Genomic DNA, 57,671 nt, shown 5'->3' on the forward strand with positions numbered 1-57,671 from the left:
CCACAGAAGATGTTTTATTCAGTGGCGATATGGTAGTAGGCTTAACAATGTGCGTAAACCTTTAAGATTTGGACACTATGGCTCAATCTACTATTCGCTTGTCACCAAGACGCCGTAGCCGCTTTATTCAGCTGCTATTGGCGATTGTCTTGCTGTTGGTGGTGTTTCAGATCATGCGGGTTTACCAGTTGGGGCGGCATGACATGTTAATGTCCCAATCACGCAGCCTGACCCGCGCCATTGTTGAGCAAAGCGCCGCAGCCGCCCTGCCCGCAATGCGCAATCAGGACGATAGCGCGCTGGCAGATATGGCCAATGTCTTGATCCAGAATCCGGCGATTTATGACGTTGCGGTTTATGACAACCAAGGTTTGCTGCTCGCCACCAATGATAATTATGTGTCACTCAGAGAGCGTTTGCCTGAGCTGACCACCACCGATCACGCCGAACAACTCAGTAGCCGAGTAACGTCTATCTACGATCAGGGTGAAGTCGTTGGCTTCATGCAATTGACGCTGTCATATGCAGCTTTACAGCACGATACTCGCGATCAAATGAGGCAATTGGACGATCAAATGCGATTGGCGTTGATCCTAGCTGCACTGGCCGGATTCCTATTTTCGGGCAGTATTCGCCGAGGCATCCGAGCGGCCACTCGGATCCGCAGTCAAGAGCGGGTCTATAAAGAACCAGTCAAACCAGCATCTTCCGCTGACCAAACAGGCTCTAGCGACTAATCAGGCTCAGTTCGATAAATCACCATGCCCCGAGCTTGGTAGTTTTTCAGTGCATGCGGATGATCTAGATCGCAAGTATGAACCCATACTCTGGTTGCCTGCCATTGCCAAGCTTGTTCAATCGCTTGGCTCAACAAGTAGCCACCAAGCTTTCGATCGAGAAAATCAGGTGCAACACCAAAGTAAGCAATTTGCACGCTACCATCGGCTTGCTTCTCTAGCTCAAAATAACCAGCCGGCGTTCCTTGCCAAAGCAACATAAAGAGTCGTAGCTGATCACGGTGCGCGTAATCGCGCCACTGCTGATCGCTCCAACTCGCTTTATCAAACCACTGCCAAGCAGCACCGACGTACTGATAGAAAAATCGGTTCAGCTCAAATTGCCGCTGCTGACACTCGATCACCTGAGCATCTATGGAAGGCGCAGGTTTAGCCTGCAACGACGCCGGTTGAGTCATCTCTAAATAGTAAATCGTCATTGTTTAACTGCGATAAAGCTGCATCGCGATATTAAAATACTGGGCGATCAGTAATAGCCGAAGCATCCACAACACCAAAGCGAAATAGCGCAACAAAAAAGAAAGCCCCGACACATTCGTGCCGGGGCTATTTACATCGATTGCAAGTTCCTGTTTGCGAGTCGTTCCCTCTTACATTCCGTTGCGATGTCCGTCCCTGAATCGTTCCTGATCAATCCCAGATCGTCCAGCATCCATTCAAAGCTCTATCCAGAGCCATCTCGTTCCGTGCTTCCTGCTGGCTATCCTCAGCCTGCGTCCTAGTTAGCGTCCTGCCAACGAGGAATAAAGATACAGCATTATTGATTTAGAACAATTGTTTCATTCCGCTTAATTTCTCAGACACCAAATTGAAACAAATCATAAAAACAAGTAACACCCTGTAATAAATAGACATTTATTAAAACAAGAACAAATAACAAGCAAGTCATTGGTGATATCACTCACACGCTTTGTAAGAGATATCTCACAAAGAGATGGCAAATATCTGCTTGCGTTGTTGCCGACAATGGAGTGGCGCCCATTGCGAGCGCCCAAAAGAAAGGCCCCAAACCTTTTACAGGTTCGGGGCCGAGTAGCATTGTGCAAGTTTCCGTTTGCTAGAGAAATCCCTTACACATTCCTTTGCTTCGCTCTTCCTTGAACGTTCCTCGTACTCCTTGTACGTGTCCAGAGTCCTTTCAAAGCATCTTCCTGATGCCATCTACTTCCTAGTGCTTCCTGCAGACCATCCTAGTCTTGAATCCCTGTGTCAGCGTCCTGCCAACACTTGCTAATTTACGCCGATGCCCCAAAAGGACAATGTCAGCAAAATAAAAAATATTCACGATGGCTGAATTTATAAACAGCAACAAACATATAACAATTTAAATTCAATAAGTTAATAAAAGTTGTTGAGAAAATTTATGCGTAATAACCCTGATAAATCGCACATTGTTGTGAGATATTTCGCACAAAGGCATGGTGCGTTTTGGTAATTCTGAGAGAGGCTGAAAACAACCGAATTGACTTATTCATAGCAAGCCATAAAAAGAAAGGCCCCAAACCTTTTACAGGTTCGGGGCCGAGTAGCATTGTGCAAGTTTCCGTTTGCTAGAGAAATCCCTTACACATTCCTTTGCTTCGCTCTTCCTTGAACGTTCCTCGTACTCCTTGTACGTGTCCAGAGTCCTTTCAAAGCATCTTCCTGATGCCATCTACTTCCTAGTGCTTCCTGCAGACCATCCTAGTCTTGATTCCCTGTGTCAGCGTCCTGCCAACAGTTGCTAATTTACGCCGATGCCCCAAAAGGACAATGTCAGCAAAATAAAAAAAATTAACTAAGGCTGAATTGGTAAGCAGTAACAACGATATAACAACATAAATTCAACAAGTTAATAAACGTTAACGAGAAATTTAATGCACAGCAACACTGATAAGTCGCACAGTGTTGTGAGATATTTCGCACAACACAAGGGCTGCTTTGCCATGGCTGCTACGGTCCGCGGCGCTCGGCATCGTCGGCCTGACCATTGGCACATGCCGTCGCAATACCTCGGGAATCAAGGACGAGTAATACCGCGCGAGGCATCACAATGCACTAATAGCCAGATGGAATACTATGAATGTTGGAGTCGCCGCAATGGCGCAAGACATCATCTAACAAGCCAGAAGCGCCAAACCGGAAGTGACTACTGACCACCCAACTGCGACCACAAATTTGCTCGGCCAACTCTAAATAAGCATCGGCTTGCTCGAGGGTACGAATACCGCCTGCAGCTTTAAAACCGCAACTGCCACCGCTACGGCGGATCGCTTCGAGCATAATACGGGCCGCTTCGAGGGTTGCATTCACGGGCACTTTGCCGGTGCTGGTTTTAATAAAATCAGCGCCTTCGGCAATCACTTGTTGGCTGAGTTGAGCAATCAGGTCAGTCGGTAATTCACCGGTTTCGAGGATCACTTTTAGTCGCACTTTCGTGCCGCATTCAGCTTTGACGGCTCCCACCATGTCACGGCCAATATCCAAATTGCCCTGTATGGCTTGTCGGTAGGGATAGACCAAGTCCACTTCGGCAGCCCCCGCCGCGATTGCCGCTTGCGTTTCTGCCACCGCTTGCGCAATGTCGCTGTTGCCATGTGGAAAGTTGACCACAGTTGCCACCTTAATGGCGGCCGCATCCGCTTGCGCCAAGGCGTATTTGGCAATGTGGACAAACTGCGGCCAGACACACACCGCGGCAGTTTGGCCCACCGGCGAACTGGCTCGTTGGCACAATTCCACCACGCTGGTATCGGTGTCGGTGTCATTTAACGCGGTCAGATCCATCAGACTCACAACTTTGCGTGCTAACGCGTCAAACTCCGACATGGCAATTCTCCTCAACAATGATGTGTAATCATCATAATACAACTAGCCGAAATTAAAGATAAAAACTGATTGTTTGGGTCACTGCGCACGACTCCGTATAATAGCCAGCGATTTTTGGCGAGGCGAGACAACATGATAACCCCAGACAATGCCCAGCGATTTGGCGGAATTGGCCGCTTATATGGTCAACAGCAACTCGAATGGCTGACTCAAGCCCATGCCTGCGTGATCGGCATTGGCGGTGTTGGCAGTTGGGCCGCTGAAGCACTCGCTCGCTCTGGCGTTGGTCAAATCACCCTGATTGATATGGATGATATTTGTATCAGCAACACCAACCGCCAAATTCACGCACTTGACCACACCCAAGGCATGGTCAAAGTCGATGCCATGGCCGAGCGCATTCTGGCCATCAACCCAAGTTGTTTGGTCAATCCAATTGCTGAATTTATCAGTACCGACAATCAACGCGATTTACTCCACGACGGCCTCGATGTGGTGATTGATGCGATTGATTCGATTGCCGCGAAAACTGCACTCATTGCCTACTGCAAACGCAACAAACTGCCGCTGATTGTTTCCGGTGGTGCGGGCGGGCAAACCGATCCTCGACAAATCACTAGTGGCGATCTGGCCAAAACCACCCACGATCCGCTCCTTGCTAAGATCCGCAACCAATTGCGTCGCGAGCACAACTTCAGTAAGAATCCGAAACGGAAATTTGGCGTCGAGTGCATTTATTCAACCGAGCAGTTGGTCTACCCACAGGCTGATGGCAGTGTCTGCGCCAGCAAAACCAGCAGCGCTGAAGATGGCAGTATTCGGCTTGATTGTAGCTCTGGTTTCGGCGCAGCAACGATGGTCACCGCTACCTTTGGCCTGATGGCAGCAGCGCGCGGTATTGACAAACTGCTGGCGAAACGACAGCGCCAACACAGTGCGCAAAAGTCAACAGATTAGGTTTTAAGTTGTTGCTGGAGCTGCTCGATAGCAGCACTAATGCCACTTTGACGAGTCATCGACAGTTGTTGGAAAAAGGCCTGCTGAGCGAGCCAATCACGGCCATCAAATTGCCGCTGTTCGGCAACAGCTAGCCGATTGAAGTCGAGCGCCAGCAAATGCAGCATACCGCGAACCACATTGGCCTCGCTGTCGACCAAGCACTGCCAACCTGATTCTCCGTGCTCAAGCTGCAACCATGTCGCGCTCTCACAATCATGGATCAAATACTGCGGCGCTCGCTCGGCCTTCAATGCACTTGGCAGTGCCTTGCCAACGATTATTAAACGGCTTAGCGTTTGCTGCCAGCTTTGCCCGACTTTCAACGCCGCAACAGCCTCATCCAGATCCAAATGATTATTCTCTGCCGACACCGCGGTTTCTGTGTCGCCTTGATGAGCCGCATCAATCGCGGCGATCAGTTGATCAATATCCTGTTGATTGGAGTAACAGCCCAATGACAACCTCAGTGTCACCGGCTCCCCGAGGGCTGCCAACAGCGGATGAGCGCAGTGCTTGCCTAAACGCACGGCCACGCCGAACTGATCGAGATACTGAGCCAGATCTTGCGGGTGAATCCGGTCGCTGACGAACGATTGCACCGCCACTTGCTCGGCAGGAGCTGCGATCAGGCGGATGCCATCAATGGCAGCCAAACGCTGTTGAGCATAGGCCAATAACGCCGCTTCTTGTTGCTGCCAGTCCTCAGGCAATTGCTCGAGAAATGCGACCGCACTGGCCAAGCCAATGGCGCCTGCGATATTCGGCGTGCCGGCTTCAAAACAATGGGGAGGCTGTGCCCAACTGGCCGTGTCATAGCTGACCGCTTCAACCATCTCGCCGCCAGTTTGCCAAGGCTGACACTGGTTGAGCATGTCATTGCTCAGTAAAACCCCACCAATGCCGGTTGGACCATACATCTTATGACCCGAAAAGGTATAAAAATCAGCGCCTAATTCAGCGACATCAACAGTGAGATGAGCCGCTGCCTGAGCACCATCGATCAGTACTTTGGCATCGTATTGATGGGCCAAGGCGATCATGTTCGCGACCGGATTGACAGTCCCCAACACATTCGACACATGAGTCAGTGCCACCAGTTTCGGCCGTCGCTGCAGTAATTGTTGGAACGCTTGCTGATCTAATTCACCAGTGGCTAGCACCGGAATAATGGCTAATTCAGCATTGCGAGCACGACAAACCTGCTGCCACGGAATTAAATTGGCATGGTGCTCTAGGCCGCTGACCACCAGCAAATCGCCAGCATTTAGTTGCTGAAGCGCCCAGCTATAAGCGACAAAATTAATCGCTTCGGTACACCCTCTGGTCCACACCAAATTGCGGGCCGACATGCCAAAATAGCCCGCCACCTTGGCCCGCGCTTGTTCAAATTGCTCGGTTGCTCGAGCTGCAATGGTATAGCCAGCCCGATGGACGTTAGCGTTGTCGCGGCGGTAAAAATGTTGAATCGCCGCCAGCACAGGCGCTGGCTTTTGACTGGTCGCCGCACTATCGAGATAGGCCAACGGCTGGCCATTAATACGTTGTTGAAGCGCGGGAAACTGGTGGCGAATGTTTTTGTTCAAGTTGACGTCCGACGATGACAGGGGCAACAAGGGCTGGGCCGCTATTTTCCACCATCAATCAATCGATAGCAATTAGGCCACGGGATGGATTTAGTTGCCGCCCACTCTTGCCGCCCATTAATGGAGCTGCGTTAGCTGTTCAAGCCGATCAATGGACAACACATCAGCTGGCGCCTGCTCCATTTGATTGCGGCGAAACCAGACCGCCTTCATGCCAATAATCTTCGCTGGCTGAACATCTCGCCGCAGACTATCACCGATCACCGTGATCTGGTGCGGCGGGCATTTCAGACGCATCATGATCCGCAGTAAAAAAGCCGGCGAACCTTTTTGCAAGCCGACATCATTCGGGCAAAAGTAACCAGCAATGTAGTGCGCCAAATTAGCTTTGGTAAACACCTGCTCGATATCTGCTGGCGTCGATTCTTTAGCGCCACTGGCAATGTAGATATCACCGCGCTGGGATAGAAAACGCAAAGCCTGCTCCGCGCCTTCGATCACTTCAATCCGCGGCCAATCACACATTTTGCCGGTCATACCGGGCAAATCAGTCATTAGGGTATTGCCCCAGTCAAACAAATAAATGGGTTTCATCCGCACAAGTTCCAACTCAATGGCGATTAGGTTCTGTTCTGAGCAAGCCAGCGATCCAAATGGTTAGCAAAATCTCGCCGTTCCGTTTGTGAGATGGGTGGCGGTCCGCCGGTGGCAACCCCAGAGGCGCGCATGGTATCCATAAAATCGCGGATATTAAGGCGCGCTCTGACATTGGCTTCACTGTACCATTCACCTCGAGGGTTGAGCACCTTAACGCCCTTATCAATCAACTCTGCCGCAAGCGGAATATCAGCGGTGATCACCAAATCACCGGCTTCCGAGCGCCTGACGATCTCATGATCGGCAACATCATGGCCGCTAGCAACCTGCACCATCTTGACCCACTTAGTGGCCGGCACTCGCATGGCATGATTGGCAACTAAGGTGGTCTCAGTTGCCGTCCGCTCCGCGGCCCGAAACAGCACTTCTTTAATCACGCCGGGGCAAGCGTCGGCATCTACCCATATTTTCACTATTTGTCCTCATGACCTTAGCAAGTTTCGGTTTCTGCGCTTGTCTTCAACGCCAAAATCGATAGTCTAAGGTTTGTTGAATTTTCAACTGCTAGGAAGTTATACCATGCATTTAGTCATGTTTGATGTTGATGGAACCCTGACGCGCTCATGTCAGTATGATCAGGCATGCTACGCCGCAACCATGAAGCACATTACCGGCTTAGAGGTTGATACCAACTGGCACAACTACAGTCATGTTACCGATTCAGCGGTCACCGAAGAAATACTCGTCAACAACAAGCTGTCACTGGCATTGGCCGCCGAAGCAGAATGCCACTTCGCCATTCGCCTGCGGACCATGCAAGCCAACGATCCTGAAATGTTTGCGCCGCTTGCAGGCGCGCCAGTCATGCTCCAACAACTGAAACAAGCGGGTGTGGCACTGGCTATTGCAACTGGCTGCTGGCGCGATAGCGCGTTGATCAAACTGGAGCATAGCGGCGTTGCCGTCGATGGCATCCCCATGGCGACCGCATCCGATGCCCATACGCGCCAGCAAATCATGCAACTAGCGGAAAAGCGAGCGGCGCAATGTTATGGCATTAACCGCTTCGATAGCGTGATTTACATTGGCGACGGCAGCTGGGATGTGCGCTGTTCTCGTGAGTTAGGCTACCACTTTATTGGCGTCGGCGCTGAAACAGACAACTTACGCTCGCTCGGCGTCTGCCACATTCTCGAAGACTATTCAGATCCTGAACGACTGTGGGACTTACTCGCAGAGTTCGGTGTTCATCGCCACAGCATGTTGGCTTAAAACGATTGGCTGACAACCTTGGTTTAAGTCGAACTGGTGCGGCTAAACAGCTCATTACTGTTGCGCCACAGACACTCAGCAATATCGCTCTTTGACTCAGTTCTCAGCGCCGCCAATTGGTCTAACACTTGAGGCAAATACAAGGGCGAATTACGCTGCCCTTGTCGCCCATTTATCGGCATATCCGGCGCATCGGTTTCCAGCAGTAGTGACGCCAATGGCAACTGTGCAACAGCTTGCCGAGTTTTATTGGCCCGCGGATAAGTAATGGTGCCACCAATCCCCAGTTTCATCCCCAGCCGGATATAACTTGCACCGAGTTCAACACTGCCCGAAAAGGCATGAACAACTCCCTTAATACCTTGGAATTGCTTGAGTAGTTGCTGCAACTCGGCGTGGGCTTTACGTACGTGCAACACCACGGGTAAATCGAACTGTTGCGCCAATGCCAACTGCTCGCTGAGCAGATCGATCTGTTTGCTCATTTGCGCAGGCGCAGCAACCGCATCCAAGCCACATTCGCCGATTGCGACGAGTGGACTATTGGATTCGGCCAGTAGCTGCGCCACTCGACTTGCCAGCAGCGCAATATCAGCCTGCCGGTGTCGCTCAGTCCAATAAGGGTGCAACCCCAGCGCACACACCACACCATAATTTTGGGCCAGCTCAATCACGGCCTGCCAGTTGCCAGTATGGACCGCTGGGACCAATAAATTACTCACGCCAACTTGCCGACATTGCTGCCATATTTGCTGCCGATCCGAGTCAAACGACTGAAAATCGAAATGACAGTGACTGTCGAATAAGGCCAGCGGTGCATTCTGTTTAAAGACTTGATTCATGGCAGCAATACGCGCAAAATGTGCGCGATGTCACAGGAGTTTGTTGTATGAAAATAGTCAGAGCCGATCTCAGTCATATTGATGATCTTGGCGAACTATTTGACAAATATAGACAATTTTATGGCCAACACGGCGATCTCTCAACCGCTAAGCGGTTTATTCGCGATCGTCTGTGGAATGAAGAATCTGTCATTTTCTTGGTCATGAGCAGCGCCAATCAACCGGCGGGCTTTGCTCAGTTGTATCCAACTTACTCTTCTGTATCGATGCGCCGCGTGTGGATCCTCAACGATGTGTTTATCGATCCGGCCTACCGCGCCAGTGGTTACGCCAAAGCACTACTCGATAAAGTCATTGAATTTGGCGGTCAAAGTAACGCTCTTGCCCTAAAGCTTGCCATTGCCGCCGACAATGATGCAGGCAAAAGCCTGTATGAAAGCTGCGGCTTCAGCCGTATCAGCCAGTTCGATCACTACACCTTGCGACTCGATGAAGGCCGTATTAGCAAGTAACTACAAATTGCTGTCTGTGACCCCCTCAATAGATAACCTCCTTAAATTAAGTAATCATAACCACGGCTAGAAACAACAGCACAACGACTGTTGATCGTATAAACAAAAATAACGTGGTAACAAAATGCTAGGTAACAACAACACATGGCAACTGCCCGCAGTTGCTCTGGCGGTTTCGGCTGCCTTAATTTCCGCATGCGGCGGCGGGGGCTCCAGCTCAAGTCCTTCGCCCAGCAATCCAACAACCCCCAACAGTGCCAGCCTCGATATGAGCGCCGTGGCAGTGGAAGACAATGACACTGGCTTACCTGCCGATTGGTATCGAAAAGGCGTGTTCTTAGAGATCTTCGTTCGCTCCTACTTCGACAGCAATGGCGATGGCTACGGCGACTTTGACGGTTTAACGGCAAAGCTCGATTACATTGAATCACTCGGCGTCAAAGGTATTTGGCTAATGCCGACGATGAGTAGCCAGGATCGAGACCACGGTTATGCCGTGACCGATTACCGTGGCTATGAACAGGATTATGGCGATGCCGAGAGCTTCAAACGCTTTTTAGATGAGGCTCATGCGCGCGGTATTGGCGTCATCATCGACTATGTGATCAATCATAGCGCCGCTGAAAATCCATTATTTTTAGATTCAGTCGATAGCATTGAAGACAAGCGAGATTGGTACATGTGGCGCAGTGACTATGTTTACTGGCCGCAACCTTGGGGCTCGGGAGATACTTGGCACAGCCGCAATGGAGCTTACTATTTCGGCATATTCTGGGATCAGATGCCGGACTTTAACCTGCAAAATCCAGATGTGCTCGATTACCACTACCACTCGCAGCGATATTGGCTCAACCTTGGCGTTGATGGCTTTCGCTTTGACGCCGTCTCGCACCTCGTCGAGGGCGAAGATGGCCAACTAGAAGGTCATCCAGAAACCTTCACCATCCTCAAGCAAATTCAGGATAACGTCAGCCAGTATCAGAACCGCTACATGGTTTGTGAGTCTCCCAGCCATTCGTTTGAGATGGCGAGTGATGAGGTGTGTGGTTCGGCTTTTGGTTTTGGCCTCAACTATGCGCTGGTAAACACAGCAAGAACTGGCACCCTAGACCCTGCCCTTAACGGCTATCTCACTCATCCGAATATCCACAACACAGCCTTGGTGCTGGCTAATCATGATCGCTTTGCCGGCGCGCGTTTAATGGAGCAATTCAACGGTAATGAAGCGCGCTACAAAATGGCTGTTGCCAGCCTGCTGACCTTGCCGGGGATCCCTTTTATCTACTACGGCGAGGAAATTGGCATGAGCCACAATGGCCAAGGTAATGATTGGGATCTGCGGGCGCCGATGAGTTGGACAGGCGATAGCCGGACCGGCGGATTCACCGAAAGTTCGCCGTACCGGGATTTAGCCAATAACGTGACAAGCTATAACGTGGCAGCGCAACAAGCGGATCCGGACTCGCTGCTTAATTTTTACAAGCAGATGATTGCATTACGTAATGCTGAAGCAACGTTGCAAACCGGCGATCTCACCTTGCTTGAAGCTGGCTCTAACTCGGTGCTGAGCTTTATTCGAACCGAGGGCGATGAAGAGCTGCTGGTGATCTTGAACTATAGCGCCAGCTCCCGAACTATTTCGCTGAATTTGGAAACTAACAGCGAATGGCAGGAGATTTATCCGGCGCTCAGTGGTTCGATTACTGCAGCGAGCAATGGCGCAACGAGCTTGCTCCAGCCAGCGCTATCGATAGAAGTGTACCGTCGACATTAGCGGCTGCGTTGGTGAAACAAGTCGCAGGAGCTTCGAAGTGAATAGTCACTTCTTCGATGAGGCTCTCGGAGCGGCAGTCAATAAGTAGCGATATGAGGTGCTTCAGCCAGCATGGAAGCTGGCTGCAGAGCGCTCCAAGGATGGACTTGAGCGTCACCGAATGGCGCTACTTGTTGGCTGCTGCGCTGGCAGAAACAAGTCGCGGGAGCTTCGAACTGAACAGTCATTGTGCGTGACGCCGTGAAATCATCCATGATGGCTCGGCTGCCGCTTCCCTGCGGCAGACGCACTTCAATGAATATTCACTTCTTCGACAAGACTTTCGGAGCGGTAGTCAATAAGCAGCGATGTGAGGTGCTTCAGCCAGCAGGGAAGCTGGCTGCAGAGCGCTCCAAGGATGGACTTGAGCGTCACCGAATGGCGCTGCTTGTTGGCTGCTGCGTTGGAAGAAAAAAGCGCAGGAGCTTCGAACTGAATAGTCATTGTGTGTGACGCCGTGAAATCATCCATGATGGCTTAGCTTTTAAAGTAGGCTACCAACTTCTACCTCAGACACGCTGTAAATACTTCCCTGTAAGCTCTACCGCCGCATCCCTGCTGCGGAAGGTCTTCGACAGAAATTGGCAGCCCACTTTTGAGCCGATTGAAATCCTAAGACTCAATTGGAGCGGTAAACAAGTAGCGATGTGAGGTGCTTCAGCCAGCATGGAAGCTGGCTGTAGAGCGCTCCAAGGATGGACTTGAGCGTCACCGAATGGCGCTGCTTGTTGGCTGCTGCGCAGGCAGAAACAAGTCGCAGGAGCTTAATGCTCTCGGGTTTTGTGGAATTGAATGTCTGGATAACGTTCCATGGCAAGGTTCAAGTTCACCATGGTTGGCGCAATGTAAGTCAGGTTGTCACCACCGTCCAGCGCCAAGTTTGACGACACTTTACGTTGGAATTCATCCAGCTTCTTGGCGTCATCACAAGTCACCCAACGAGCCGTTGCCACGCTGACCGACTCATAAATCGCATCCACTTTGTATTCCGTTTTCAAGCGAGCAACAACCACATCAAACTGCAGCACACCAACAGCGCCCACAATCAGATCATTACTATCAATCGGGCGGAATACTTGCACTGCACCCTCTTCTGAAAGCTGCACCAAGCCCTTGAGCAATTGCTTTTGCTTCAGAGGATCTTTCAAACGAATGCGACGGAACATTTCCGGCGCAAAGTTTGGAATGCCAGTGAACTTAAAGGTTTCACCTTGCGAGAAGGTATCGCCAATTTGAATCGTACCGTGATTGTGCAAACCGATGATATCGCCAGGATAGGCTTCATCGGCATGGCTTCGATCGCCGGCTAAGAAGGTCACCGCATCAGAAATGCTCACATCCTTGCCAATTCGAACATGGCGCATCTTCATGCCTTTGGTGTACTTGCCTGAGCAAATCCGCATAAAAGCAATTCGGTCACGGTGCTTTGGATCCATGTTGGCCTGAATCTTAAACACGAAGCCAGAAAACTTCTCTTCGCTCGCCTCAACCGCACGCTCATCAGTTTGACGAGGCTGAGGTGTTGGCGCCCATTCGGTCAAACCATCGAGCATGTGATCAACGCCAAAGTTACCCAAGGCGGTACCAAAAAATACCGGTGTAAGTTCGCCTGAATCAAACAGCTCTTGATCAAATTCATTGGACGCACCAACCACCAGCTCCAACTCTTCACGCAAGAGTTCGGCTAAACCATCGCCAATTTTTTCATCCAACTCAGGGTTATCAAGACCTTTGACGATTTCCAACTCCTGTATGGTGTGTCCCTGACCGCTGGAATACAAAATCACTTCATCACGCAGCAAGTGGTAAACGCCTTTAAATTCCTTACCACAACCAATCGGCCAAGTGATCGGCGCGCACATGATGTTGAGCTCATTTTCAACTTCGTCGAGCAATTCCATTGGATCGCGAATATCGCGGTCAAGCTTGTTCATGAAGGTGACAATCGGCGTATCGCGCAAACGCGTCACTTCCATCAACTTGCGAGTTCGATCCTCCACACCTTTGGCCGCGTCAATTACCATCAGGCAAGAGTCCACTGCAGTTAGGGTGCGGTAGGTATCTTCCGAGAAATCTTCGTGGCCCGGGGTATCGAGCAGGTTGACCAAGGCATCGCCATACGGGAACTGCATGACAGAGGTGGTCACCGAGATGCCCCGCTCTTTTTCCATCTCCATCCAGTCGGACTTAGCATGTTGCCCGGAGCCACGACCTTTGACCGTACCGGCTTTTTGGATCAGGTTTCCGTACAACAACACTTTTTCGGTAATGGTGGTCTTACCGGCGTCGGGGTGCGAGATAATGGCAAACGTGCGTCGTTTTGCCACTTCCTCAAGAAATGCTAAATCAGACATAAAATGAATACGTTACGATTAAAGTGCTCGGTCGAGGATCAGACTCGACACAGGGCTTGAAAAAATTGCCGGGCATTGTAGCAGAAAAGGCCACCAAAAGGAGACGATAAAACAATGAAACCAGCAGTGCCCGAACACCACTGGTTGTTTGGTTGATTGTGTCGGAAACAGCGGACTGCCACAGGCTAAATCGACGTTACCCAGTCCGGCAAGATTTCGAGCGCTAACATTTCGAGTTGGCGATCGAGGCCAAATAAAATCGCCAGAGCTAAACCAATCAGCGTGACGCCCAGTAAGTTTTTACCCCAGTTGGACGCACCTTTTAGTCGGCTCACCTTCAAGCCAGAAAAATAGCCAATCAACACCAGCGGAACCGCCGTACCAATACCAAAGGTCAACATCACCATAAATGCCATTAACAGGCTTTCACCGGTTGATGCCAGTGCAATGGCCGTTCCCAGCGTCGGACCGACACAAGGCAACCACACCAGCCCCAACGACGCGCCAATCAAAAACTGAGCGCCGTTGCCCGAGCCATTGATTTGAGTTTGACCAAAGCGCCCCACAAATAGCGATAGCGCGTAAGATAATCGCTGATTGAGTACTGGGATCAGCAGTACCGCGCCCATCACTAACATCAAGCCAATGGAAAAATAGCGCAACAGCTCGGTCGACAAGCCAAAGCTAAGCAAAGCGAACGTGAGCACCGTACCGGCAAAAGCGAACGCCAAACTAATTCCCAATGCCAACGCAATCACCCCCGTTTTAGAGGCTTGCATCGAGGATGCCGTAACAGCGGGGATCATCGGCAGCACGCATGGCGATAATAAGCTCAACAGGCCGGCCACGAATGCAAGTGGTATCGCAGTCAATTCCATTATTTGCTCTCAGCAGCTTTTAGCGCCGCGAAAATTTTATCTTCTCGGGTTTCAGCCACACTAAACCAAAGACGCTGCTCACCTTTCATCAACACCAAGGTGGATTGGCGAGGGGCTTTGAAATGACTCACCCATTGCTTTTGATCGTCAAAATCGACTTCTAACAAAGTGATGCTTGAATCGGGGTGTTGCTCAAAATAGCGCTTGAGAATTTTTGCTTGTTTGGCACAAGTAGGGCACCACTTGGCTTTAACATCAATCAGCACTACTTGCTGATCGGCTTGTAATTGCTGATAAGTTTGTTCGTTAAACGGTTGTGCAGTTGCAATGGTTGACACCAACCCCAACAGCAACACCAATCCAGTGAATAATTTACTCATGACTAGCTCCTCTCAAATATCCATAAATGGCTCTGCTTGATTGCAGATAATTGAGAAGACAGAACGCTCGGCAGATTTCTTTCAGAAAAGAGCCCTCTCGAGTTGCAACAAATTGTTTCAAGGCTGCGAACAGCTATTGCTACACATCAGCCCCAGCAGCACGCCAACACCAATAAAAACATTAAAGATCTAATTTAGTTGCATTCGATACATTTTGATCACCAAAACAACAAAAACACCACAAAAGATAAGTGTGAAAACGTTTTTTAATTGATTAAAATGTGCGCACATTAGTTTTATTGTAAACACGTGCTAGACCGCATTTCTGGCGAGCGCCGTTTGCTACACTTCATTTACCACAACCACCGCTGATATTTATAGCTGATAGTTACTATATGAAATCGCTTCACTGGGCCATTGCCGCGCTACTGATCGTCACCATCGCTTTATTACTTAGTTACGACAGTCTGATGAATAAGCAACTGGTGCTCAGTGCTGATAGCGGTCATGAACTTTACGCCGGCTCTGATCGCGACACCTACAATGGCAAATCAAGACATCACTTGAGTCGCGATGGCCGTCATTTAGAACTCAATTGCAGTTTGGATAACAGTGTTTATCAATATCCGTACTGCCAAATGAGTTTTCAGTTTGGCACTTCGATTTCTGGTGTCGATTTAACCAGCTACGATGATATTGTGATTAAGGCTGCCGTGGCCGGGCCTAACTCCAAGTTGCGGGTCTACCTAATTGCTGCTGTAGAAAGTGATGCGGTCGAATCAGGCGAAGCGAACCGAAAATATCATGAAGTAGAATTCACTCCGGCGGAATTTGGCAATGAAGCTCGGATCCCGCTCAACCTGTTTAAAACGTCGGCCTGGTGGCTCGACACCTACGGCAAAGACCTGTTCGACTCTAAGATTGAACTGAACAATGTCGTGACGATTCAAGTGAGTACGGGCTCAGATGCACCTGCTGGCGATTATCAGATATTGGTCGATGAATTGGTGTTTGAAGGCAAATTGCTACAACGCTCTAACTTATACTTGCTCATTATTTTGATGTGGGGATTGGCCTCAGTGCTGTTGATCATCGCCTACAGCCACATCACCAAGAAAAAGCTCTCGGCATCGCTGGAGAAAACCACCCAGTTACAACAAATTAATGAAGCCCTGCAGTTGCAATCAAAAACCTATCAACAGGCGTCCCAGCGTGACCCATTAACCGGCCTGTATAACCGCTCCGCACTGCGCGACCGAGCGCAAAACTGGGTGAATCGAGTGGTTGATCATGGCGATCGCTTATCGCTGGTGTTATTCGACATTGACCACTTTAAGGCGATCAATGACAAACATGGCCACGACGTCGGTGATCAGGTGCTCATCCAATTGGCGCGTTACTGCGACGAACATATTCGGCATCAGGATCTGCTGGTTCGCTGGGGCGGGGAAGAGTTTGCGATTTTCTGCCCACAAACCGAGCTGCAATATGCCGAAATGATGGCCAACAAAATTCGCAACAGCATGCGTAGCGTTGACTGGCCGGAAGATCTGAAAGTCACCGCTAGCTTTGGTGTCAGTGAATATTATGCCGGTGAACCCTTTACCGAGTTCGTCAATCGAGCCGACCAAGCACTGTACTTTTCCAAACAGCATGGCCGCGATATGGTCTCAGTCACTGGCTTAGATTAGCTTGGCGCTTGTGGCGCTAGAAATTGTGCTCTGCCCCGATAATTAGCAGTTAAATTTCAGCTGTTTGACCAGATAAGTCTACTATAAGCTTATGGACCTTTAATGAGGCACTAGGCTGATAGTAACGTGTTGTTGAGGACGTACAAATTCCACCCGCTGTACTTCGCGCTATTGACGGTGGCGTACCTGTTTTTTTCTCACTCGGTAATTAACTTTATTAGCGACAGATTCGTTGATAAACAGGTACAACAAGTCAGAGAGGCGGTACAGCAGGAATTGGCGCTGGTTCGCTACAGCATTGAGGCGAATGTCTATCGCGATACCTATCTTGCCGATAGTTTTGCTTCGGTGGTGGCACTCAACCCGCAGTTTGCCATGGACAACTGGGGCCTTGTTGCCGAGCAGTTTTTATCCAAAGCCAGCTTAGTCAGAAATATCGGTCTGGCACCAAACGACATCATCTCTCACGTTTATCCCTTAGCTGGCAATGAAAAAGCCATTGGCTTAGATTTTCGTACGGTGCCCGAACAATACAAAACCGTGCAGCTAGCAAGGCAAAACAAGAAAGTCCATATCGCGGGACCAATTCAGCTGGTCCAAGGCGGCGTGGGGCTGATCGCAAGATACCCCATATTTACTGATATTCCTCACAACACCGATTATTGGGGTGGCCTGAGTGTGGTGATGAATTACGACCAACTTATCAAAGAATCCAACCTGCTTGGCCTGAAAGGGGCGAAAATTGCCTTAACCACCGATCACAACAATCAATTAATCGAAGGCACTCAAGGCGTCTTGACTGACTATGATGTCAGCTACCCGATCTACTTGCCCAATGGCAACTGGACACTGTTTGCCCGCTATACCGATGTTAACCAAATTGACAGCGTCAACCGCTTTAAAATGCTGTTCAGCGGCCTTGGCTGGGTAACATTCGGCCTGTTTTATATCCTTATTTTATTTCTCATCAACAATTACTTAAGGGTTCACAAACAGTCGTTGCATGATGAATTAACGCAGTTGCCCAATCGACGATATTTATTCAATGAGTTAAACCGAATGATGTCAGGTAAGCGCGACATGATTCAATTTACGGTGCTAAACATCGATTTAAATAAGTTTAAGGTGATTAACGATTCACTGGGCCACCAAGCCGGCGACAAAGTCCTGAAGCATGTCGCGACTTTACTAACCGGTTGTTTACGCTCGTCTGATTTTGTTTCTAGAGTGGGCGGGGATGAGTTCGTGGTGGTATTACAGCGTTCAACAACGCCTGATGATGTGGCCCAGATCGTCGACAATATTCACGCCAAAGCGAAACAACATGTGCTCGATTGGAAGGGTCATAAAATATCGATTTCACTGAGCATTGGCTATTGCAGTTATGTTGGCAAAACCGACCCGTCAGCAATTAATGAAATTTTGTCGCAGGCCGATCGGCTGATGTACCAAGATAAACGCGCCGACGGCGAACAATGACGCTTACCCTCTACGCTTATCTTCAAAGAACAACCACACCAGCAACCGAGTTAAACCATGGCGCGAAACAGAACTGCCCGCGCCAAGCCGCTTCATCCTAGCATTTAGGCTTTGGCGTTAAAGGTCACTTGATATTCACCTAAGCCATCATATGTAATGGTGGTTGGCTGATCGAAGTCGACTTCGACAATCCCAGCATAAGAGCCGGTAATAATGGCTTCGCCTGCCTTAAATGACTGGCCACGTTTGGTCATGAAATTAATGAACCAAGACAATGGAGCCTGCGGCAGTTGATTCGGGTGCTTACCAGCAAACGACTGCACTTCATTTGGTTGCTTAACCGTCAAATCAATCTCACCGGCAGCATAAGCTTTAGCTTTGTCAACTTCTGGGCCAATAAATAGGCCTTGGTTGACCAAGCAATCCGCCAAGCGTTCAATAAAGCTGGCATCACAATCGTCAGCAAAACGTGCTTGCATCAATTCCAGCGCCATATGACAAGAGCCAATCGCCGCATCAATTTGCTCGTCACTGTAGCCTTCCTCAGTTGCCGGTAAGTCTTGCTGCAACACAAAGGCAATCTCTGGCTCAATCCGAGCCTTGCCATTGTCAGCAAACAGCTCAACCACATCGCCGCGCTGTACGGTATCGGCAAAAATAGGAGCGGCAACAATCTGTCCTTCCGCTGGTGGCAACAAACACTTCCAGCCTGCTGCTGGTTTCACGGCGAGCATTGCTTGATGAATCGCCAGCGCCTCATCAATAGATTGCGGTTGTTGGTCTGCGGCGACACGGCCAGCTTTGGTTCCAGCTGCTCGACGCGCAAGCAACTCCTGCGCAGCGAGTTCAACATTCAGTGTCATTACTTTATCCTTTGATTGTTAACAAATTGGCCAAAAGCATACTCCTCTGCTCTCCACCATGAAAGGTGTTTAAATCAATCCTTACGCTGAATCACATGATCCACATATCTGAGCTTGGTTGATCCCAGACATTGCGCGCTAATGGATTGAAACCGGCGGCTACGCTCGTCTATGCTAGAGGGCCACACAAGGATCGAGTATTTCGCTATGTTGGTCAGCACCGCTATTCGCAAACTATTTAACGTCGTCACCATTGCCTTTTGTTTGGCCATCAGCCAAGTGGCAATTGCCAGCAATGGCGCATCGCCTGCTTTGTATCTGGCAGAAAAAGGGGCCACCAGAATTTACCTGCTCGGCAGTATTCATGCGGGACGCGAAGACTTTTATCCATTGGCGCCCCATATTCAGCAGGCATTTCAAGACGCCGACGAATTACTGCTCGAACTAACCCCCGACCAAATGACGCCACAACATCTGCAAGCCGCGATGATGAAATATGGCGTACTCGGCAGCCCTAAGCCGCTGCAAGAGCGGATGTCAGCGCCAACCTACGAACAAATCAAAGCGGTCATTGCTGATGTCGGCTTGCCAGCGCATCAGCTTATTTTTATGCGCGATTGGGCCATCTTAATTCAGCTCACGGTAGCCACCGTTCAGCAAATGGGGCTAGCAGCCGATCAAGGCGTGGATCAGCACTTCTCGGCATTGGCGCTCAAATCGGGCAAACCGATGCGAGGTCTGGAAACCTTGGAGCAGCAATTCGAACTTCTTGCATCGATGGATGAGCTGGGCGCCGAATTGCTCTACAAAGATTTTGCCAACGAGCTGCAATACGCCAAAAACTGGCTGCAAGCGGTCGAAGCAGCCTGGCGCAACGGCGATGGCAAACGGTTAAATGCACTCTACACCGAATATGATCAGCGCCAACAGCAAGCAGAGTTCATGAGCCGCTTAAATCGTGATCGCAACAAAAATTGGCGCGATCAACTTATCCTATTGCCGCCGGGTAAAACCTATATGATGGTGGTTGGCGATATGCACATTCATGCCGATGACAGCGTACTGGATTTCCTCAAACAATCGGAGTTCAAGATCCAGCCGATTTACCATGTGCCAGCGATGGAGCGAACCGCAGCGCGCTAAGGCACGTAATGAATTCTATAACCCGTGTTCTAGGATCAAGTTTGCGATGAAAGAAGAGCCACACTTTGCTGACTTTTTGGATGGTGTAAAGCCCTTAGCGGCAGCCGACACCATTCCTGAACATCACCGCCAAATGGCCCGCCAACAAGCATTGGCGCGGCAACAGGCGGCTATGGCAAACACCGAGCATGAGCAAAATCCGCTGAGCGATGAACAGGCGATTGAGCTGGTCGACCCGCTCGATATGCTGGAGTTTCAGCGCCCAGGCATGCAACACGGGGTATTAAAAAAGCTACGCCTAGGTCATTACCAAAGCCATATGAAGCTGGATCTACATCGACATACGGTAGCCGAAGCACGTCAGGCGGTTGTTGCTTTTATCGACAAATGCCAACAGCAGCAAGTGCGCTCCGCCATTATCATTCACGGCCTTGGTCTAAAGAGTCAGCCACCCGCCAAACTTAAAAGCTGTGTCAATCAGTGGTTGCGGCAGTTACCACAAGTCATGGCTTTTCATTCCTGCCAAAAAGCGGATGGAGGACTGGGCGCGGTCTACATCCTATTGCGTAAAAGCGAGGCGGCGAAACAACAAAACCGTGAGCGCTTCCAACAGCGCCGCTAAGTGGCAGTTAGCGCATTTTTTCGCTCAAGTTTCAAAGCCGGTCACACCATTTGCCAAACAACTGAGACTCAAACTACTGGGATAAATAGTGCCGGTAAGGAATAATGAGTCCAGAAAGCAACATATCATCCCGCAGTTTCCATAGGCAGTAGCTAATGACATACGCTGAAATCACAGGTTGGGGCAAATGCCTGCCACCAGCCGTCTTGAGTAACGCCGATCTAAGCACTTTTCTCGACACCTCAGATGAATGGATCACCAGTCGTACCGGAATCCAACAGCGTCGCATCGCTCATGTCGATACTAGCGATCTGGCAACGGTCGCCGCTCAGCACGCCATGGCTGCGGCAGGCTTGGAAGCCAACGATATTGATATGGTGATCCTCGCCACGGCGAGCCCTGATACCTTGATCCCATCAGCCGCAGCTAAGGTCGCCAAAAACCTGAAGATGAAACAGCCGGCGGTACTCGATATCAACGCCGCTTGTACCGGCTTCCTCTATGCGCTTCATGTCGCCACTGGCTTGGTCAAAGCGGGGATGAACAACAATGTGCTGGTGATTGGCGCCGAGCGCTTGACCCACTACCTTGACTGGTCGAAACGCGACAGCTGCGTGCTCTTTGGCGATGGCGCCGGCGCCGTGGTGGTGTCTGCCAGCGAACAACCGGCAGGGCTGTTATCGTCGACGCTCGGCAGCGACACCGAAGCACGAGAGATCTTATATATTTCCGACTATGGCACCAGTGCCGATCGCTTTGCCCAACCTGCTGGCATCTACGATTTGAATTTTGTTGGCCCGGAAATTTTTAAACGGGCGGTGACCGGCATGGGTGCTGCGGTCAGCCAAGTCATGTCTTCAGCTGGACTAGCTAAGGAAGATGTCGACTTCGTGCTGCCTCATCAGGCCAACTTACGCATTATTGAATCGCTGGCGAAGCGTTTGGGAGCCAGTGAAGAACAAGTGCTGATTAACATCCAAAATTACGGCAACACCTCGGCGGCAACCATTCCAATCGCCCTGTGCGAAGCGCTGGAGGCTGGCCGCATCAAACCACAGGACAACATCATGACCGCCGCATTCGGTGCCGGTCTAACCTGGGGCGCGGGCTACATCAAATGGGGGCAGCGGATCACGCCGCTGCAACAGAGTGATGCGGCGCTACCGCCCTGCGATAAAACCGCGCTGGAGTTGTTAAGCCCTGCGATTGAACAATGCCGCGAGCATGGTCGCGGCACCATGTTGCCAATTGATACTGCTAATTGATGTTGCCAACGAATACCGAGGACGCTGCCTCGGTATTAGATCCGGCGGTTACGCCGTAGCCAGTTCAGCTCGGCTTTGTTTCGCCGCCGCGACCATATTGGCCAGCGCCGCTTCGGTTTCTGGCCAGCCACGAGTTTTCAAGCCACAATCCGGATTAACCCAAATCTGCGCCGTTGGGAAGATTTGCTTGGCCCGTTGCAGATCGGCGGCCATCACTGCCACTTCTGGGACATTCGGCGAATGGATATCGTACAAGCCCAAGCCAATTGCATTGGGATAGTTAAAGTCGATAAAACTATTCAGCAGGGTCATGTCCGAGCGCGATGCTTCGATGGAAATCACATCGGCATCGAGCGCAGCAATCGATTCAATCACATCATCAAATTCGCAGTAGCACATGTGCGTGTGGATCTGGGTACTATCGGCAACGCCGTTGGCACTGAGGCGAAACGCATCAACCGCCCATTGCAAATAATCTTGCTGATCCTGCTGTCGCAGTGGCAAACCTTCTCGCAACGCAGGCTCGTCAATTTGAATAATCTGAATACCTGCACGCTCCAGATCCGCCACTTCATCCCGCACTGCTAACGCCAACTGTTGTGCCACATCGCTGCGCGGTAAATCTGAGCGAATAAAGCTCCAATTGAGCAAGGTTACCGGCCCTGTCAGCATTCCCTTCACTGGCTTGTCGGTCAACGACTGGGCATATTGGCTCCAGCGAACCGTCATCGCTTGCGCTCTGGCGACATCGCCGTAAACCAGTGGCGGTTTCACACAACGCGAACCATAACTCTGAACCCAACCATATTGACTCACGGCCACACCCTGCAAATGCTCTCCGAAGTACTCGACCATGTCATTGCGCTCTGGCTCACCATGCACTAACACGTCCAAATCCAACTGCTGCTGTCGCTTAATGACATCGGCAATTTCCGCTTCGATAAAGCTGTCGTATTCGGCCTGCGATAATGTTCCGGCTTTCAGTGCCGCCCGATTCTGCCGGATCGCTGCAGTTTGCGGGAACGAACCAATGGTCGTGGTTGGCAATGGCGGTAACTGCAAAGCGCTGGCCTGAATTTGCTGACGCTGGGCAAATTGGCTTTGCCGCTCATGATGTTCGGGCAACACTGAATGACAGCGCTGGCGGACTGCCAGATTGACCACTCGACTCGAATGAGCCCGCTGGCGCTGGACCTGATCAGAGTCAGTAAATAGCGCTCGGTCGGTGAATGACTGACAACCATTCAAGGCCCGAGTCAGAGCGACCACTTCACTTAGTTTTTGTCGAGCAAACGCCAGCCAACCGCGTAATTCATCATCGAGTTGCAGCTCAACATCGCTATCAACCGGCACATGTAGCAGCGAGCAAGATGGCGCAATCCACAGCTTATCGCCACGTTGCTCATGCAACGGACTCAATGTGGTCAGCAAACTCGACAGGTCGGCACGCCAAACGTTGCGGCCATCGATGACGCCAATCGACAGCACCTTATCCGCAGGCCATTGGATTGCCACTTGCTGTACTTCATCGGCAGCGCGGACGGCATCAATGTGCAGACCATCGACTCCGGTTTGCTGCAACCAAGTCAGCTTATCTGCCAAGCCTCCAAAATAGTTGGCCAACAAAATGTTGCCAGCAACGAGGTCACTCAGGTACTGATAGCTTTCGACCAGCGCTGCTAACCAAGACGGCGGTAAATCCAGCGACAACACCGGCTCATCAAACTGGATCCAATCACATTGACGCTCATTCAACTGCTCCACAAGCTGACCGTATGCCTGTAACAACCGAGGTAGCAGCTCGAGCCTATCAAACTCCTGCCCTGCACATTTGCTGAGCCACAGAAAACTAATCGGCCCAACAATCACCGGCTTGGCGGAAAACCCTTGTGAGCGCGCTTCATCGACTTGCGCCACCAGCGGCGATAACTGCAACTCGAACGATTGCTCGCGCTCCAGCTCAGGCACCAAATAGTGATAGTTGGTATCAAACCACTTGGTCATTTCCAACGCCGCTGAATTTCCGCCACAGCAGGCCGACGCGCCGCGAGCCATGGCAAATAACTGGGTCAGCGGCTCATCAATAGATGCATGTCGAGCAGGTACCGCGCCAAAGGTCTGAGCCAGCTGTAAGACATGGTCGTACCAAGCAAAATCGCCAACGGGTACAAAATCCAAACCCGCTTGTTGCTGCCACTGCCAATGCTGAGTACGCAATGCCGCACCAGTTTGCTGCAGCTCTGTTGATGAAATATCGCCGCGCCAAAACCCTTCGAGCGCCTGTTTTAGTTGGCGCTGTGCGCCGATCCGTGGAAAGCCAAGATTGTGTGCCAATGCCATGATGAACCCCAATTCAATTTAGACGTTTAGATGGCTAAAGTTTGACTAATGGCTCATCATGAAGCAATCTCATGTTTTTCACGTTTAAAATGAATTTTTCGCAAGTTACTTCACTATTCAAGAGTTGATGCCGTCGATGATTGACTTAAAGCACCTGAAAACCATTCAAGCACTCAAGCAAACCGACTCAGTCGCCGCGGCAGCAAACCTGCTTCACACCACGCAATCGGCGCTGTCTCATCAATTGAAAGAACTTGAGCATAAGCTCGATCAGGCTGTTTTTGTTCGCAAAACCAAACCATTACAGCTAACTCAAGCCGGCGAAGCACTACTGCGATTAGCAGAACAAGTGTTGCCCTTGGTACAGCGTACCGAAACACAACTGCGCCAATGGAGCATGGGCCACGGCGGCCGACTACACATGGCCATTGAATGCCATAGCTGTTTTCAATGGTTGTTCCCGGCGTTGGATCAGTACCGCCAACTATGGCCCGAGGTCGAAGTCGATTTTGCCAGCGGTTTTCACTTCGATGCCTTACAAGCGCTTGCAGATGGCGAACTCGATTTGGTGATCACCGCCGATCCCATCGAGCATGAAGCACTGCACTACCTGCCGCTGTTTCGCTATCAAAATATGTTAATCACAGCCGAGTCGGATGACTTGGCCAGCTTACCGGCAATTCGTGCAGAACACCTGACCAATAGCACCTTGATCACCTATCCAGTCGAGTCGAATCGCTTGGCGATCTATCGCGACTTATTACTACCGGCAGGACTGGCACCGGCACAAGTTCGACAAACCGAACTGACATTGATGATGGTGCAATTGGTACTCAGCGGTCGTGGTGTTGCCGCCTTGCCAGAGTGGGTTATCGATGAATACCGCGACAAAGCGCCGATCCGAGCCATTGCCTTTGAACCGCCACTTTGGAGTACCTTGTATGCTGCCGTGCGGGTCAACACAGAAGCCGATTACATGCGATCATTTATCGAGCTGGCGCGCCAGAGCTGCTTCAGCACATTGGCGAACATTGGCCCCGTTGATTGATGAAAATCATGGCAAAACCCCTGCAGAAACATGCATTTCAGCAAAAACTGGTAGATAATTAGCGGCTGCAATAAGGTTGGACTGATTATGGCTACCATTAAAGACGTGTCAAAACATGCTGGGGTGTCTCCGGCTACCGTTTCACGAGTACTCAATAACTCGGAATTGGTGGTGGAAAAGACCCGCATCAAGGTCATGGCTGCCGTTGAGGCACTCGGCTACCGACCGAACACGCTAGCCAGAGCCATGGCGTCTGGCCGCTCCGGCATTGTTGGCATGGTGGTGCCCGAAATGAGCTCGCCGATTCACGCTCGATTCATTGGTGAAGCCGAAAAGCTCTTTCGCCAACATAAAATCCAGCTCATTGGCGCCAGTGGTCATTGCGATCCGGAGCAGGAGCGCGAAGCTATTGAGTTTTTGCTGCAGTGCCGTTGCGATGCCCTAATCTTGCTGGTGGAAGCGATTGATGATGGTTACCTGAAAGAGTTGGCAGAGCGCGAGGCCAATGTGGTGCTGATTAACCGCCAAGTTACCGGGCTTGACTCCCACTGCATCACCTTAGATAACGTCAATGGTAGCTTTACCGCCACCGAGCATTTGATCGAACTTGGCCACCAGCGCATCGGCTGTATTACGGGGCCGCAGAACAAACAAGATGCTCGCGAGCGCTTTGAAGGCTTTCAACAAGCGTTGCAGCAACATCAACTAATTCAGAATCCAGCTTGGTTAATTGAAGGCGAGTTCACTGAAAAAAGCGGCTACCAAGCCATGGCCAAACTCATCGACCAGCAGTTAACCGCGGTGTTTTGTGGCAATGATGAAATGGCGTTTGGCGCCCTTGCCTACTGTCGCGAGCACGGCATTTCAGTACCGCAGCAAATCTCCATTATGGGCTTTGATGATCTCCATTTTGCCAGCTACACCTTTCCGGCATTAACCACGATGCACTTTCCTGCCGACACCATGGCCGTTGCCGCCACCGAGTTTTTACTAAGCCGCTGCTATGACATCGCATCCGCCAGCAGCGCGCCGGTGATGACCTACTTGCCGACGCTGGTCAGCCGTGACTCGGTGGCAGACATCCGCAATCATGCCCATGCATCGCTTTGATTGATGAAAACGGCTCGCATCAAGTCGTAAACCCACTGAAAAATTCTCATATTTGAGTGATGAAATCGCAAAATTGAATGAAAACGATTTCATCTTAAATAGTTTGTGATAGCCTATTGAGGAGTAATCAGGTTTTCTCTATTGTCCTGATTGTTTTTCATCAGAAACGTGAGTTTTCAGAGGGTTTTCATGGCCAAAGTGGGTATTAAAGACATTGCGCGAATAGCCAACGTGTCACTGGCAACTGTGTCTCGTACGTTGCGCACCCCAGATCTGGTGCAAGAGGCCACCCGCCAGCGGGTACTCGATGCTGTTGCAGAATCAGGCTACAAGCCCAACCGCATGGGGATGAACCTGAGAACCCAGCGTACCGGCAATATCATGGTTATTATTCCTGATATTACCAACCCTTTTAACGCCGATTTAATTCGCTCAATTGAAGAGACAGCCAGCAACAATGGCTATGCGGTATTGCTTGGCGATACTCAAAGTAGTCCAGAGCGGGAGCAGCAATACGTCGATTTAGTCGAAGCCGGTCAGGCCGACGGCATGCTGTACTTCTCCGGCCGCAACCCATTTAACATTAACCCCGACAAACCGTTACTCGAGCAGTTGCCAACCATGGTTAACTCCAACGAGGAGTTGGATCTCGATGGCATCGACAAAGTGCTGCTCGACAACGCCAAAGCAGCCAGTGAGGCGGTGCAATATTTATTAGATTTGGGCCACACCCGTATCGCGGCGGTGACCGGCCCAATGAATACCAAAAGTGCCAACGGCCGTTTGCAAGGCTATCGACAAGCATTGCAGCAAGCTGGCGTGGAAATTGATGACAAGCTCATTATTGAAGGCGACTATCATATTGATGCCGGTGTTGAAGCAACCGAAAAACTGCTGCGCTTAAAGCAACGCCCTACGGCAATCTTTTGCTTCAATGACGACATGGCGATCGGCGCGATTAACGTGCTGCAAGCAAACGACTACCGGATTCCAGAGGACATCTCGGTGATCGGCTTCGATGACATTCTCTATTCCACTTATGTTCGTCCGGCGCTGACAACTGTCTCTCAGCCAGTGCAGGAAATTGGTCGCTTGTGTACCGAAAAGCTGATCGCCCGACTGCGCGGATCGCACGATGAACCCACCACCACCTATGTGTCCCATAAGTTAGTGGTTCGCGACAGCACCGGCCCAGCGCCGAAATAAGCTCATCTTCGCTAGCAAAAAAAGAGGCCGTGAAATCACGGCCTCTTGCTTTTCAATCAATCGCTTACACGACTATGCCAACTTAGTTAAGTACCACTTTGATGTCATGGACGCCGTTGAAGGTCTGGTAGTCAATGACATCACCGTCAACAGCAACTCCGTCAATGGTCATGCTGGCGATGCCTTTACCTGTGCCGCCACCTTGCTTGATTTCAATGTGATAAACCGCATCTCTGAACTGGCGGGTGATCTTGATATCGCCTAGGCTGGCATCCACACAAGGGTCGATTTGCAGGCCATTGTAGTCAGGACGAATGCCCAAGATATATTGGGTCGCGGCATAGTAGTTCCAAGCGGCGGTACCCGTCAGCCAAGAGTTCTTTGCCTCGCCCTGAATGTAGGCATCGCGGCCTGAGATCATTTGCGAGTAGACGTAAGGCTCGGTTTTGTGGCGCTCGGTCAAATGTTCAATAAAGGCAGGCGTGATCCGCGTGTAGTAACTCAAGGCTTTATCAGCGCGCCCCATCATGGCTTCGGCCACTACAATCCAAGGGTTGTTGTGACAGAAAATACCGGCATTCTCTTTATAGCCCGGCGGATACGAAGTAATTTCACCGTACAGCGGGTTGTACTCTGAATAAGCCGGTTGTTGCAGCATGACGCCGTATTCACACGCTAAGTGTTTCTCTACCGAGTCCAGCGCTTGTTTTGCTTTACCGTCATCAAAGCCGATGCCCGCCATGGTACAAAAGCCCTGAGATTCAATGAAAATCTTACCTTCGGCGTTATTGCTGCTGCCGATTGGGTTGCTTTGTGAATCATAAGCACGCAGGAACCATTCGCCGTCCCAACCATGTTCTTTCACAGCGGCAACCATGGCATCAACATGAGGTTGCGCTGCATCGGCATCGCTATCTAATCCTAGCAACTTAGCAATGGCAATAAACTCATTGCCGTAGAGCACGAACTGACCGGCAATCATCAGGGATTCGGCCACGTCACTATCGCCGCGCTGAGTCGTTTGATAAGACTCATTCGGCTCCGTGGAGAAACAGTTGAGGTTTAGACAATCGTTCCAGTCGGCACGACCAATCAGTGGCAACTGATGAGGACCAAGGTTGTTCACCACATGATAGAAAGACGCTTTGAGGTGATCATAAATAGTGCTCGGCACTTCCGGGGTATCTTCAAACGGCACAACATAGCTGAGGAAATCGACATCGCCAGACTCTTTAACATAGTTGGCGACAGCCAATACCAGCCACATCGGATCATCATTAAAGTTACCGCCAATATCGGCATTGCCCTTTTTGGTAAGCGGCTGATATTGGTGATAAGCCGAGCCATCCGATTGTTGAGTGGCAGCCAGATCGATGATCCGATCGCGTACCGCTGACGGGATCATGTGAGCAAAGCCAATGGTGTCTTGGTTCGAATCGCGGAAACCCATCCCCCGACCAATGCCCGACTCAAAGTACGAGGCACTGCGCGACATATTGAACGTCACCATGTTCTGATACTGATTCCAGATGTTCAACGCGCGATCGAGGCGCTCATCGCCTGACTTCACAGTGAAGCGCGATAACAAGCCATCCCAATAGTCTGTTAACGTTTTCAGAGCAGCGCTAGCTTTTTCGGCTGTGTCGTATTTAGCCATGAGCGCTTGGGCAGGCTCTTTGTTGATCACTCCTGGGGCCTGCCATTTGTTTTCGGGCTCAACTTCAACGTAACCCATCACGAAGACAAAGGTTTTACTCTCGCCGGCAGCTAATTCAACATCAAGTTGATGCGCCGCAACTGGCGACCAGCCATGGGCTTCTGAGTTCGTACAAGCACCCGCCATGACCGCTTGCGGGCAAGAGTAGTCGTTGTAAACGCCTACAAAATGCTGACGATCGGTGTCATAGCCTGCCAACGGCGCATTGACCGAGAAGAACGAGTAATGATTGCGACGCTCGCGGTACTCAGTCTTGTGGTAAATGGCACTGCCTTCCACTTCAACTTCACCGGTGGAGAAGTTGCGCTGGAAGTTGGCACCATCGTCCTCGGCATTCCACAAACACCATTCCAGTGATGAAAATAATTTCACTGACTTGCTGGCCGCGCCTTGGTTGGTGACAGTCACGCGATGCACTTCACACCAGTCTTTCAGTGGAATAAAAGTGGTTTGCTCAACTTCAATGTCATTCTTGCGACCAATGAACTTGCTGTAGCCCATACCATGACGGCACTCATAATGGTCCAGCTCAGTGCGAACAGGGCGTCCGCCCGGATTCCAGACGGTGCCGTTGTCGTTGATGTAGAAGTAACGGCCGCCACTGTCCATGGGTACATTGTTATAGCGATAGCGGGTAATGCGACGAAATTTGGCGTCGCGATAAAAGCTGTAGCCTCCAGACGTATTAGAGATCAAGCCAAAGAAGCCGTCATTGCCGAGGTAATTAATCCACGGCAGTGGCGTAAACGGCGTGGTGACGACGTATTCTTTATTGGCATCGTCGAAGTAGCCATAAGTTGATGCGGTCATAATTAATCTTCTAGTTTGTTGTACCAGTTTTTCTTCAGGATCAAGGCAGACACAACCAACAGTACGAGGGTGACCGACGTTGATTGCCATTCCTGGATCACGATATAGATTGGCAGCGCGACGAGGCATGTTTGAAGAATGATGCCCACACAGATGTTTGCCATATCACGCTTGAAATAAGGGTTTGCATTAAAGTTCGGATCGTCCGCTTCAACCGCTTTGCGAACCGGCCCCCAAAAACCCCATGGATTGACGTTTTTGTAGAACTTCTTAAGCAATTCAAAATCTTCCGGCTCTGTGTATAAGCTTGCCACGACACAGGCAATACCAGAGAACAGCAGCAAGAGCGGGAACAAGTAGAGCGGTAAGATATCCGAAGCGATCCCAGGGAATACACCGTCAAAAATAATCGGGAATGATAGCGCGCCGATAATGCCCGACATCATGCCCCAGAAATAACCCTGACCATTGAGTCGCCACCAGTACCACTTGAGCACATTAGTGACCACGTATCCGCCCCACAGGCCAGAAACAATCCATTGCAGCACGCTATTAATGCTCTGCACATACAGGCCAATGAGAGTACTAATGACCACCACCAACACTGACACTAAATAGCTAGCGCGGATTAAGGTTTTATTGGACGCCTCGGGATTGATGTAACGCTTGTAAATATCGTTCACCAGATAGGCAGGCGCGGCATTGACGGTGGAGGCAAAGGTTGACATAAAGGCCGCCAGCAGGCCGGCGAGTAACAACCCGAGGATGCCAACCGGCGCGAATTCCAGCATCGCGCTTGGCAAAATATTTTCAAAATCGATAGCGCCGCTGCGCGACAAATCCAGACGCTCGTAAAACACAATTGCCAGCACCGCAAAGCCACCAATCATGAAGTAGCGGATTGGCATCAATACCACAGAAACAAAGCCGCTCATCATTGCTGCTTCTTTTGGCGAGCGAGTCGCCAGGATCTTCTGCATGTCAAAGTTTGGCGCCGGACCTGCGGCACTCACCAGCACGCCTTTGAACAACATCATCATGACAAAGATGGCAAACAGCGAGTAGCCGTCACTGAGGATCTTGTCATTGATTTCAGCAATCGTGGCACTCCAGTCAAGCTCCAGCGTCCAGCCGAAAAATGGATTACTCCAGCCTTCTGGGGTCATTGCGGCTAAGGTTTCTGGCGACACATTCACCATGGCAATCACGCCAATACTAATTGCCGCCACCGTCATAATGGTGAACTGCAACAAGTCAGCAAACACGATACTCATCATGCCGCCAAGCATGACGTAAAACGTTGCAATAGCGGTGAAGAAAATACCGTATAGATGAGGCACATAGGCTTGCGGTACAGAGAATGGTACATAAGGTTGCACCACTTCCCATGGAATGAAAATTTCCATGAACTTGCCAACGCCGACAAAACCGTAAGCTAAGAAACCGAGCACACTGATGACCGCAAATAACACCACGACCATGTGCGACATCTTGCCGCCGGTGTCGTCACCAAAGCGCGTTCGTATCCACTCAGCCCCAGTCAATACATTGGAGCGGCGCAGCCAGATGCTCAAATAAACCATCAAGAACACTTGGTTGAACACCGGCCACAGCCAGGGGATCCAAATACTCTTCATGCCGTAAATGACGCACAGCGTCACCAGCCACATGGTGCCTGAGATATCAAACATACCCGAGGCATTGGACAACCCCAGCATGTACCATGGCAGGCTTTTGCCTCCCATAAAGTAGCTATCGAGGTTTTTCGAAGCTCGCCGCTTAAGTACCAGACCAATCACAATCGTGGAGGCCAGATAAGCGACAATGATGCTGATGTCGATAAAGGTTATTTGCATTGTTATTGCTCTAAATTCAACTAATTAACTTAGATATTTCGTTATAAACCGTGAGACAGGCGCGAAAGTTATGGTAGGGACACTTCCAAAAGCCTGCTTTTTCCATCTCGGGTGTTGCTTCTCCGGTGGCTTGCAGTTTCCATTCGCCAAATTGGCGATCGCTAATAAATTGGTAAATAAATTGCCAATGCGCGATTAAAGTTTTCAGCGCATCGGGGCTAGGTGCTTGGCGCCAACTCTGCCATAGGCTCACCAGCACTTCGGCCTGAACCCAACCGTAACGAGTCGGATCTTGTTGATTCAATGGCACCCCTTCACCACTGCAATTGGCCGCTAGCTCAGCAACTGAATGCTGTAGCTTGATGCCCAATTTGTTGATTGCCGCCACGATTTCATCGTGACCATGACGCTGAGCCACTTGCGGCAACAGCCATGAGGTGGCGGCGATCCGGCCCCAGTTCAGTTGCTCGTAATCCGCAACATCAGCACATTCAAGTAACTCAACCGCTCTGGCTAACGCTTGCATTAATAGCGGTTGGGCGCGGCTGTCCGCTTGTGGTAATGAGCCATAGGCATCCAACGCTTCGGTAACATGTAAAAACGCCCGCCAGACATCACCGGCCTTGCCTTGACGCTGCAGTAACGTATGGAGTTCTGGTTGCAAGTGAGCAAACACCTGATGACTCTGCGCCAATACCGAATCGTCAATCAGGGCGTAAGTCGATAGCGCATATAGGTAATAGGCTTGTGTCACTACCCAATCTTCTTGCGAGGCAAAATGCGCTTGTTGCTGAGCACTCCAATGTAATGACAATCCATCGGCAGAGGTCAGTTGTTGCTGCATAAACCAATGGGTTCGAGAAGCATGATCGGCATAACTCTGATCGCCAAAAGTCAGATGAGCCCGCGAAAATGCCCAAAGCAAACGCGCATGCAGAATGCCACCTTTGTCTGCTTGTTTGTCGATGTAGCCATTCGCTTTGACCGATCCCCAATAACCGCCAGTTTGCTGATCGCTGGCTTTGTACATCCAGAACGGCAGGATGCAAACTCGCATTTCTTCTTGCAGGGCAGACTTAAGCTCGGCTAACGCTTCCATTACCAGATCTGTTGATTCGATGACATGACGACACATTAGTTGAGCATGAAATCGTTTTCAATTAATTTTTTCCTTTGTTGGACTGTTTTTTTGACTTACTCGACAAATACGCAAACTTGAGTAATGAACAGCTTTTGTACCGCAAGAGTTTAAGCTAGCTGCATAAAGCATAAAAACTGCAGAACAATTCCCGAGACATCCAATCAAACACATCCAATTGAAAAATAATAAATTTTAATATCAATAAACAAAAATTATACATACCTCACATTTATATTGACTCTGGTTAATTGACTTTTTAGCGATTCCGAAACCACAATTCAGGTATCGACTTGCGTTCAAATAACCAACAAGGATAACGTTTTCATCATTACTACGGACCGAGCTGCGATAGCAGGTTTAATTGGGGTAATAGCCCAACGAAAACTGAAAACGTTTTCAATTAATTGTGTGCTTTGCCAATAGCCACAAGTAACCGAGTTTGGCTCACGAGACGAGCTAGACATGATGTGTACTTGGAACATGTCATCGACCTTTGTATGTTTCTTTGCCCGGCCCCAAACCGGGCATTTTTTTTCGCCAACAACAATGCACCGCCCTCCTTTGCAACTCCAGCGAGTCAATAAAATTTCTACTTTTAGCTCTTCAGGTTGCTTATTTTTTGATTCAAAAGCCCATTAATCAGCCAAAAAACGGTAAAAACGGGCAAACTTTGAGCCTTTAAAAAAAACTGTAAAAAAAGCTGTTGACTTAGTCCGGCAAAATCAGTTTAATAGCGCCCCGTTGCAGCGGAACAGCATTTCAGATGAAACGCGCTTCCGTGAAGACAAGCGAATAAAGCTTGCTAAAGCAAACCAGTTTTAGTGTGCCGACTTAGCTCAGTTGGTAGAGCAACTGACTTGTAATCAGTAGGTCGCCAGTTCGACTCCGGCAGTCGGCACCATTTATTCGCCCAGATAGCTCAGTCGGTAGAGCAGGGGATTGAAAATCCCCGTGTCGGTGGTTCGATTCCGCCTCTGGGCACCATTACAAACAAGCCCTGACCATTTGGTCGGGGCTTTTTTGTATGTGTGGTTTGTAGCTGGATGAGAAGCACCGCGCGTGGTTCGACAAAAGCGCCTAGGGCACGATTCGCTCCCAAGCGGACTTGGAGTGACTAGGTTTATCCGAGCGTTCTTAGATGGATTCTGGGCCTCATATGAGCACCATATTGCTTACTGACAAAATTGAATCAGTTTAGGCAGTTCGAATGGGCAGAAATGACGTCGTTGTGGTGGCTCCATTGAGGCAAAGACGGGCTCGTTGGCAGCGCATCCTAGTTTGACTTGTCAAGCCAACGGCCCGTCTTGAGGAAAAAGCAGCAGCTCTTACCCTTCGCTACCCCACCATTGATTGTCTGGGCTGTACGCTTTTTCCAGATAGCCATCGTGACGTTTTTCTAATCTCGGTATGCTGTCTTTGACACGATCGAGTCTCGCTTTGCGTTTAGCCGGATCATAATCTGGATTTGCAGTTGGGTATTTGGCATTCGTTGCTAACAACCACTCTTCGAGCTTAATTTTCAGTTGTTCAGTAATCTCTTTTTGCTGTTTGGCAAGGTTTGTTGTCTCGCCAATATCTTGAACGACATTATAGAGTTCAACACGATGATCCTCATGGTAGTAGATAAGCTTCCAATCACCGAACCGAATCATTGAGGAAGGTTCGCCGCCATGATTCGCATAGTGTGGAAAGTGCCAGAACAAGGGGCGCTCAGCAGTCTGCCCTCCGACTAACAGTGGCTTCAAGCTAATGCCATCTAGCTTATGCTCAGCGCTCGGAGCGATCCCGGCTAAATCGATAAGAGTTGGGTAGAGATCGACACCAGAAACGGGAGTTGCAACATCAGAGCCATTGGCACTCATGCCTGGCGCATAGATGTAATAAGGCACTCGAATGCCACCTTCAAACTGTGTCCCTTTACCACCTCGGTAAGGCAGGCTGCTGGTGCCATAGCCATCTCCAGATGATAGGCCCCCATTGTCGGAGGTGAAAACAACGATGGTATTTTTATCTAAGCCGGTCTCTTTGAGTTTATCGAGTACCACTCCAACAGCGTTATCCATCGATTCAACTAAGCCACCAAAAATAGGATTATCTTGGATTTGCCGAGTGACGCCACGACGGTCAAATTTGAAGCGCGGTATTGAGCTTGCAAGTTGTTGTGCCTCAGCTTTGTCACGGTATTTTTGCCATAGCGGCTTTGAAGACTGAATCGGCGCATGCACTGCGTGAAAGGACAACAAGGCAAAGAAAGGTTTACCGCCTTTCTGTTTGTCAATATACGCAGCAGTTTCGTTCGCAAGGCGCAAGGTTAAAGACTCGCCTTTGGGCCCATCTTTGAGCTTGGGGTTCTGGTAAGGCGAAAAGTATCCTCCTACTGGCGTTCCTGTATCCCAGCCGCCGATATTGGTATTAAAGCCATGGTCTTCTGGGCTAGAGCCCTTGCCACCAAGATGCCACTTGCCGGCAAAAAAGGTATCGTAACCGTTGGCTTTAAACTGCTCAGCAATAGTGACTTCATCCTGATCGATAATGTGCTTATAGGGCGCAGGATCGTGACTATCAAAGCGTTTTCGACTCCTCCAGTCTGGGCCAAACTTGTCGCCTACCCACGTCGTCATGCCGTGGTTCGTTACATATTTACCCGTCAGAATCGAGGCGCGAGACGGACTACAAACCTGGGAGGCAGCATAACCTTGTGTAAATCGCACTCCCCTATTGGCTAAAGCGTCGATATTAGGCGTTTCATAAAAGTCGGAGCCTTCAACCGATAAGTCTTTTACACCTAAATCATCGACTAGGACAAACAGGACGTTTTTATGTTTCGATGGTTCAGTCGCAGCAGTTTTTTCTAACACCTGAGAATTACTGCAACCAGCGAGTGTGCTAACCGTCACTAGACAGAGGCACAGTTTTTTAAATTTTATTGCGACAACGTTTGGCATGGATGACCTTTCCAATGATTTCTATTTGTAAGCTCGATGAACCCAACAAGGTTGACTTTAGTTATCGATCGGCAGTGCATTGGCGCTAAAGTCGATGTTGTTCTCTGGTCCAGTCTCTTTCTCGAATACTTCTTTAATGACCTCCGGATTAATCTGCCACTCAGGGTTGAAATCATCAGAACTCAAATAAGCGATCAAGCTATTACGAAGTTGTCGTGTTGCTGGCCGGTTGGCCAAGTCGCTCTCCAAATCGATACTGCTAATCAACAACTTACCCTTGCCGACTTTTGCTTCTGCGATAAGGGCCAATTTGCGATTAATCTTCCAAGAGTCGATAGGCTGGAGCAGCGCGCGGTAGGCTTTAGGCCAAGCATGAACCGAGTCGTATGAATCTAAGATCATTGGTTGCGCGTTGTTTAAAATATCCCACCAATTCCAATTCACGTGGGCATCAGTGGGGAATTTTGCAAATAGCGGATGCTTGGGATCGAGCAGCATCCCCGATGCAGATGATTGACCGCCTTTCTCCCCAAGCGCGGTCCAGAAGTGGTTTGTAAACAGTGTCGGTAAGTTGCCTTTCATATCACCAATTCTAGGCAACAAGAGTACGGTCTCTCCCGCTTCGAGGCGTTGTTGCGTGTCGCTATTCCAATCCTTAGCCACATGGATATGGCTTGGGAAGCTCAACGCTTGAGCATCCGGGTAGACCCAAATATTCCAATCGTTGCTCAGTTCATTGGCTGCTGACACAACCTGCAAATTCAGCTTGGCCGGAGCAGCAATGGTGCTCAGCGGTAAATCGATCGATGCAATGGCTTGCGCACTATCCTGCTCAAAGCTCTTTTGAGGCAAAGTCCATGTTTTAAGCACTTCCCCACTTTCGGTGCGGAGTGTGGCAACCAGATCATTCAGTTGCAGTTTGTTCTTGCCAAAGTGAGTGATCTCAAGACCGGCCTTAAAGGTTTCACTTTGAGTGAGTACGCGCTTTGGCATACGGGCCAGCAGCACGGTGGGCGCATTCCAACGTCGCACATATTCCGTATCAACGTAACTATGTCGATCGTAGAAAGGATCCACTAGCCCAACTGGCGCGCTACTTTGGCCAGTAAAATCAGCCAATGACAACCAGGAAAATCCCGCCATATCCGGCGTACGGTAGTTGGCTTCAAAGGTTTCTCGAATAAGCTCTATCTGCCACTTGCCCGATGACTCAACGATTTCAGGCAGCAGCTCATACATGCCTCGTTCTTTGAGCTGATCACGAGCGATCTCAAGGTAGTTGGGCTTCAGGTAGCCTGTGTACTTGTCGATCTCAGCATCAATATTTGGATAGGTACAAATTTGGCCAATTTCATGGGAAATCAACGGGACCTTAAAAGTAGAGCTCGCCTCACGCCAGTCGATTGCAGTATTTGGCGGGCTTAAGTTGAACTCGGTGCGATTAGGCTTTGGCGGCCACCCGAATTGGTGACGAAGTTTCACTGAACGTTCAGGCCAGATCCCTCGCTGCACCTGAAAGTCAGCATTGTCTGGGCTCCATGAGTTGGCCTTCACCGTATAAAGTTTAGAGTCATCGTACGCTTTCCACTCTTCGATGATCTCGGTGAAAAACTCATGATCGCCATCGTACTCATTGCCGAGGCCCATTTGTACAAAGCTCGGATGGTGGCCAAAGGTATCTAAAATTCTCTTCGCTTCGGCGCGCATAAAATCGAACTGATCTTGTGTTTTGACAGGCCCCCATTCACCCACTTCTGGTTTCAGATAGATTCCCACTTCGTTTGCAGCAACGAAGGCCGCTTCAGGTGGCGCCCATGAGTGGAAACGAGCAAGGTTCAGACCAAATTCTTTGTAGGTTTTCCAAACCTTACGCCAGGACTCAACATCCATCGGGGCGTAGCCTGTGGCAGGCATCACGGCACAATCATCGACGCTGCGGATGTAAGTTTTAAAGCCATTAACACGAAAATGCCTGCCATCAACGGTCATGTCGCGCAAACCAAAGGTTAACTGACGAACGTCAGTGACCGTGGTCGTTGCTAGCTTCGCATCCATTTTGTAAAGGTTCTGCTCATACTCATCCCACAACAGGGCTTTTTCCGACATGGGGTAATCGATACGCAAGAACTCGCCGTCAATCTCTGCGACCATACCGTCCAGGGTCACTGGTTCCGGATCATGATTATTGCCGTCGCTAGAGCCTATCGCATCCAAAGTCAGTGTGTAGCGACCTTTTGCCGCTTCGGTTTTGCCAAGCTTTACACTTACTTTGACCATGCCATTAACGGGCTTGGGGGAAACCGTGAATCGCTCAATCCAAACCTCGGGGCGGGCCTGCAGCTTGATGTCACCAACAATGCCATTCCATGTACCTGCAGTCTGTTCAGATACGGAATGCGCGTTGTAACCCATATGAACATACTCATCATTGTCGACACGCAGTGTGATTCGATGCTTCCCCGGAGTCAGCACACCAAGTTCGTATCGGTGAGGCGCGGCTAGGCTGGTCTGCTGGCCGATCTCTTTACCGTCCAGCCAAAGCTGAGAAACCCAATGAACGCGTTCAAATGAAGCAGAAACCGGCTTTCCTTGCCAAGTATCAGGCACCTCAAAGGTACGGCTGTACCAAGCGGGCCCAATATAGTGGCGATCCGGCTGTAAAAAATGGTGCATTTTAAACACACCTTGGTCTTTATACTTCTTAAGCCATTCAGGCCCCCAGCCATTCAAACCACCTTTACCTGCCCACTCAGCGTTACCGTACCATTTGGTATTCGGGCCAGGGATATTGCCATAGCCATGCTCTTGCAAAGCTCCTGGTAGTTGCAGCTCGTCCTGAAACTCTTGATTTTGCCAATTTTGCTCAATACCAACATTTTCTGGATCTAATCGTATCTGCCAAGTTCCGGCTAGATTGACGCTGTCGACGCGATCTAGGCGCTGCGCCTCTTCCACACAACCAGCTAGTTGCATCATAAAAGGTATCACCAGCAAGGCAGAAACCTTCAACATTCTGATTTTGTTAATCATTTCAGTATCTCCACGAAGCCAAAGTTAACAATCGCCCCAGCTTTCGTCATTTTCAGCTCTTTTAGTGCCCCCTGTTTGCATAGGTGGGCTGCCCCCAAAATTTATCTTTCAGCAAAGCCGGCGGTTTTACTCCGACAACACTTTCTGCGCATTACTTAACTCATTAATATTTTGATAATTAGTCAGTGAGTTAACATGACTTAAGCCTTGCTCTGCCAGAGCAATGAGAACTTCCATTTGCTGCTGTTTGGTTTTATCCAGATCATCTTCAAATACCAACAATAACGGTAACGAAGTGGCGAAATAATCAATTTTTGCAGGCTCTTTTAGTTGTTCCTCGGCGTAGCTTTTAAGCTCATTGAAGAGTTGAGTTGCGGCTTCTACTTCACCCAATTCTAGTAGGGATAAGCCACGAAAATAAGACAATTCCGAGTGCTCCGAAACCGCCATGGCCAAGAAATCCCCGGCTTCATTAGCGCTCTCAGTGAAGCTCGCTACAGCTTTATTTTCCTCACCCAATGCACGCAGCGCTTTACCTTTCCAGTAATTCACATCCGCTTTGGCTTGCAGCAGGTGGTACGCTTCGCCTAAATTTTCTTGAGTCGTCATGGCTGAGGTGAAGTGCGCTAAAGCCTTAGCGGCATCGCCCTCTTTCAACGCAGCTTGTCCTAGCAGCAGGTGAGCCCTCGTATACTGTTTTAAGACCTTACCTTCGCCGCCTTCCCACGGGTGGAAGCGCCGCCCCAACAACCAATCCAACGCCTTTTGCGGCTGCTCTGTTTCGTTATATAGCGTCGCCAGCGCCACAGAGCAGTCATCACGAGCTGAAACCAGTTCAATATGCTCCAATAGTGTTGCCAACCTCGCACTAGGGGCATCACCTAATTTTTCTCGCAACTGATCATATTCAGAAAAAATTCGGGCATTGGTTGGCTCAAGGGCCAGTGCTTTTTCATATGCCTGACGGGCAGCGGCTGCATCGTTGTTTACGTTCCAATAGGCAATCCCAAGATTGCGCCAAACGGTTGCTGTATTGGGGCATTTCTGCCAAACGGCAATAGCTTCCTGATGACGCTTCTTGTCGTAGTAATAGTTGCCTAAGCCATAGGCGGCATTAGGATCGTCGCCCTCTTGCGCCAGAGCCCACTCCAGCATGATTTGGTCATACAGGCGTGACGGGAATAGATAATCAGGACTTAAGCCCCGAGCTACTTCCAAGTAAGCTAAATCATTGGTCAGCCATGCGTAGGCATAGTGGGTGAGCTGAGATTTTTGCAACGGGTTCGGTACTGCAATATCAGCAACTTCATGTTGATGATGAAGCTCTAGCAGCGCGATAGCCTTGCTCACAAAACCTGCATCGACAAAGTCATACACCAAATCGAGAATAGTTTGCGCATCATTGCGGGACTTCTCTAACAACCCCACAACGTCACCCGCAACGTAACGAGCCCAGTGATCCAGAGGGTCCGTTGCCAGCAACTCCGTCAGTAGCGGACTACTATCCTGGCCAAGCTCCCCAAGCACTAATGCTTTTAATACCAGAGCTTTATTATTCTGACGATTGGTATCCAGTGATGCTTCAAGGTGTTCCAGAGCCTGCTGATAGTCGCCTTTTCGACAATCGAGCATGGCGAGCTCATGATACGCTGCAGCGCGCCACTCATAGTTCCAGGTTACTTTATAAAATGCTTGGTACGCGCATGCCAGTCTGCCTTGGAAGCGACGCACCAACCCCAAATAATAGTGAGCTTCTCCAGTGCATGGGTTGGGATGACGAAGTGTCAAACGCTCAATAGCCTTAGTAAAATGCTCTGATGCCTGAGCTAACAAGCCTCGATTCAACTGTTTACGGCCGTAAGCAATATTGGCACGCGAATCCAATGGATCACGCCTGAGCATTTCATCCCAATACAATTCTGGATAACGGGTTGGGTGGCGATACTGCTCCAAATGCTCAGCCGTTAAGAACAACTCATCCAATGTTTCAATGTCCTTCGGCAACGGAGGCTCGGTGGCCGCATCGCGGTTGCGTTCTAACTCATCAACATTAACTGGACGATATGAAATCAAGCCTTGCACCGCTAACTCTAGAGCGTAAAAGTCATCGTAAACAACCAATGTCGCGGGTTTGTGCCAAGGCTTTTCAGGGGTTAGCTCGACCGTTTCATCAATGATGATTTTTCCTGCCTCGGTTAACACAATGCGCGCTTCGGCAAAATCACGTGAAACCACAGCTCCTAAATCAATACTGCCATCATCATTTTTAACCAGACGAACGGCGGCATCCTTATTCGCGTTTTGTACTGGACCAATCTTTTTATAGGGCCACCAATATTGAGAAAATGTTTTGGTTTCATAGGGCTGCAGATAGCTAAAGTCGGGTTGGTTGTCGGTATAAACCCCAGCCATTAACTCGACATAAGGGGCTGGACGGCCAGTGGGCCCGACACGGTCCGTTAGCTCACGATCCCAAGCCCAGCCGAATTCTCCATTGCCCCAAGTCCACTGCTTTTTGCCCGGAGCAACATGCTTGTTAGCGACATGAATAAAGCCTCCCTCGGCATCAAAGTCATAGCCACCAAAGAAATCAAACTGGGTATCACACACCATATAACTGGTTGGCACAGGGATGTTTCGATAGAGGCTCAGATCATTGGCCGCGCCGCGATTAGCATAATCAACACCGTAGTAGTCATTATTGGCAATGGGAAAACTACTTAGGGCTCGAACGGCATGATCGGCAACATAGTGAACATCGACAGGAAAAAAGCTCTGATAGTTATCATGGACTTCAGCGGCAACATTGGCCCACCACAAGAACGTTTGAGTATATGGAGTTCGGTTATACAGGCGCCCTTTCAGTTCAACTAATGCGCTGCCAGGTTGCATACGAATACCATGCATTCCTTTTAAACGATTGAGTGGATCGTGCTCGGACAGCCAGACAGTTTGAGCGCCACCTTGCTCTTGCTCCACATGCACATCAGTCGGCATGTAAGTTCCGGGCCGGTGGTGCTGCGGCCAGTTGAACTCCACGCCTCCTGAGATCCAAGGACCAGCTAGCCCTACTAGCGCTGGTTTAATTTCATCTTGTCGATAGAAAAAGTCGTAGTCGTTATTCGACTTATCCTGGCCAAGTAAGATTCGGCCGCCAATTTCAGGAAGCAAAACCAAACGGACATAGTCGTTTTCGAGTGTTACTGAGTCGTAATTTTGGGGCTCAGGCTGATCAAACACCTTGTCAATAAAAGGAACGGGGTAAACCTTGCCACTTGAGCCTTGATAGACACGTTTTTCAAAAAACAGTGGGTTCTTTTCTGGCTCACCTAGCTGGTAAGTTGGCAATGTAAGTGCCTGCCTAATGGCTTTAACTAAATTCATAACTCGCCTTCCAATATCGGTGCTAAGCCGTCCCGCTGAGCGAGGGCCTCTAAAGCACGCGCAATAAATAGTTTTTCGTTTGAAATGCCTCAGCGCAGCAAAGGATTTAAGGCTGGTTAATCAACCAGCTCGCGTTCAATATCTTCGAGTGATTTCCCTTTGGTTTCGGGAACCATGACTTTAATCACCCAAAAACCAACCAGACAAATAAAGCCGTATAACCAAAAGGTGCTGGCCGCACCAAGCGCTGCATTGATAGGTTTAAAAGTGACAGTCAGAGCAAAACAGGCAATCCACAGGACAGAGACACAAATGCTCATAGCTGCACCGCGAATGCGGTTCGGGAAAATTTCAGATAGCAGTACCCAAGTAATGGGAGCTAAGGTCATGGCATAACAAGCAATCGCAACCAAGACCACGAGTAACACCACAAGTCCTTTGACCTCGAAGTAGTAACAAGCCCCTAAAATCGCATAGGTGATCATTAAACCGGCTGAGCCAAACAGCATTAGAGGCCTGCGGCCCCAACGATCAACCGTTTTAATCGCGACAAAAGTGAAAACCAGATTGACCACGCCAGTGATCACGATGTTAAACATCATACCGCTCACATCGTAACCAGCAGCGGAGAAAATCTCCTGTGCGTAGTTAAAAATGACATTGATGCCACACCATTGCTGAAACGCGGCAATAAACATTCCGAGACCAAGTATTTTTAGTACCTTGGGATTACGTAGCGTTTCAATGTCGATCAGTTTGTTATCATCTCGCTGGGCTTGAAGCGCTAAAGTTTGCTGGATATCTTGCACTTCGAAGTCGGCATATTGCTTACCGCCAATTTTTTCTAATACGGCATGCGCTTGTTTAGCCTTGTGCTGTTTTAACAACCAACGCGGAGATTCTGGGATCACCAGCGCCAAAACAAAAAATAGCAAGGCTGGTATGGCTTCAGCAGCAAACATCCAACGCCATCCCAGCTGTCCATTCCAAGAATCAGCAATCACTTCAGTGGCAATCTCGGTTTCAATCGGATGAGAGCTATAAATAGCGAGATTAACGAGCTGAGCCGCCAACACGCCTACGACGATAGTTAACTGGTTGATTGAGACAAAACGACCACGCAAATGTGCAGGGGATATCTCGGCGATATACATTGGCGACACGTTTGACGCCAGACCGATACCTACTCCGCCCAAAACACGGGCCAAGATAAACGCATTAAAATCTTCGGTCAGGGCCGTCCATATAGCGGATGCGGTGAACATGAGAGCCGCTCCGATAAGGATCTTTTTACGGCCTAATTTGTCTGTGATCATGCCAGATAGCAGAGCACCACCTAAACATCCAACTAAAGCGGAACTGATTGCCCAGCCTGCTAGCCATTCCTGCCCTTCGCCACTGAGACCAAAGTACGCTTCATAAAAGGGCTTTGCACCGCCAATCACGACCCAGTCATAACCAAATAACAGTCCACCCATCGCTGCCACTAAGCAAATCAGCCAGACGAACTTCAGGTTATAGCTTGGGTTGGTAGCAGGTCGTTCTCCTGCTCGCGAACGCTCGGCAACTGTGGTCATGAGGGCATCACTAATTTCGTTATGCTTCGATTTGATAACTGGCATTTAACACTGCATCAACGCAAAAAAGAATGACAAATCCACTGCAAATAGATGGACTATTTTATTATTTTATTTATTCTTCAAACATGACAAAAAAGCGCCCAAGTTTGCAGCCCAGAGTGGAAGAGGGATTTCCTCATCAACGGTTAGTTATTCTCCCGCCCAACGCCATTGAACGCTGTAAAAAATCAGAACTTATTAAGCAGATCTATGTCACACATATTGGTGCCTACCCATCTGCCCCAAACCATTATGTCGAGCGACAAGAAGGCGCAACACAAGCCATTTTGATCTACTGCATGAAAGGAATTGGCTGGCTACAGCTGGATAATATTACTTTTAAAGTGAATCCAGGGTGTGCAGTAATCATCCCGCCGAATGTAAGCCACATCTACCGGGCAGATAAGGACGATCCATGGTCACTTTTTTGGATTCATTTTGATGGCAAGCAAGTCTCAGCCCTGCTAAAGAATTTAGAAATCGATTTATTGAAGCCATTGCTTTACATCGCCAACCCTCAAGCAATGCGTCAAGCGTTCGAAGATGTCTACGCCTGTCTGAACTACAACCATTCTGAGTCAGGTTTGTTTGCGATGAGTGCCGAGTTTATGCGACTGCTAAGTCGCATAAAACTTGAGCACAGTGCGATTAACTTAAAGCATAAACTCAAAGAGGATGGGATTAGTTCAAGCATCCGTTTTATGCAGAAGCACCTAGATATGTCGATACCACTGGCTGATTTAGCAGCACAGGCAGGACAAAGCGTTGCCCACTACAGCAAACTGTTTCGCCAGCGCACGAATCAATCCCCCTCAGCATATTTTATTCAAATGAAGGTTCGCAAAGCATGCGACCAGCTTTATCAAACTAACCTGAGCGTTCGAGAGATAGCCGAGCAGTTGGGCTATAGCGACCCCTACTATTTCAGTCGTATCTTTAAAAAAGTCCAAGGAGTATCACCGGCACAATATAGGACGATAGCTAAATCGGGATAATGAATACTTTCAGGGATCGGAGATAAGCCCAATTGACGGGAGCTTTTTTGGGGTTATCAATGAGTAACACAGAGTGCAGCGTGGGCGATTACAGTTCGGGCAACCTCGACGCGAAGCTACCCGATTGTTCTGGGTGAAATGCTATTTTTTCACCGATTTCAGCAGCGCATCGACGCCAGCTTGGGCGATTTCCTCATCTTGCAGGCCTTTCACGCCACTTACACCGACGGCACCAATCACATGACCATCTAGCTTAATCGGCACTCCACCGGCGAATGGCAACATATCCGTTAGCGACATGAGGGCAACTTCGCCGCCACCAACTCGCTCGGCAAACACACGGCTCGGGCGCTTATACATTACCGAGGTTTTGGCTTTGCTCAATGCCGTTTCTAGGCTTGATGGTTGGGCGCCGTCCATATGCTCCAAGTACATTGGCCGGCCAGCAGCATCAGCCACCACAATCACAACATTCCAGTTTTCTGATTTGGCTTTAGCAACGGCGGCTTGAGCAGCAAACTTGGCGCCATCGAGCGTGAGCGCTGGCACCTGCTTTACCAATTCAGCTGCCGATACCGTGAAACTCATTGCGCCAGCTGCCAGAGCAACGACCAAATGTTTAAACAATTTCATAAGTCTTCTTTCCTTTCATTGGTGGCACACAAAGCCACATCCCAATTAACGCCATATTTAAACGGTTGCCATGCTTGGAAAGTGCCCTAGCCCTTCCAGCCATAAACACGCATAAATCTTCAAAATCTATCATGCGATCGACAATTTAGCGCATCTATGCCAGTAATCTCAAACGAAATGCTGCCAATCACTGACGGCTACATCACTCCTTAATTGAACTATATTGGTGGTAGCGGCCATCACCGAGATATCGCCTACCATTTCCTTGGTAACCAAATACTTGAGAAGTCAGGATGATAAAGCAGTTGAAACAAGACGCAGCGCTGGTCTTCGGCATCATCACCATGGTGTTGTTTTATACCCTTGGCCAATCTTGGCTAGTGCCGCTGTCGGATCATGCCGTTGCCATCGGCTTATTTACTTGGTTACTGGTCACCATGTTGTGGTGCGCTTTCAAAGTGGTACGGCATGCCGATGCGCTTGCCGTCAAGCTCGGGGAACCTTATGGCACCTTGGTGTTAACCCTTACGGTGACCGCGATTGAAGTGTCATTGATCTCGGCGGTGATGCTCACCGGCAAGGCCAATCCGCTACTCGCAAGAGATACCATGATGGCAGTGGTCATGATTGTGATGAATGGCTTGGTCGGCGCGTCATTATTGCTCGGCGGATTAAAGCACTCAGAGCAGGAATATCAGCTCGAAGGCACCCGAGCCTTTCTCACCGTGATCACACCATTAGTAGTCATTGCCCTAGTGCTGCCATCGTTTACTACATCGACCGCCGACCCAAGCTACACCAGCGGTCAACAGCTCGTCTTTGGGGCCATGACAATTGCTCTATTTGGTGTCTTTCTGGCCATGCAAACCATGCAACAGAAGCACTATTTTGTTCAGCCCATTGCCGCTCAACTACATGAGCAAGCCGGCGAAACATCTCGTCGCCATTTGGATAACCATGGCGTCCTCTATCACACCCTGATGCTATTGGTGACAATCACGCCGATCGTGCTACTGTCGAAAAAGCTTGGCACTGTGATGGATTTTGGCATCGTCGAATTGCAACTACCGGTCGCGCTGAGCGGTATTCTCATTGCAGCGATTGTATTAACCCCCGAAGGGTTGGCTGCGCTCAAAGCCGCTCGCAATAATCAATTGCAGCGCAGCATTAACATCTGCTTGGGTTCAGTGCTGGCCACCATCGGTTTAACGGTGCCTGCCGTGTTAACCATCTCGCTATTTGTCGGCCAACCGGTGACATTGGGGCTAGGGCCAACGGGGATCATCCTCATCATGTTAACCCTGTTCTCTGCGGCGTTGACTTTTGGTGGCACCAAAACCAGCATTTTGCAGGGGGCAGTACATATTGCTTTGTTTTTAATGTACTTAATTCTGATTTTTGCGCCATAAACAGAGCATGAATAACAAGAGGGAACAATATGAGCTTTGAAATAGCCCTTCTTGGCTTTGCTTTACTCATTGCCATAGGCATTTTATTGCACCACCCATCTCGCAATTTGGGGCTGCCGTCATTACTGATTTTTATGGCGGTGGGCTTGGTCATCGGCAACGGCGAATTTGGTTTTGTTTACGATAACTTGCAACTGACGTCGATGGTTGGCGCTATCGCGCTCAACATTATTGTATTTGTTGGCGGTCTCAATACCTCAACCGACAACATCAAGGTGGCTTACCGAGAAGGCGGCGTTCTGTCCTCGTTTGGCGTGGTGTTCTCAACCGTGGCATTTGCCATCATTATCTATCTGCTATTGGGCTGGCCGCCGGTGCAGTGCCTGCTGTTTGGCGCCGTCGTGTCATCAACCGATGCCGCTGCGGTGTTCTCCATCCTCGAATCGAAAAAGCTCAAACTCAAAGAAAAAACTGACACCATTCTCGAATTTGAATCGGCAACCAATGACCCTGTGGCTTTGATTCTGGTGGTGTTGCTGACCGAGTTAGCACTTGCTCCGGGCACCATGCTGTCGCCTTCTGTTATTGGCATGGATTTGGTCACCCAGATTTGCGTGGCCTTGGTTGTTGCTTTCATCGTCGGAAAATTATGCAGTTGGCTGCTCAATAGCATTAAGTTGCAGGAATACGGCTTGATCCCAGTATTCATTCTGGCTTGCGCCATTTTGGCGACCTACGGCAGTGAGCAACTCGGCGGCAATATCTTGTTGGCGTCATACGTTGCTGGCGTGGTCATTGGTAACGGGGTTGAACGCGGAATGGAAGTCAGTCGCCACTTTCTCAACAGTTTATCTTGGGTTGCCCAAGCGCTGCTGTTTATCGTGCTGGGTTTGCAAATCTTTCCGCAGGAATTACTGCAGGTGTTACTGCAATCGCTATTGCCGGCCATTTTGCTGATCTTAGTCGCCAGACCACTGGCGGTTCAGCTGTGTTATCTACCATTTCGGCAAGCCAGTTGGCGCAAGCGGCTGTTTATTTCATCAATTGGATTGAAAGGTGCAACCCCAATCGTGTTTGCCTTAATCCCAGCGGCGGCGGGGCTAGAGGGTGCTGATGTCATGGTTCACATGGTGTTTTTCATTGTCGTGATCTCGATTTTCGTCCAGGGCGGCGCCATTGAACCACTCGCAAACAAGCTGAACTTAAAGCAGGACGAACCCGACGCTAGGGTCTGTTGATCGTTACTGTATAAATTTTGTTCGTTCAAAATGCTCTTTTGAGCAAGGAGCGAGCTATGCCGTATAGCGATCTATACAAATAGTGAGCGACGCAGCGAAATAAGTGTTTTGACGAACCCTTCGGGCAGCCTTTATGGTCAATTTATTCGGCGTCAGCGATGGCTTATTGACGGCCAGTCAACCTCGCAATCGCTTTCTTGCCTAAATCGCCCATAAAGTGCTGCAAAAATATACAGTAACGATCAACAGACCCTAACACTCAGAGCTAGAAATACCGATGATGGGCGCTGTGCCGTCTTCATTATTGACGTAATGAACACCACATAAGTCGCCCCATTGATAGCCTCCCAACCAAACCTTGGCGGCTCGGCCTGTGACGGTAATCGGATCATCGGTCGGCACATTTCGCTGATTGCCTCGCCCACACCATTCATCAGGACAATCTGTGTTATTCGGCGTCCAGGTCGTTGCATCAAGGTTAATCAGGTACTTAACGGAGTTATTCCAGTGGCCTGTAGCATAACCAGAGTGAATATTGATGATCACACCGTTGCCAATATCCAGTGTATCGGCACCCTCGATTTTGCCCTCGATCTGCGCTTTCATGTGCACCAAATCACTGCCTGCCTGAAGCGCTGCTTTCATTCCTTGCAAGTCAGCTTCAATGGCATCTGATTTCAAATCAACAAAGCGCGGCGCCGCAACCACTGCAAGAATCCCCAAAATAACGATCACAACGACTAATTCAATCAGGGTAAATCCACGCATGTTTGCTTTACTTGCAATCACTGGGTTCAATGGTCTACTCTACAACCGCCGGAGCGAGTTGTCGAAGTTAACAAATGCGCTACATAAAATGGAGCGTTAAATATCGTCTTTTGGTGATTTTTCTTCGATACTTGAGCCAGACAAAACGACTCGCCACAAGGATGCCTTATGCTTCGTTATTGCCACCAATGGCTTTGCCTCATCTTCATTACACTAGTTTTCATTCCCTCAGCAAACGCAAACAGCGAACTCGCCGCCCAGATCAGTCAACTGGAAAGCAACCATGAACGCTTAACCCGCTACATCAAACACCCCGCTAAAGTCTCTGGGGAACAGCGTTTATTAAATCGGCTTCGGGTGAAACAAATTGTCGATGAGCAAGCGTTACAAATGAACGAATTGCTCAACGACGAAGACGCGCTGGCGGCCTTATCTCCAGAGCAGCTCGACACCATCAAAGATATTTTGGAAGAGCAAGCCACCGCGTCGGTTGATGCGCTGATTGAGCTGGACCGCCACATCAGTGACGAGCGAGCCAGCCGCACCACTGACGACAGCAATAAGTTGTTAGACTGGGAGCTACAAATGGCTCAGCTCCAACAACGCTTAGATGCCATGCTCAGTTTTTCCATGCAAAACATTACTTGGCAGGATCAAGTTGGGTTGCCCACCAGCAGCGATCGCACGTTGTTTACCAAAGGACTAATCGAGCGGGCCGATGATATCAGTTTGCTGCTGGTCTACTCAGAGCAACAACTAGCCGAGTTAACTGCGGAAAAATCCGAAGCGCTGGAATCAGAGCAAGAACGCCTCGACACCGCCATTCGCGCATACAAACAGAAGATCGACAGCAACAACAGTTCACTGGAATTGACCGTTAAATTACTCGATCAACTTGGCGCCAACACCAGTAAATACAAAGAAGTGCTAATAGCCAGCACCGGCTCCGTAACGGAAGACATTTTCAACATAAATGTGGTGTCGCGATTACTGTCTCGCTGGTCTTCAAAGCTTTGGGCAGGGGTGCTTGAATATGGCCCCGACTTATTATTTAAGCTGCTACTGATAGTTGCCATTCTGGCGGCTTTCTCTTTTGCTGCAAAAACAGCACGCAAGCTGGTACTCAAAGCCACCAGCAATTCCAAGCTCAATCTATCTGCGCTGCTGAAAGACTTTTTCGCATCTATTGTTCATAAAATCATTATGCTGTTCGGTATTCTGGTTGCGCTGGGCCAAGCCGGCATTGAAGTGGGGCCGCTACTAGCCGGCTTTGGTATGGCCGGTATCGTCATTGGCTTTGCCTTGCAAGGCACCCTATCCAACTTCGCCTCGGGCTTGATGATCCTCATTTATCGCCCATTCGACGTTAACGACATGGTCAAAGCTGGCGGCGTCACCGGCACGGTTGAAAAGCTCAGCCTAGTCAACGCAACCATTAAAACTATTGATAACCAACGCATTATTGTGCCGAACAACAAAATCTGGGAAGACGTCATCACCAATGTCACCGCCGAGCGTGTGCGGCGCGTCGACTTAGTATTCGGTATTGGCTACAAAGATGACATCGCCAAAGCAGAACAAGTGATCACCAGCGTGGTAAAAGCCCATGAGCATGTGCTGAAGCACCCAGAGCCGGTGATTAAGCTTGCCAACTTAGGTGAGTCATCCGTTGATTTCTGGGTTCGTCCTTGGGTAAGAACAGAAAATTACTGGGATGTGTACTGGGATCTAACCCGCCAAATCAAACTCAAATTTGATGAGGAGGGCATCAATATTCCGTTCCCACAACGGGATGTGCACATTTACCACACCCACACCTCGGCTGATGAGCCAGAGCAGCTATCAGAGCCGAAATAAAACCATCAATCAGCGACCGAGAACTCGTTCGCTTGCCACACGCCATGGCGAAATTGCCGTGGCGTTTGGCCCATCTGCTGTTTGAACTTGGCACAAAAATAAGCGCTATCGGTGAACTCGCATTGATAGGCGATTTCGGCAATGGTCAGCTCCGAATTTACCAACAACCCGACCGCTGCGCTGATCTTGCGCTTTAACAGGTAGTCTTTGAAGTTCTGCCCCAGCAAGGCTTTGAATGTTCTCGAGAAGTGAGAGCGGGACATGCCACAGTATGAGGCCGCGTCATCGAGACTCACCTGCAATTTCAAATCCGACTCGAGGCGCTGTAATAATGGCAGCACTTTATTGTGTTTAGACAGCGTTGGCGGATCGGCACTCAAGGTAGCATTGGCCTCATTGTGTTGATGCTGCAGTTGCGCCACAAACAACAGTAGCGTCCGCATCAAGCTTTGTTTTAGCGGCAATTGTTGCGGCCCATCCTCGACCTCGGCCAGCCAGCTCGTCAGTTGATCCATCCGCTCGGCGTCGGGCTTAGATAAGGTCATTACCAATGGTAATTGCATCGGTTGATGCTGCGGCAAGAGATTCAAATCGGCGTACAAAGCCGCTTGATACTGCAACAGAAAAAAATCCTGACGGACCGCTTGGGTGTCCATTCGGTGAACCATTAGCGAAGGCACAAATAGCAGGCTATTGGCGCGCAATTGAAATTGCCGCCCTTGAATAGCGACCGTCGCAGTGGTCTCACGAAACCACATCAATTCATGCATTAAATGAAAGTGGTCGGCAACCCGGAAGCATTGGTCTGGGCGCAGCTGATAATGCCGCAAACCAAAGTGAGCAACAGCGGGCAAATGAATGTTCTCAAAACTGACATTGCTCACATTCAAATACTCAAATGACAATTTATTTATATAAACATGTCACTTTCATACATTCACAAAACCACCAAAGCAATAGCCTTATAGCCATAACGATAAGGAGTTATCATGAGTTTGATTAAAAACCCTGTTATTCGCGGCTTTAACCCAGATCCTTCGGTTTGCCGTGTGGGTGACGACTATTACATTGCGACTTCAACCTTTGAGTGGTTTCCCGGTATTCAAATTCACCACTCAAAAGACTTGGTGAACTGGCGCTTACTCAGCCATCCGCTCAATACCCTTAATCATCTCAATATGATTGGTATGGATAACTCCGAGGGCGTCTATGCCCCAACGCTGTCCTATGCTGATGGCAAATTCTGGCTGTGTTTTAGCAATACCCATAGCTGCCGCGGCGGCAGTTGGATGGCCACACCGTGTTATGTGGTGACGGCTAATAACATTGAGGGGCCGTGGAGTGAGCCGGTCGCAATTGGTAGCTATGGTTTTGATCCATCCATGTTTCATGATGACGATGGCAAAAAATACATGGTCAACATGCTGTGGGATGGCCGTAAAAACACCAACTACTTTGCTGGCATCGTCTTGCAGCAATTTGATCCGCAAGCAGGCAAGTTGATCGGACCGTTGAAAACCATCTTCAAAGGCACCGAATTGGGATGTACTGAAGGGCCGCAACTGCTGAAAAAAGACGGCTTTTACTATCTAGTCACTGCCGAAGGTGGCACCGGTGATCATCATGCGGTCACCGTCTGTCGGTCGAAGCATATTGACGGCCCCTACCAATTGCACCCGCACAACCCGATGCTGACCTCGCGATTCAAAGAGCACGCGAAGCTGCAACGTGCCGGTCACGGCTTCTTCTTTGCCACCCAAAATGGCGAGTGGTACATGACTCATTTGGCCGGACGCCAGATCAGCGATCCCGAAGGCTACCCGTTTGCGCCCAAATGGGGGAATGGTCGCAGCATTCTTGGCCGTGAGTCATGTTTACAAAAAGTCTGCTGGCATCAGGGGTGGCCTTATTTAGAAAGTGGCGGCAACACCCCGTTTGTGGAAGTGCCTGCGCCAAATCTGCCGCCTCATCCATGGCCTGCAGAGCCAAGCCGCGATGACTTTGACCATAGCCAACTGGCTCACTGCTTTCAGACTCTGCGCGAGCCACTGACAGAAAGCTGGGCCAGCCTGACTGAGCGCCCCGGATTTTTGCGGCTGCGGGGCCGTCATTACCTCTATTCCCGCTATCAGCAAAGCCTCGTCGCTCGGCGATGGCAAAGTTTTTACGCCAGTGCAGAAACCGCCATGGAATTTGCCCCGCAAAGCTACATGCAAATGGCCGGGTTAGTGGTGTATTACTCGCGAACAGGTCACTATTTCCTCAAGCAAACACTTAACGATGCCGGCAATCACATACTGCAGATTGTCCAGTATCAGCACGATCAGTATGACGAATTACCAGCAGTGGAAATAGCCAGTTCTGGGCGGGTGTATCTGAAGGTCGAGCTGGCCAAGCAGTGGTATCAGTTCAGTTACTCCCTCGACGGCGAGAAATGGCAGTTGATCGGCCCGCCATTAAACAGCACGCCAATGTCAGACGAAGGTGGCCCAGATATCTTCCGATTTACTGGCAGCTTTGTTGGTTTATTTGCCTGTGATATTACCGGCCAGCAGCTTCATGCCGACTTCGATTACTTGGATTACCAGCAACAGCCAGACCCAGAATGGGACTAGTCCGCAGGATGAACGCGGATAACAAAATGACAAGAATGTGATGATCATAAGGATTCGGTGTTTTTCCTTATCATATTGCGGCAAAACAGTGATCCGGCAACTGCACAATTTGGCAACCAAGGCTTATCCTCTGTAATCCAGTATCTGTTGATGTGTTACGGATCGAGCCATCGTGTATACCCAGTCTTGTCATATAGAATCCATTGATCATCTCAATCAGTGGCTCACGGCCACTGCCGCTCAAGCACCAGTCAATCCATCTGCGATTCTGGTGCAACTATATGCTTATGAGTACACCAGCAATGTTGAGCAATATGCCAACACCATTGCGCAACACTTGCCCGATGCGCTGATCACCGGCGCCAGCAGCCAACAAGGCCTGGTCAATGCCGATGCCGAAATTCACAGCATCACCGTCATCGTTAGCTGGTTTGAAACCACCCAACTTGCCGCCAGTTGGCAGCCAATGACGGACGATTTGTATGAAGCAGGACAGCAAATCGCCTCCAACATTGTCAATCAGGACACCAAAGTACTGCTGATTCTGGTGGATAACTTTTCGTTTAACAGCGAACTGTTCTGGCAAGGCATGCAAACGCTCGAACACGACATTGTGATTGCTGGCGGTCAGGCCGTGCCGATCCCATCCGGTTCTTGGCTATTGCTGAACGGCGTCATCCATCACCGAGCGGCAATCGCCATTAGTTTGAGCTCACCAGAGCTGAGTGCGGTGAATTATGGTTTGTCGGACTGGTTTCCAATTGGCCGCGCCCATCGCGTTGGCTTTTCCGCTGGTAACCGAGTCTATAAGATCGGCGGTCGCACCGCATACGATCAATACTGCCGCTATCTAAATAATGGTCAGAAAGTGTCATTGGAAGCCATTAGCGATTTTCCGTTGATGGTTGGCGATCAGCGCGAATACACGATATTAACGCCAATCCGAATTCATCATGATGGCAGTATCGAGTTTGACCATGGCTTAACCGAAGGCGAGGAAGTCTGGTTTGTTTACAGCCACCCATCGCTGACCGCACAACACAAACAAGATAGCCTGCAGCAACTGGAAAAATTTCAGCCGCAGTCGATCTATATCTACAACTGCTGGTCGCGCGCCAACTTAGCGCATCAGCCTGGCCACAATGAACTGGAGCCGTTTGCCGAGTTAGCCCAAACCGCAGGTTTTTATTGCTATGGCGAATTCTCTGGGGTCCAGCAGCCCCAATCGTTGCACCACACGCTGACTTATCTGGCGCTATCCGAGGATCCGGCGTCGAAACAGCCCGATGTCCCCCGCCACGATGCCCACAACTCGTTGTCTCACTTATTTCATATTATCCGCCGCTCACTGGCCGATTTAGAGACGATGACCGAAGATTTAGCAACCGAAGTGGCCAACAAGAATCAGCAACTGTTGCAATCGCTCAAGGTCGATTCGCTGACCGGTTTGCCGAATTACATGGCATTGCAAGAAGCTTGCGATACCAGTGTTCATATTACTCATGCCGTTGCCATTCGGCTTAACAATCTGGCGGCAATTAATGAGTTTTATGGTCATCACATTGGCGATGTTGCGCTGCGCCACGTCGCTAAAAAAATTCAAATTTGGGCTTGCGAGCTCGAAGCCAACTGTCAGGTCTACTATACCGGCCCTAGCGAATGGGTATTGACGCTACAGCGCGTCAGCGGTGATATGACGCCATACTTGGGCCATACCCTAGAACAGTTTATTGAAGAATTAGAGGCACAGCCGATTGACTTAACAGGGCACCTCAACGGCGCTTTTTTAAACGTGGTCCTGACCGCTGGCATTGCTGATTACTCGGATCTAGCAAATGAAAATTGCCGCGCCAATCAGCTGGTGCTGAAAGCCCATGAAGCGCGCCGCCGCGCGCGTCAGAAGAACAGTCTGGTGTGCTCGGCCAATGAATTGTCTGGCACCACTAGTCAGGTGCAGAATCACATCAATGCGTTGTATCAGGTCAATACCGCATTAGCTGAGCAACGGGTATTTTTGTTTGGTCACCCCATTTTTTCTGCCGGCGACCGGCAGCAGGTATCGACCGAATGTCTGGTGCGAATTCATCAGCACGAGCAATTTATTCTGCCCAGCGAATTTCTGGTGCCCATCCAAGACACCCATGTTTACAGCCGTTTGAGTCGCCACATCATTGATCAGGCGCTGACCCTGATGGACGGTGGCGACAAGCGCTATTCGATTAACTTAGCGCCACAGGATCTGCAAAACGATCACACCATGCAGTTGCTGCTCAATCGCATCTCACGATTAAAAACGCCGCACTTGCTCGGGATTGAAATTGTTGAAACCGAAGAAATCGAAGATTACCTCCATCTGAAAAACATTTGTTCTGCTATTCGCCGCCATGGCGCTCGGTTAATCATTGATGATTTTGGCTCAGGCTACTCAAATATTGATGAGATCCTAGCGTTGTCACCGGATGTCATTAAGTTCGACGGTAGCCTGATCCGCCATATTGACCGCAATGAGCGCCAGCGTTTGATTGTGTCGAATATGGTTAAGCTGTTTACTGATATGAAGATCGAAACGGTCGCTGAGTTTGTCCATAGCGCGACGGTATGTGAGATCGTCGAAGATTTGGGCGTAGACTACCTGCAAGGATTTTACTTGGCCGAACCGGCGCTGTTATCTGCCGTAACAGAACCGATTCAGCTACAGCGCTAACGCTTGGCTTTGCTGGCAACATCCATCCACACCGCCAGCAGTAAAATCGAACCTTTGACTATGTATTGCCAGTAAGTCGGCACATCGAGCATGCTCATGCCGTTATCAAGACTGGCCATAATAAGGGCGCCCAGCACAGCGCCAAACACAGTGCCGACACCGCCGGCCAAACTAGTGCCGCCAATAACACAAGCTGCGATTGCATCGAGCTCGGCAATGGTACCTGCCGACGGCGATCCGGCCCCTAAACGAGAACTTAAAATCAAGGCTGCCACCGCAACCATCAGACCATTTAATGCAAACACGGCGAGCTTGATGCGCTCAACCCGAAGTCCCGACAAGCGACTCGCTTCCAAATTGCCACCAACAGCATAAACTCGGCGGCCAAAGGCTGTTTTATTGGCAACGAATGCCAGTAACACCATTAAGCCCGCAAGGATCAACACCGGTGTTGGCACACCGCGGTAATCATTCAGCACATACAGCAAGGTCACCAAGGCTGCCATTGCAACCGCCAGCCCGATCAGGGTTTGTGGCAAGGGTTTGGCGGACAAACCATGCTGCAAGCGCTGTTGCCGGCCGCGGAAAGTTGTACCAAATAGCAGCAGCAAACAGCCGCAACCAATGAGCCAACCCAAGGTGCTGGACAAATAACTCTGGCCAATAATGCCCATGGCCTCGGAGGTTGGCGCCACCGTCGTACCGCCGGTTAAGCCAATCAAAATCCCTCGAAATGCCAACATCCCAGCCAAAGTGACAATGAATGAAGGCACTTTGCGATAGGCAACCCACCAGCCATTCCATGCACCGAGTAACAAGCCCGCCGCCAATGTCGCCAGAATCGTTAACGGCAGCGGCCAGCCGTACCAGACGTCGAGAATCGCCGCGACGCCGCCGAGCAAGCCCATCATCGAGCCTACCGACAGATCGATTTCGGCCGAAACAATGACAAACACCATGCCAATGGCCAGAATGCCGGTAATAGCAGTTTGCCGCAGTAAGTTCGACACATTTCGTGCTGTCAGGTAGTCGCCCTCAGTGGCAATACTGAAAAAGATGGCAATCGCGACAATGGCGCCCGCCATCACCAGCGTTTGCAAATTGATCGCTTTAAGCCGCGAGATCATCGATTGCATCATGTTATTGCTTCTCCGTCGTACTGCGCAGCGCACATTCCATCACCTGCTCTTGGGTCAGGTTATCGTTTATTAAATTGCCTTTGAGCTTGCCTTCATGCATAACCAATACACGGTCGCTAATGCCCAGCACTTCGGGTAATTCAGACGACACCATAATGATGGCGACACCTTGTTTCACCAGCTCAAACATCAGCTTGTAGATCTCGTAT

General features: G+C 49.8%; 43 protein-coding genes and 2 tRNA genes (1 of these 45 only partly in view). 21 read left to right on the forward strand and 24 right to left on the reverse strand.

Annotation, left to right across the window (positions count from 1 at the left end):
- Positions 1–77: 77 nt before the first annotated feature.
- Positions 78–737: an AhpA/YtjB family protein gene (locus IC617_RS13150; RefSeq protein ID WP_191145450.1), complete on the forward strand. Its 660-nt coding sequence runs from the start codon at positions 78–80 to the stop codon at positions 735–737.
- Here IC617_RS13150 and IC617_RS13155 read toward each other — a convergent pair.
- Positions 734–1,216 carry a GNAT family N-acetyltransferase gene (locus IC617_RS13155; protein ID WP_191145451.1) on the reverse strand — a complete coding sequence of 161 codons (483 nt, stop codon included), beginning with the start codon at positions 1,214–1,216 and terminating at the stop codon, positions 734–736. The genes IC617_RS13150 and IC617_RS13155 overlap by 4 nt on opposite strands.
- A 1,618-nt stretch (positions 1,217–2,834) precedes the next feature.
- Entirely contained in the window at positions 2,835–3,605 is a 771-nt protein-coding gene (deoC, locus tag IC617_RS13160) for a deoxyribose-phosphate aldolase (protein WP_191145452.1), read from the reverse strand.
- Between the two features lie 132 nt (positions 3,606–3,737).
- Between deoC and tcdA the strand changes: the two genes are divergently transcribed.
- Entirely contained in the window at positions 3,738–4,562 is an 825-nt protein-coding gene (tcdA, locus tag IC617_RS13165) for a tRNA cyclic N6-threonylcarbamoyladenosine(37) synthase TcdA (protein ID WP_191145453.1), read from the forward strand.
- Here tcdA and IC617_RS13170 read toward each other — a convergent pair.
- The 3 genes from IC617_RS13170 to IC617_RS13180 all read right to left on the reverse strand — a co-directional run bounded on the left by IC617_RS13170 (position 4,559) and on the right by IC617_RS13180 (position 7,257).
- Positions 4,559–6,187 carry a SufS family cysteine desulfurase gene (locus IC617_RS13170; RefSeq protein WP_224745997.1) on the reverse strand — a complete coding sequence of 543 codons (1,629 nt, stop codon included), beginning with the start codon at positions 6,185–6,187 and terminating at the stop codon, positions 4,559–4,561. The two genes, tcdA and IC617_RS13170, sit on opposite strands and share 4 nt — an antisense overlap.
- Before the next feature lie 117 nt (positions 6,188–6,304).
- Positions 6,305–6,781 (reverse strand): HAD family hydrolase, encoded by a 477-nt coding sequence (locus IC617_RS13175; RefSeq protein WP_191145455.1) that lies wholly within the window; start codon positions 6,779–6,781, stop codon positions 6,305–6,307.
- A gap of 26 nt (positions 6,782–6,807) precedes the next feature.
- Complete coding sequence (locus tag IC617_RS13180; protein ID WP_191145456.1) at positions 6,808–7,257, reverse strand: YaiI/YqxD family protein; 450 nt, start codon at positions 7,255–7,257, stop codon at positions 6,808–6,810.
- A 106-nt stretch (positions 7,258–7,363) separates the two neighbouring features.
- Here IC617_RS13180 and IC617_RS13185 point away from each other — a divergent pair, with 106 nt between their 5' ends.
- On the forward strand, positions 7,364–8,056 hold the full coding sequence (locus IC617_RS13185) for an HAD family hydrolase (RefSeq protein WP_191145457.1): 693 nt from the start codon (positions 7,364–7,366) through the stop codon (positions 8,054–8,056).
- A 23-nt stretch (positions 8,057–8,079) separates the two neighbouring features.
- Here the strand turns inward: IC617_RS13185 and IC617_RS13190 are convergent, their stop codons facing one another.
- On the reverse strand, positions 8,080–8,898 hold the full coding sequence (locus tag IC617_RS13190) for a TatD family hydrolase (protein WP_191145458.1): 819 nt from the start codon (positions 8,896–8,898) through the stop codon (positions 8,080–8,082).
- A 47-nt stretch (positions 8,899–8,945) separates the two neighbouring features.
- On the opposite strand from IC617_RS13190, the gene IC617_RS13195 reads away from it, so the two are divergent.
- Complete coding sequence (locus IC617_RS13195) at positions 8,946–9,410, forward strand: GNAT family N-acetyltransferase (protein ID WP_191145459.1); 465 nt, start codon at positions 8,946–8,948, stop codon at positions 9,408–9,410.
- Positions 9,411–9,534: 124 nt separating this feature from the next.
- Entirely contained in the window at positions 9,535–11,184 is a 1,650-nt protein-coding gene (locus IC617_RS13200) for an alpha-amylase family glycosyl hydrolase (RefSeq protein WP_191145460.1), read from the forward strand.
- Between the two features lie 291 nt (positions 11,185–11,475).
- On the opposite strand, the gene IC617_RS13205 is transcribed toward IC617_RS13200, so the two are convergent.
- The 4 genes from IC617_RS13205 to IC617_RS13220 form a co-directional block, all read right to left on the reverse strand.
- Positions 11,476–11,667 (reverse strand): hypothetical protein, encoded by a 192-nt coding sequence (locus IC617_RS13205; protein WP_191145461.1) that lies wholly within the window; start codon positions 11,665–11,667, stop codon positions 11,476–11,478.
- Positions 11,668–11,987: 320 nt separating this feature from the next.
- The gene (gene prfC / locus IC617_RS13210) at positions 11,988–13,577 is read right to left on the reverse strand and encodes a peptide chain release factor 3 (protein ID WP_191145462.1); all 1,590 of its coding nucleotides are present in this window, start codon (positions 13,575–13,577) and stop codon (positions 11,988–11,990) included.
- 185 nt (positions 13,578–13,762) lie between these two features.
- Entirely contained in the window at positions 13,763–14,455 is a 693-nt protein-coding gene (locus IC617_RS13215; protein WP_191145463.1) for a cytochrome c biogenesis CcdA family protein, read from the reverse strand.
- Positions 14,455–14,835 (reverse strand): thioredoxin family protein, encoded by a 381-nt coding sequence (locus IC617_RS13220; RefSeq protein WP_191145464.1) that lies wholly within the window; start codon positions 14,833–14,835, stop codon positions 14,455–14,457. Before IC617_RS13220 ends, IC617_RS13215 begins: the two co-directional genes overlap by 1 nt.
- A gap of 395 nt (positions 14,836–15,230) precedes the next feature.
- On the opposite strand from IC617_RS13220, the gene IC617_RS13225 reads away from it, so the two are divergent.
- Together IC617_RS13225 and IC617_RS13230 are read left to right on the forward strand one after the other, a co-directional pair.
- Entirely contained in the window at positions 15,231–16,526 is a 1,296-nt protein-coding gene (locus IC617_RS13225) for a GGDEF domain-containing protein (RefSeq protein WP_191145465.1), read from the forward strand.
- Between the two features lie 126 nt (positions 16,527–16,652).
- Complete coding sequence (locus IC617_RS13230) at positions 16,653–18,005, forward strand: diguanylate cyclase domain-containing protein (RefSeq protein WP_191145466.1); 1,353 nt, start codon at positions 16,653–16,655, stop codon at positions 18,003–18,005.
- Positions 18,006–18,109: 104 nt separating this feature from the next.
- Here IC617_RS13230 and IC617_RS13235 read toward each other — a convergent pair whose 3' ends face one another.
- Complete coding sequence (locus tag IC617_RS13235; protein WP_191145467.1) at positions 18,110–18,868, reverse strand: hydratase; 759 nt, start codon at positions 18,866–18,868, stop codon at positions 18,110–18,112.
- Positions 18,869–19,075: 207 nt separating this feature from the next.
- Between IC617_RS13235 and IC617_RS13240 the strand changes: the two genes are divergently transcribed.
- The 3 genes from IC617_RS13240 (at position 19,076) to IC617_RS13250 (ending at position 21,898) form a co-directional block, all read left to right on the forward strand.
- On the forward strand, positions 19,076–20,011 hold the full coding sequence (locus IC617_RS13240; RefSeq protein WP_191145468.1) for a TraB/GumN family protein: 936 nt from the start codon (positions 19,076–19,078) through the stop codon (positions 20,009–20,011).
- Positions 20,012–20,057: 46 nt separating this feature from the next.
- Positions 20,058–20,633, forward strand: coding sequence for a DNA endonuclease SmrA (smrA, locus tag IC617_RS13245; RefSeq protein ID WP_191145469.1), 576 nt, complete (start codon positions 20,058–20,060; stop codon positions 20,631–20,633).
- A gap of 155 nt (positions 20,634–20,788) precedes the next feature.
- The gene (locus IC617_RS13250; protein ID WP_191145470.1) at positions 20,789–21,898 is read left to right on the forward strand and encodes a ketoacyl-ACP synthase III; all 1,110 of its coding nucleotides are present in this window, start codon (positions 20,789–20,791) and stop codon (positions 21,896–21,898) included.
- Between the two features lie 48 nt (positions 21,899–21,946).
- Here IC617_RS13250 and metE read toward each other — a convergent pair whose 3' ends face one another.
- Positions 21,947–24,238 carry a 5-methyltetrahydropteroyltriglutamate--homocysteine S-methyltransferase gene (gene metE, locus IC617_RS13255; protein ID WP_191145471.1) on the reverse strand — a complete coding sequence of 764 codons (2,292 nt, stop codon included), beginning with the start codon at positions 24,236–24,238 and terminating at the stop codon, positions 21,947–21,949.
- Positions 24,239–24,374: 136 nt separating this feature from the next.
- Between metE and IC617_RS13260 the strand changes: the two genes are divergently transcribed.
- The 3 genes from IC617_RS13260 to IC617_RS13270 all read left to right on the forward strand — a co-directional run bounded on the left by IC617_RS13260 (position 24,375) and on the right by IC617_RS13270 (position 27,602).
- Positions 24,375–25,286, forward strand: a complete 912-nt coding sequence (locus IC617_RS13260; RefSeq protein WP_191145472.1) for a LysR family transcriptional regulator — start codon at positions 24,375–24,377, stop codon at positions 25,284–25,286.
- Between the two features lie 87 nt (positions 25,287–25,373).
- Positions 25,374–26,396, forward strand: coding sequence for a LacI family DNA-binding transcriptional regulator (locus IC617_RS13265; RefSeq protein WP_191145473.1), 1,023 nt, complete (start codon positions 25,374–25,376; stop codon positions 26,394–26,396).
- Between the two features lie 189 nt (positions 26,397–26,585).
- On the forward strand, positions 26,586–27,602 hold the full coding sequence (locus IC617_RS13270) for a LacI family DNA-binding transcriptional regulator (protein ID WP_191145474.1): 1,017 nt from the start codon (positions 26,586–26,588) through the stop codon (positions 27,600–27,602).
- 82 nt (positions 27,603–27,684) lie between these two features.
- On the opposite strand, the gene IC617_RS13275 is transcribed toward IC617_RS13270, so the two are convergent.
- From IC617_RS13275 to IC617_RS13285, 3 genes are read right to left on the reverse strand one after another with little or no spacing between them, the layout of a single operon-like run.
- Positions 27,685–30,129, reverse strand: coding sequence for a glycoside hydrolase family 94 protein (locus IC617_RS13275; protein WP_191145475.1), 2,445 nt, complete (start codon positions 30,127–30,129; stop codon positions 27,685–27,687).
- Positions 30,130–30,131: 2 nt separating this feature from the next.
- Entirely contained in the window at positions 30,132–31,985 is a 1,854-nt protein-coding gene (locus tag IC617_RS13280; protein WP_191145476.1) for a sodium:solute symporter family protein, read from the reverse strand.
- Positions 31,986–32,001: 16 nt separating this feature from the next.
- Positions 32,002–33,084 carry an AGE family epimerase/isomerase gene (locus IC617_RS13285; protein WP_191145477.1) on the reverse strand — a complete coding sequence of 361 codons (1,083 nt, stop codon included), beginning with the start codon at positions 33,082–33,084 and terminating at the stop codon, positions 32,002–32,004.
- 867 nt (positions 33,085–33,951) lie between these two features.
- On the opposite strand from IC617_RS13285, the gene IC617_RS13290 reads away from it, so the two are divergent.
- Positions 33,952–34,027 (forward strand) — tRNA-Thr (locus tag IC617_RS13290).
- A 7-nt stretch (positions 34,028–34,034) separates the two neighbouring features.
- A tRNA-Phe gene (locus tag IC617_RS13295) sits at positions 34,035–34,110 on the forward strand.
- Between the two features lie 341 nt (positions 34,111–34,451).
- On the opposite strand, the gene IC617_RS13300 is transcribed toward IC617_RS13295, so the two are convergent.
- The 4 genes from IC617_RS13300 to IC617_RS13315 all read right to left on the reverse strand — a co-directional run bounded on the left by IC617_RS13300 (position 34,452) and on the right by IC617_RS13315 (position 44,107).
- The gene (locus IC617_RS13300) at positions 34,452–35,984 is read right to left on the reverse strand and encodes a sulfatase (protein ID WP_369410403.1); all 1,533 of its coding nucleotides are present in this window, start codon (positions 35,982–35,984) and stop codon (positions 34,452–34,454) included.
- A gap of 144 nt (positions 35,985–36,128) precedes the next feature.
- Positions 36,129–39,101: a DUF8487 domain-containing protein gene (locus IC617_RS13305; RefSeq protein ID WP_191145479.1), complete on the reverse strand. Its 2,973-nt coding sequence runs from the start codon at positions 39,099–39,101 to the stop codon at positions 36,129–36,131.
- A 126-nt stretch (positions 39,102–39,227) separates the two neighbouring features.
- Positions 39,228–42,485, reverse strand: coding sequence for a DUF5107 domain-containing protein (locus IC617_RS13310; RefSeq protein ID WP_191145480.1), 3,258 nt, complete (start codon positions 42,483–42,485; stop codon positions 39,228–39,230).
- A 116-nt stretch (positions 42,486–42,601) separates the two neighbouring features.
- On the reverse strand, positions 42,602–44,107 hold the full coding sequence (locus IC617_RS13315) for a sugar porter family MFS transporter (protein ID WP_191145481.1): 1,506 nt from the start codon (positions 44,105–44,107) through the stop codon (positions 42,602–42,604).
- 26 nt (positions 44,108–44,133) lie between these two features.
- On the opposite strand from IC617_RS13315, the gene IC617_RS13320 reads away from it, so the two are divergent.
- Positions 44,134–45,099, forward strand: coding sequence for an AraC family transcriptional regulator (locus tag IC617_RS13320; protein ID WP_191145482.1), 966 nt, complete (start codon positions 44,134–44,136; stop codon positions 45,097–45,099).
- 141 nt (positions 45,100–45,240) lie between these two features.
- Here IC617_RS13320 and IC617_RS13325 read toward each other — a convergent pair whose 3' ends face one another.
- Positions 45,241–45,732 (reverse strand): GlcG/HbpS family heme-binding protein, encoded by a 492-nt coding sequence (locus IC617_RS13325; protein ID WP_191145483.1) that lies wholly within the window; start codon positions 45,730–45,732, stop codon positions 45,241–45,243.
- A gap of 293 nt (positions 45,733–46,025) precedes the next feature.
- Here IC617_RS13325 and IC617_RS13330 point away from each other — a divergent pair, with 293 nt between their 5' ends.
- The gene (locus IC617_RS13330; protein WP_191145484.1) at positions 46,026–47,141 is read left to right on the forward strand and encodes a calcium:cation antiporter; all 1,116 of its coding nucleotides are present in this window, start codon (positions 46,026–46,028) and stop codon (positions 47,139–47,141) included.
- Between the two features lie 29 nt (positions 47,142–47,170).
- Complete coding sequence (locus IC617_RS13335) at positions 47,171–48,379, forward strand: potassium/proton antiporter (RefSeq protein ID WP_191145485.1); 1,209 nt, start codon at positions 47,171–47,173, stop codon at positions 48,377–48,379.
- Between the two features lie 252 nt (positions 48,380–48,631).
- Here the strand turns inward: IC617_RS13335 and IC617_RS18995 are convergent, their stop codons facing one another.
- Complete coding sequence (locus IC617_RS18995) at positions 48,632–49,147, reverse strand: type II secretion system protein (RefSeq protein WP_191145486.1); 516 nt, start codon at positions 49,145–49,147, stop codon at positions 48,632–48,634.
- Between the two features lie 168 nt (positions 49,148–49,315).
- On the opposite strand from IC617_RS18995, the gene IC617_RS13345 reads away from it, so the two are divergent.
- Positions 49,316–51,004 (forward strand): mechanosensitive ion channel family protein, encoded by a 1,689-nt coding sequence (locus IC617_RS13345; protein ID WP_191145487.1) that lies wholly within the window; start codon positions 49,316–49,318, stop codon positions 51,002–51,004.
- A 5-nt stretch (positions 51,005–51,009) separates the two neighbouring features.
- Here IC617_RS13345 and IC617_RS19100 read toward each other — a convergent pair whose 3' ends face one another.
- A complete protein-coding gene (locus IC617_RS19100; protein WP_191145488.1) occupies positions 51,010–51,888 on the reverse strand; it encodes a helix-turn-helix transcriptional regulator in 879 nt (292 codons plus the stop codon).
- A 105-nt stretch (positions 51,889–51,993) separates the two neighbouring features.
- On the opposite strand from IC617_RS19100, the gene IC617_RS13355 reads away from it, so the two are divergent.
- Both IC617_RS13355 and IC617_RS13360 read left to right on the forward strand, forming a co-directional pair.
- Positions 51,994–53,619, forward strand: coding sequence for a glycoside hydrolase family 43 protein (locus tag IC617_RS13355; protein ID WP_191145489.1), 1,626 nt, complete (start codon positions 51,994–51,996; stop codon positions 53,617–53,619).
- Between the two features lie 172 nt (positions 53,620–53,791).
- Positions 53,792–56,323: a bifunctional diguanylate cyclase/phosphodiesterase gene (locus IC617_RS13360; RefSeq protein ID WP_191145490.1), complete on the forward strand. Its 2,532-nt coding sequence runs from the start codon at positions 53,792–53,794 to the stop codon at positions 56,321–56,323.
- On the opposite strand, the gene IC617_RS13365 is transcribed toward IC617_RS13360, so the two are convergent.
- Positions 56,320–57,462 (reverse strand): sugar ABC transporter permease, encoded by a 1,143-nt coding sequence (locus tag IC617_RS13365; protein WP_191145491.1) that lies wholly within the window; start codon positions 57,460–57,462, stop codon positions 56,320–56,322. The two genes, IC617_RS13360 and IC617_RS13365, sit on opposite strands and share 4 nt — an antisense overlap.
- Before the next feature lies 1 nt (position 57,463).
- On the reverse strand, positions 57,464–57,671 hold the final stretch of the coding sequence (locus IC617_RS13370) for a xylose ABC transporter ATP-binding protein (protein WP_369410404.1). It continues 1,358 nt past the right edge of the window; 208 of the gene's 1,566 nt are visible here — the last part of the coding sequence; the start codon falls outside the window, past its right edge; the stop codon is at positions 57,464–57,466.

Origin of the sequence: Neiella litorisoli (assembly GCF_014773395.1) — a bacterium.
Taxonomy (GTDB): domain Bacteria; phylum Pseudomonadota; class Gammaproteobacteria; order Enterobacterales; family Neiellaceae; genus Neiella; species Neiella litorisoli.

Excerpts from the sequence above, each read along its gene's own strand:
- tcdA (WP_191145453.1), top strand. The coding sequence starts at position 3,738 with ATGATAACCCCAGACAATGCCCAGCGATTTGGCGGAATTGGCCGCTTA.
- IC617_RS13260 (WP_191145472.1), top strand. The coding sequence starts at position 24,375 with ATGATTGACTTAAAGCACCTGAAAACCATTCAAGCACTCAAGCAAACC.
- IC617_RS13235 (WP_191145467.1), bottom strand. The coding sequence starts at position 18,868 with ATGACACTGAATGTTGAACTCGCTGCGCAGGAGTTGCTTGCGCGTCGA.
- IC617_RS13365 (WP_191145491.1), bottom strand. The coding sequence starts at position 57,462 with ATGATGCAATCGATGATCTCGCGGCTTAAAGCGATCAATTTGCAAACG.
- IC617_RS13205 (WP_191145461.1), bottom strand. The coding sequence starts at position 11,667 with ATGACTATTCAGTTCGAAGCTCCTGCGCTTTTTTCTTCCAACGCAGCA.
- prfC (WP_191145462.1), bottom strand. The coding sequence starts at position 13,577 with ATGTCTGATTTAGCATTTCTTGAGGAAGTGGCAAAACGACGCACGTTT.
- IC617_RS13225 (WP_191145465.1), top strand. The coding sequence starts at position 15,231 with ATGAAATCGCTTCACTGGGCCATTGCCGCGCTACTGATCGTCACCATC.
- IC617_RS13220 (WP_191145464.1), bottom strand. The coding sequence starts at position 14,835 with ATGAGTAAATTATTCACTGGATTGGTGTTGCTGTTGGGGTTGGTGTCA.
- IC617_RS13345 (WP_191145487.1), top strand. The coding sequence starts at position 49,316 with ATGCTTCGTTATTGCCACCAATGGCTTTGCCTCATCTTCATTACACTA.
- metE (WP_191145471.1), bottom strand. The coding sequence starts at position 24,238 with ATGGCATTGGCACACAATCTTGGCTTTCCACGGATCGGCGCACAGCGC.
- IC617_RS13285 (WP_191145477.1), bottom strand. The coding sequence starts at position 33,084 with ATGGAAGCGTTAGCCGAGCTTAAGTCTGCCCTGCAAGAAGAAATGCGA.
- IC617_RS13265 (WP_191145473.1), top strand. The coding sequence starts at position 25,374 with ATGGCTACCATTAAAGACGTGTCAAAACATGCTGGGGTGTCTCCGGCT.
- IC617_RS13190 (WP_191145458.1), bottom strand. The coding sequence starts at position 8,898 with ATGAATCAAGTCTTTAAACAGAATGCACCGCTGGCCTTATTCGACAGT.
- IC617_RS13185 (WP_191145457.1), top strand. The coding sequence starts at position 7,364 with ATGCATTTAGTCATGTTTGATGTTGATGGAACCCTGACGCGCTCATGT.
- IC617_RS13325 (WP_191145483.1), bottom strand. The coding sequence starts at position 45,732 with ATGAAATTGTTTAAACATTTGGTCGTTGCTCTGGCAGCTGGCGCAATG.
- IC617_RS13150 (WP_191145450.1), top strand. The coding sequence starts at position 78 with ATGGCTCAATCTACTATTCGCTTGTCACCAAGACGCCGTAGCCGCTTT.
- IC617_RS13250 (WP_191145470.1), top strand. The coding sequence starts at position 20,789 with ATGACATACGCTGAAATCACAGGTTGGGGCAAATGCCTGCCACCAGCC.
- IC617_RS13215 (WP_191145463.1), bottom strand. The coding sequence starts at position 14,455 with ATGGAATTGACTGCGATACCACTTGCATTCGTGGCCGGCCTGTTGAGC.
- deoC (WP_191145452.1), bottom strand. The coding sequence starts at position 3,605 with ATGTCGGAGTTTGACGCGTTAGCACGCAAAGTTGTGAGTCTGATGGAT.
- smrA (WP_191145469.1), top strand. The coding sequence starts at position 20,058 with ATGAAAGAAGAGCCACACTTTGCTGACTTTTTGGATGGTGTAAAGCCC.
- IC617_RS13280 (WP_191145476.1), bottom strand. The coding sequence starts at position 31,985 with ATGCAAATAACCTTTATCGACATCAGCATCATTGTCGCTTATCTGGCC.
- IC617_RS13275 (WP_191145475.1), bottom strand. The coding sequence starts at position 30,129 with ATGACCGCATCAACTTATGGCTACTTCGACGATGCCAATAAAGAATAC.
- IC617_RS18995 (WP_191145486.1), bottom strand. The coding sequence starts at position 49,147 with ATGCGTGGATTTACCCTGATTGAATTAGTCGTTGTGATCGTTATTTTG.
- IC617_RS13200 (WP_191145460.1), top strand. The coding sequence starts at position 9,535 with ATGCTAGGTAACAACAACACATGGCAACTGCCCGCAGTTGCTCTGGCG.
- IC617_RS13270 (WP_191145474.1), top strand. The coding sequence starts at position 26,586 with ATGGCCAAAGTGGGTATTAAAGACATTGCGCGAATAGCCAACGTGTCA.
- IC617_RS13355 (WP_191145489.1), top strand. The coding sequence starts at position 51,994 with ATGAGTTTGATTAAAAACCCTGTTATTCGCGGCTTTAACCCAGATCCT.
- IC617_RS13335 (WP_191145485.1), top strand. The coding sequence starts at position 47,171 with ATGAGCTTTGAAATAGCCCTTCTTGGCTTTGCTTTACTCATTGCCATA.
- IC617_RS13155 (WP_191145451.1), bottom strand. The coding sequence starts at position 1,216 with ATGACGATTTACTATTTAGAGATGACTCAACCGGCGTCGTTGCAGGCT.
- IC617_RS13315 (WP_191145481.1), bottom strand. The coding sequence starts at position 44,107 with ATGCCAGTTATCAAATCGAAGCATAACGAAATTAGTGATGCCCTCATG.
- IC617_RS13330 (WP_191145484.1), top strand. The coding sequence starts at position 46,026 with ATGATAAAGCAGTTGAAACAAGACGCAGCGCTGGTCTTCGGCATCATC.
- IC617_RS13240 (WP_191145468.1), top strand. The coding sequence starts at position 19,076 with ATGTTGGTCAGCACCGCTATTCGCAAACTATTTAACGTCGTCACCATT.
- IC617_RS13175 (WP_191145455.1), bottom strand. The coding sequence starts at position 6,781 with ATGAAACCCATTTATTTGTTTGACTGGGGCAATACCCTAATGACTGAT.
- IC617_RS13305 (WP_191145479.1), bottom strand. The coding sequence starts at position 39,101 with ATGATTAACAAAATCAGAATGTTGAAGGTTTCTGCCTTGCTGGTGATA.
- IC617_RS13195 (WP_191145459.1), top strand. The coding sequence starts at position 8,946 with ATGAAAATAGTCAGAGCCGATCTCAGTCATATTGATGATCTTGGCGAA.
- IC617_RS13310 (WP_191145480.1), bottom strand. The coding sequence starts at position 42,485 with ATGAATTTAGTTAAAGCCATTAGGCAGGCACTTACATTGCCAACTTAC.
- IC617_RS13320 (WP_191145482.1), top strand. The coding sequence starts at position 44,134 with ATGACAAATCCACTGCAAATAGATGGACTATTTTATTATTTTATTTAT.